This is a genomic window from Psychrobacter alimentarius, from assembly GCF_001606025.1.
Classification (GTDB): Bacteria; Pseudomonadota; Gammaproteobacteria; order Pseudomonadales; family Moraxellaceae; genus Psychrobacter; species Psychrobacter alimentarius.
The window spans coordinates 346,029-403,699 of record NZ_CP014945.1 but is presented as its reverse complement, the minus strand read 5'-3'; the positions used below and the strand labels follow the sequence as shown (position 1 = coordinate 403,699).

The 57,671-nt window shown below is 40.7% G+C and carries 47 protein-coding genes and 1 pseudogene (2 of these 48 cut by a window edge); 13 read left to right on the top strand and 35 right to left on the bottom strand.

Going from position 1 to position 57,671, the window contains the following annotated elements:
• Nucleotides 1-52, top strand: partial view of a polyamine export protein PaeA gene (gene paeA, locus A3K91_RS01725; protein WP_062843736.1) — the 3' end only. 1,223 nt of this gene lie to the left of the window's left edge; only the last 52 of its 1,275 coding nucleotides appear in the window; its start codon lies off the left edge, out of view; the stop codon is at nt 50-52.
• A 170-nt stretch (nt 53-222) separates the two neighbouring features.
• Here the strand turns inward: paeA and A3K91_RS01720 are convergent, their stop codons facing one another.
• Entirely contained in the window at nt 223-945 is a 723-nt protein-coding gene (locus A3K91_RS01720) for a YggS family pyridoxal phosphate-dependent enzyme (RefSeq protein WP_062843735.1), read from the bottom strand.
• Between the two features lie 275 nt (nt 946-1,220).
• Here A3K91_RS01720 and A3K91_RS01715 point away from each other — a divergent pair, with 275 nt between their 5' ends.
• A complete protein-coding gene (locus tag A3K91_RS01715) occupies nt 1,221-2,276 on the top strand; it encodes a type IV pilus twitching motility protein PilT (protein WP_062843734.1) in 1,056 nt (351 codons plus the stop codon).
• A 147-nt stretch (nt 2,277-2,423) separates the two neighbouring features.
• Nucleotides 2,424-3,545 carry a PilT/PilU family type 4a pilus ATPase gene (locus A3K91_RS01710; RefSeq protein WP_062843733.1) on the top strand — a complete coding sequence of 374 codons (1,122 nt, stop codon included), beginning with the start codon at nt 2,424-2,426 and terminating at the stop codon, nt 3,543-3,545.
• Nucleotides 3,546-3,682: 137 nt separating this feature from the next.
• Here A3K91_RS01710 and fur read toward each other — a convergent pair whose 3' ends face one another.
• Nucleotides 3,683-4,117 carry a ferric iron uptake transcriptional regulator gene (gene fur, locus A3K91_RS01705; RefSeq protein WP_062843732.1) on the bottom strand — a complete coding sequence of 145 codons (435 nt, stop codon included), beginning with the start codon at nt 4,115-4,117 and terminating at the stop codon, nt 3,683-3,685.
• Between the two features lie 324 nt (nt 4,118-4,441).
• Here fur and A3K91_RS01700 point away from each other — a divergent pair, with 324 nt between their 5' ends.
• Complete coding sequence (locus tag A3K91_RS01700) at nt 4,442-4,861, top strand: outer membrane protein assembly factor BamE (RefSeq protein WP_062845808.1); 420 nt, start codon at nt 4,442-4,444, stop codon at nt 4,859-4,861.
• A gap of 48 nt (nt 4,862-4,909) precedes the next feature.
• Here A3K91_RS01700 and A3K91_RS01695 read toward each other — a convergent pair whose 3' ends face one another.
• From A3K91_RS01695 to A3K91_RS01680, 4 genes are all read right to left on the bottom strand, one after another.
• Entirely contained in the window at nt 4,910-5,293 is a 384-nt protein-coding gene (locus tag A3K91_RS01695; RefSeq protein WP_228139887.1) for an RnfH family protein, read from the bottom strand.
• Complete coding sequence (locus A3K91_RS01690; protein ID WP_062843731.1) at nt 5,281-6,402, bottom strand: hypothetical protein; 1,122 nt, start codon at nt 6,400-6,402, stop codon at nt 5,281-5,283. Before A3K91_RS01690 ends, A3K91_RS01695 begins: the two co-directional genes overlap by 13 nt.
• Nucleotides 6,403-6,637: 235 nt before the next feature.
• Entirely contained in the window at nt 6,638-7,306 is a 669-nt protein-coding gene (locus A3K91_RS01685; protein WP_062843730.1) for a c-type cytochrome, read from the bottom strand.
• A 316-nt stretch (nt 7,307-7,622) separates the two neighbouring features.
• Nucleotides 7,623-7,958 (bottom strand): c-type cytochrome, encoded by a 336-nt coding sequence (locus tag A3K91_RS01680; protein WP_062843729.1) that lies wholly within the window; start codon nt 7,956-7,958, stop codon nt 7,623-7,625.
• A 426-nt stretch (nt 7,959-8,384) separates the two neighbouring features.
• On the opposite strand from A3K91_RS01680, the gene yihA reads away from it, so the two are divergent.
• On the top strand, nt 8,385-9,140 hold the full coding sequence (yihA, locus tag A3K91_RS01675; protein ID WP_084387219.1) for a ribosome biogenesis GTP-binding protein YihA/YsxC: 756 nt from the start codon (nt 8,385-8,387) through the stop codon (nt 9,138-9,140).
• Nucleotides 9,141-9,244: 104 nt separating this feature from the next.
• Here yihA and A3K91_RS01670 read toward each other — a convergent pair whose 3' ends face one another.
• Nucleotides 9,245-9,958, bottom strand: coding sequence for an HAD family hydrolase (locus A3K91_RS01670; RefSeq protein ID WP_062843727.1), 714 nt, complete (start codon nt 9,956-9,958; stop codon nt 9,245-9,247).
• 148 nt (nt 9,959-10,106) lie between these two features.
• Nucleotides 10,107-11,117, bottom strand: a complete 1,011-nt coding sequence (locus A3K91_RS01665; protein WP_062843726.1) for an RluA family pseudouridine synthase — start codon at nt 11,115-11,117, stop codon at nt 10,107-10,109.
• 1,244 nt (nt 11,118-12,361) lie between these two features.
• Here A3K91_RS01665 and A3K91_RS01660 point away from each other — a divergent pair.
• Nucleotides 12,362-16,585, top strand: a complete 4,224-nt coding sequence (locus tag A3K91_RS01660; protein WP_062843725.1) for an Rne/Rng family ribonuclease — start codon at nt 12,362-12,364, stop codon at nt 16,583-16,585.
• Nucleotides 16,586-16,669: 84 nt separating this feature from the next.
• Here the strand turns inward: A3K91_RS01660 and A3K91_RS01655 are convergent, their stop codons facing one another.
• Nucleotides 16,670-17,599: a DUF808 domain-containing protein gene (locus tag A3K91_RS01655; RefSeq protein ID WP_062843724.1), complete on the bottom strand. Its 930-nt coding sequence runs from the start codon at nt 17,597-17,599 to the stop codon at nt 16,670-16,672.
• 422 nt (nt 17,600-18,021) lie between these two features.
• Here A3K91_RS01655 and A3K91_RS01650 point away from each other — a divergent pair, with 422 nt between their 5' ends.
• The 5 genes from A3K91_RS01650 to A3K91_RS01630 all read left to right on the top strand — a co-directional run bounded on the left by A3K91_RS01650 (nt 18,022) and on the right by A3K91_RS01630 (nt 23,941).
• The gene (locus A3K91_RS01650) at nt 18,022-18,876 is read left to right on the top strand and encodes a DsbC family protein (RefSeq protein WP_062843723.1); all 855 of its coding nucleotides are present in this window, start codon (nt 18,022-18,024) and stop codon (nt 18,874-18,876) included.
• Nucleotides 18,877-19,149: 273 nt separating this feature from the next.
• A complete protein-coding gene (locus A3K91_RS01645) occupies nt 19,150-20,508 on the top strand; it encodes a homoserine dehydrogenase (RefSeq protein WP_062843722.1) in 1,359 nt (452 codons plus the stop codon).
• 130 nt (nt 20,509-20,638) lie between these two features.
• Nucleotides 20,639-21,820 carry a thiolase family protein gene (locus A3K91_RS01640; RefSeq protein ID WP_062843721.1) on the top strand — a complete coding sequence of 394 codons (1,182 nt, stop codon included), beginning with the start codon at nt 20,639-20,641 and terminating at the stop codon, nt 21,818-21,820.
• A 437-nt stretch (nt 21,821-22,257) separates the two neighbouring features.
• Nucleotides 22,258-23,106, top strand: coding sequence for a DUF2382 domain-containing protein (locus tag A3K91_RS01635; protein ID WP_062843720.1), 849 nt, complete (start codon nt 22,258-22,260; stop codon nt 23,104-23,106).
• A gap of 226 nt (nt 23,107-23,332) precedes the next feature.
• A complete protein-coding gene (locus A3K91_RS01630; protein ID WP_084387218.1) occupies nt 23,333-23,941 on the top strand; it encodes a YsnF/AvaK domain-containing protein in 609 nt (202 codons plus the stop codon).
• 84 nt (nt 23,942-24,025) lie between these two features.
• On the opposite strand, the gene A3K91_RS01625 is transcribed toward A3K91_RS01630, so the two are convergent.
• Entirely contained in the window at nt 24,026-24,571 is a 546-nt protein-coding gene (locus tag A3K91_RS01625; protein WP_062843719.1) for a hypothetical protein, read from the bottom strand.
• A gap of 273 nt (nt 24,572-24,844) precedes the next feature.
• On the bottom strand, nt 24,845-27,625 hold the full coding sequence (secA, locus tag A3K91_RS01620) for a preprotein translocase subunit SecA (RefSeq protein WP_062843718.1): 2,781 nt from the start codon (nt 27,623-27,625) through the stop codon (nt 24,845-24,847).
• A 569-nt stretch (nt 27,626-28,194) separates the two neighbouring features.
• Between secA and mutS the strand changes: the two genes are divergently transcribed.
• Both mutS and fdxA read left to right on the top strand, forming a co-directional pair.
• Nucleotides 28,195-31,329, top strand: a complete 3,135-nt coding sequence (mutS, locus tag A3K91_RS01615; RefSeq protein WP_062843717.1) for a DNA mismatch repair protein MutS — start codon at nt 28,195-28,197, stop codon at nt 31,327-31,329.
• Between the two features lie 97 nt (nt 31,330-31,426).
• Nucleotides 31,427-31,750: a ferredoxin FdxA gene (fdxA, locus tag A3K91_RS01610; RefSeq protein WP_057758216.1), complete on the top strand. Its 324-nt coding sequence runs from the start codon at nt 31,427-31,429 to the stop codon at nt 31,748-31,750.
• Between the two features lie 83 nt (nt 31,751-31,833).
• Here the strand turns inward: fdxA and A3K91_RS01605 are convergent, their stop codons facing one another.
• From A3K91_RS01605 to gspF, 24 genes and pseudogenes are all read right to left on the bottom strand, one after another.
• Complete coding sequence (locus tag A3K91_RS01605) at nt 31,834-32,589, bottom strand: glycosyltransferase family 2 protein (RefSeq protein WP_062843716.1); 756 nt, start codon at nt 32,587-32,589, stop codon at nt 31,834-31,836.
• Nucleotides 32,567-33,622, bottom strand: coding sequence for a glycosyltransferase family 4 protein (locus tag A3K91_RS01600; RefSeq protein ID WP_062843715.1), 1,056 nt, complete (start codon nt 33,620-33,622; stop codon nt 32,567-32,569). The genes A3K91_RS01605 and A3K91_RS01600 overlap by 23 nt, the downstream gene beginning before the upstream one ends.
• Nucleotides 33,623-34,657 (bottom strand): glycosyltransferase, encoded by a 1,035-nt coding sequence (locus A3K91_RS01595; RefSeq protein ID WP_062843714.1) that lies wholly within the window; start codon nt 34,655-34,657, stop codon nt 33,623-33,625.
• 11 nt (nt 34,658-34,668) lie between these two features.
• The gene (locus A3K91_RS01590) at nt 34,669-35,439 is read right to left on the bottom strand and encodes a glycosyltransferase family 25 protein (protein WP_062843713.1); all 771 of its coding nucleotides are present in this window, start codon (nt 35,437-35,439) and stop codon (nt 34,669-34,671) included.
• Nucleotides 35,440-35,471: 32 nt separating this feature from the next.
• Complete coding sequence (locus tag A3K91_RS01585; protein ID WP_062843712.1) at nt 35,472-36,221, bottom strand: glycosyltransferase family 32 protein; 750 nt, start codon at nt 36,219-36,221, stop codon at nt 35,472-35,474.
• Between the two features lie 49 nt (nt 36,222-36,270).
• Entirely contained in the window at nt 36,271-36,969 is a 699-nt protein-coding gene (locus A3K91_RS01580; protein ID WP_062843711.1) for an FkbM family methyltransferase, read from the bottom strand.
• Nucleotides 36,970-36,989: 20 nt separating this feature from the next.
• Complete coding sequence (locus A3K91_RS01575; RefSeq protein WP_084387217.1) at nt 36,990-38,306, bottom strand: flippase; 1,317 nt, start codon at nt 38,304-38,306, stop codon at nt 36,990-36,992.
• Between the two features lie 74 nt (nt 38,307-38,380).
• Entirely contained in the window at nt 38,381-39,649 is a 1,269-nt protein-coding gene (locus A3K91_RS01570; RefSeq protein WP_062843710.1) for a sugar transferase, read from the bottom strand.
• A gap of 151 nt (nt 39,650-39,800) precedes the next feature.
• Nucleotides 39,801-40,220: a pilin gene (locus tag A3K91_RS01565; protein WP_167541793.1), complete on the bottom strand. Its 420-nt coding sequence runs from the start codon at nt 40,218-40,220 to the stop codon at nt 39,801-39,803.
• Between the two features lie 172 nt (nt 40,221-40,392).
• Nucleotides 40,393-41,712 (bottom strand): O-antigen ligase family protein, encoded by a 1,320-nt coding sequence (locus A3K91_RS01560; RefSeq protein WP_228139886.1) that lies wholly within the window; start codon nt 41,710-41,712, stop codon nt 40,393-40,395.
• A gap of 104 nt (nt 41,713-41,816) precedes the next feature.
• Nucleotides 41,817-42,257 (bottom strand): pilin, encoded by a 441-nt coding sequence (locus tag A3K91_RS01555; RefSeq protein WP_062843708.1) that lies wholly within the window; start codon nt 42,255-42,257, stop codon nt 41,817-41,819.
• A gap of 280 nt (nt 42,258-42,537) precedes the next feature.
• On the bottom strand, nt 42,538-43,002 hold the full coding sequence (locus A3K91_RS01550; RefSeq protein WP_062843707.1) for a type IV pilin protein: 465 nt from the start codon (nt 43,000-43,002) through the stop codon (nt 42,538-42,540).
• On the bottom strand, nt 43,002-43,553 hold the full coding sequence (locus tag A3K91_RS01545) for a type IV pilin protein (protein WP_062843706.1): 552 nt from the start codon (nt 43,551-43,553) through the stop codon (nt 43,002-43,004). Before A3K91_RS01545 ends, A3K91_RS01550 begins: the two co-directional genes overlap by 1 nt.
• A gap of 12 nt (nt 43,554-43,565) precedes the next feature.
• On the bottom strand, nt 43,566-47,519 hold the full coding sequence (locus A3K91_RS01540) for a pilus assembly protein (RefSeq protein WP_062843705.1): 3,954 nt from the start codon (nt 47,517-47,519) through the stop codon (nt 43,566-43,568).
• 42 nt (nt 47,520-47,561) lie between these two features.
• Nucleotides 47,562-48,419 (bottom strand): PilX N-terminal domain-containing pilus assembly protein, encoded by an 858-nt coding sequence (locus A3K91_RS01535; RefSeq protein ID WP_062843704.1) that lies wholly within the window; start codon nt 48,417-48,419, stop codon nt 47,562-47,564.
• A gap of 22 nt (nt 48,420-48,441) precedes the next feature.
• The gene (locus A3K91_RS01530; RefSeq protein WP_062843703.1) at nt 48,442-49,440 is read right to left on the bottom strand and encodes a prepilin-type N-terminal cleavage/methylation domain-containing protein; all 999 of its coding nucleotides are present in this window, start codon (nt 49,438-49,440) and stop codon (nt 48,442-48,444) included.
• Nucleotides 49,440-50,006: a type IV pilus modification protein PilV gene (gene pilV, locus A3K91_RS01525; protein ID WP_062845804.1), complete on the bottom strand. Its 567-nt coding sequence runs from the start codon at nt 50,004-50,006 to the stop codon at nt 49,440-49,442. The genes A3K91_RS01530 and pilV overlap by 1 nt, the downstream gene beginning before the upstream one ends.
• Nucleotides 50,006-50,512 (bottom strand): pilus assembly FimT family protein, encoded by a 507-nt coding sequence (locus A3K91_RS01520; protein ID WP_228139885.1) that lies wholly within the window; start codon nt 50,510-50,512, stop codon nt 50,006-50,008. Before A3K91_RS01520 ends, pilV begins: the two co-directional genes overlap by 1 nt.
• Nucleotides 50,513-50,854: 342 nt before the next feature.
• Entirely contained in the window at nt 50,855-51,682 is an 828-nt protein-coding gene (locus A3K91_RS01515; RefSeq protein ID WP_228139884.1) for a ComF family protein, read from the bottom strand.
• A 21-nt stretch (nt 51,683-51,703) separates the two neighbouring features.
• Nucleotides 51,704-53,134, bottom strand: a complete 1,431-nt coding sequence (locus A3K91_RS01510; protein ID WP_062843702.1) for a phospholipase A — start codon at nt 53,132-53,134, stop codon at nt 51,704-51,706.
• A 350-nt stretch (nt 53,135-53,484) separates the two neighbouring features.
• Nucleotides 53,485-55,620, bottom strand: coding sequence for a protein-disulfide reductase DsbD (gene dsbD, locus A3K91_RS01505; RefSeq protein ID WP_062843701.1), 2,136 nt, complete (start codon nt 55,618-55,620; stop codon nt 53,485-53,487).
• Nucleotides 55,621-55,698: 78 nt separating this feature from the next.
• A pseudogene (locus A3K91_RS01500) lies at nt 55,699-56,142 on the bottom strand (protein-disulfide reductase DsbD domain-containing protein); the annotation flags it as partial.
• A 394-nt stretch (nt 56,143-56,536) separates the two neighbouring features.
• Nucleotides 56,537-57,070 carry a type II secretion system major pseudopilin GspG gene (gspG, locus tag A3K91_RS01495; protein WP_084387373.1) on the bottom strand — a complete coding sequence of 178 codons (534 nt, stop codon included), beginning with the start codon at nt 57,068-57,070 and terminating at the stop codon, nt 56,537-56,539.
• 409 nt (nt 57,071-57,479) lie between these two features.
• A protein-coding gene (gspF, locus tag A3K91_RS01490) for a type II secretion system inner membrane protein GspF (protein WP_062843699.1) crosses the window boundary here: on the bottom strand, nt 57,480-57,671 show its final stretch. Its footprint extends 1,011 nt past the window's final position; only the last 192 of its 1,203 coding nucleotides appear in the window; the start codon falls outside the window, past its right edge; it ends in the stop codon at nt 57,480-57,482.

Sequence of the window (57,671 nt, the reverse complement as noted above, 5' to 3'; positions counted from 1 at the left end):
TAACCTCAAAATCACTCAGATGTTGGTAACCAAGTTTGAAGACCCTGAATAAAGTAACTGTCTGTCTATTGTTTTGATCGTGGGTCTGAGAATAGCGCTTTTACTTATTTGGCTGTTCTCTCAAAAGGCAATACACGAGCCTTGATAAATCATAGATGCAAAAAGGCGCTTGCAAGAATAGCAAACGCCCAGTGTTTATAGACTATGTGGGAATATCTTTATTTACAGCTGATTTCTTGCGCCGAAGATGGCAGTTCCAACGCGTACCATTGTAGAACCGTTAGCGATTGCCTCTGTCATGTCCCCACTCATTCCCATACTCAAAGTATCCCAGCCACTCAGCTCTGGGTGACGCTGTTTGATCTCATCAAACAACTGCTTGGTTCGAGCAAATGCATCAGTGTCGGCCTTAGCAGGAATGATCATCAAGCCGCGCAACTGTAATCGCTCATAGTCTTTAATCGCCTTGATTAAATCAGGTAACTGCTCTGGCAAACACCCTGACTTACTTGTTTCATTGTCAATATTTAGCTGAATCAATACATTCAATGGCGACATATCAGCTGGGCGCTGATCATTTAAGCGCTTGGCAATAATGTCACGTTCGACCGTTTGTACCCAATCGAAATGCTCAGCGATATCACGAGTTTTATTACGCTGGATACTGCCAATATAATGCCAAATAATAGTGGTACGGTCATGCTGTGCTTTTAGGCTAGTAATTTTTTCTACCGCTTCTTGTAAGTAGTTTTCGCCAAAATGTGCTTGTCCTCGCTGCGCCAACATCGCAATCATCTCAGCAGGTTTGGTTTTAGAGACAGCCAAAAGGACAACATCTTTGGTTTGTCTCTCGACTTTATCACAAGCTTGCCTCATCTGTTCACTGACTTGCTGCCAATTATTAATAAGGCTTTGACTATCTATATTATTTTCATCGTTTTTCATATAAAGCTCGCAAGGATAATTTGATCAAATATTAAATAAAAAGCGCTTTAATTATAAGCATAACTAATTTTGCATTTTGTTGATGTAGTAGATGGTTAAATACCAATAGTCTTGTTATTATATTGTTACATGGATTAACAAATACAACCAATTACTAGCGTTCATTTCCTCGCTTACTCTTCATCGAAATCCTTGCTCTAAAAGCGCATCTATCGATTGGCAACCGTATATTCTATGCTCTTTTGTCCCACTTTCATTGATAGGAATATCTGATCATGGCTGAAAAAAACCCCTTAAGTATTGAAGATTTGCTTCGCTTCACCGTCAAGCATAAAGCATCAGATTTACATATTTCAGCTGGTATGCCGGCTATGATTCGCGCCGATGGTGAGATGACTAGAATCAATATGCCGTCAATGACGCATCAAGTGGTGCATCAGCTTATTTATGACATCATGAATGATAAGCAGCGTGCCGATTTTGAAGAGTTTTTTGAAACAGATTTTTCTTTTGAGATTCCCAATTTGGCCCGTTTTCGGGTAAACGCATTTAATCAAAATCGTGGTGCTGGCGCTGTTTTTCGGACCATTCCCTCTAAAGTTCTTACCATGGAAGATTTGGGTATGGGCGATGTATTTAAACGTGTCTCAGATTTTAAGCGTGGTGTCGTATTGGTGACAGGCCCTACAGGTTCAGGCAAATCAACCACATTGGCAGCCATGATTGACTATATCAATGAAACTCGTAAAGAGCATATTTTAACCATTGAAGACCCCATTGAATTTGTCCATGAATCCAAAAAAAGTCTTATCAACCAACGTGAGGTTCACCGCGATACATTAGGCTTCGAGCCAGCACTTCGATCTGCCCTACGTGAGGATCCAGATGTTATTTTGGTCGGTGAGCTACGTGACCTTGAAACCATTCGTTTGGCATTGACGGCCGCAGAAACTGGTCACTTAGTATTCGGCACACTACACACAAGCTCAGCCGCCAAGACGATTGACCGAGTTATCGATGTATTTCCTGCAGCAGAAAAAGACATGATTCGTGCCATGTTATCTGAATCATTACAAGCGGTGATTTCACAAACGCTGCTACGTCGTCAAACAGGCGGGCGTGTTGCTGCACACGAAATCATGCTGGGCACACCTGCTATTCGTAACTTGATACGTGAAAATAAAATCGCTCAGATGTATTCAGCGATTCAGACTGGGGCAGGTGACGGCATGATTACCCTTGATCAAACCTTGAAGAACTTAGTAGGAAAAGGCACCATCAGTAAAGATGTGGCTCGCCCTTATGCCAAACAGCCTGAGGCATTTTTGTAGTATCATCGATCCTATATTGCCAGCCCTTCGTTATTGATAGAAGCATTAGCAATGTAGGATATTTATTCTCACTGATCATTATTAGCGATTTTGAACACATAATTTTAGACTTCTCTTTAATCGATTTACATCGAGTGCAGGTACGATATGGATATTGATAAACTATTGCAGCTAATGATCAATAAAAATGGCTCTGATCTTTTTATTACCGCTGATGTGGCCCCTTCCATGAAAATAAATGGAAAAATCCTGCCAGTAGGTAAAACACCGTTGAGTGCTGATCAAACCATGAGACTGGTCAAAGGGGTAATGACGCCTTCTCAGCAAAAAGAATTTGAAGAGACCAATGAATGCCAGTTTGCTATCTCTGATGAGGCTCAACAAGCCCGTTTTCGGGTTAGTGCTTTTATACAGCGTGACATGGCAGGAATGATTTTACGAAAAATTGAAAATAAAATCCCAACCGTCGAAGAGCTACGCCTACCACCTGCTCTAAAAGAGCTGGCAATGAAAAAAAGAGGCATTATTTTATTGGTTGGTGCTACTGGTACAGGCAAATCTACTACGCTTGCTGCCATGATCGGACATCGCAATCACAATTCTCATGGTCATATCATCACTATTGAAGATCCGATTGAATTTGTCCATAAACATCGTGGCTGCATCATCACCCAACGTGAAGTTGGTCTCGATACCCACTCGTTTGAAGCGGGTCTAAAAAATACTTTGCGCCAAGCGCCTGATGTTATTTTAATTGGTGAGATTCGCAACCGAGAGGTCATGAGCTATGCCATTCAATATGCCGAAACAGGGCATCTGGTATTTGCAACATTACACGCAAACAATGCCAACCAAGCCATTGACCGTATTATTCACTTTTTTGAAACCAGTCGTCACAATCAGCTATTTATGGATTTGTCCCTAAACCTACAAGCCATTATTGCTCAGCAGCTCATTCCAACTCCAGATGGTAAAGGGCGACGCGCTGCTATTGAGATTTTATTAAACTCCCAGCTGATTAGTGACTATATTCGTAAAGGTGAGGTTCATGAAATCAAAGATGTCATGACGCGTTCGCGTGAGAGTGGCATGCAAACCTTTGATCAAGCTTTGTTTGACTTATATGAGCAAGGAGAAATCACATACAAAGAAGCGATTCTTCATGCGGATTCTCCCAATGACTTACGCTTAAAAATCAAACTAAGTAGTAAAAATGGTATGGCGAATCTGGACGAAGGCGCTGATAGTTTATCGTTAGACATCACTTAGATATTTTTAACCTGTCCTCCTTACAACAGAGCAAAACCTTTCATCACAAAAAAAGCCTTTTATTATCACTAATAAAGGCTTTTTTTAGTTTGAGGGCAATGCTCATTTTTGGCTTGAGAAAGTCAAGCTAGGCCTGATTATTTGGCACTATCTCGACATTCTTGGTTATTACAAATGCCATATAATACCAATGAATGGCCCGACAGTTTAAAACCATGTTTTTCTGCTACCTTGAGTTGTTCTTCTTCGATTACTTCGTTATGAAATTCTATAATCTTGCCACAAACATCACAAACCAGATGATCGTGATGACCTTCTTGAGTAATCTCAAACACAGATAAATTGTTTTCAAAGTTGTGGCGTTCGACGATTCCTGCTTGCTCAAACTGCGTTAATACTCTGTAAACAGTCGCTAGGCCCACATCCTCGCCCTGATCAATCAGCGCCTTATAAATTTCTTCTGCACTCATGTGATGCAACTCAGCACTTTCAAGCAACTCTAAAATCTTGATACGAGGTAACGTAACCTTTAAGCCGGCTTTACGTAAATCTTGATTGGTAAAAGAAGCCATAATATTCCTTCTGACTGTGACAGTCTTAGCAAATAAAAATCCAAAAATATAAAATAAACAATCGTTAGTGATTATTTTCTATTCAATATAAAATTTTTTAATAAGGACTCACTGAGTTTTTGTAAATAAATGGCCACGCTCTTATTTTTTGGAATATGAATGCAAGTCCATGAATTTAAAATATAAATAATAAACCTACTCAGGTAGTGTTTGGTAAATAATGTCGTAAGTGGTAGGAAATTGCAAGTAAATGACGTATCATTTGTCCAAGATTATCGGTCAGATCAGCTTCAATCAACTTTGGCCGCGCCTAATTCATTGCTTATGAGTCATCTTACCATGATAAAGACATTAAATTTTCGTCCATTAAGCCGTACCAGCGCATTACGCAAGATTGCTATCACCAGTATGCTTAGCGCTGCTGTTGCGATGTCTGGCTGCTCATTATTGAGTGTTTATAAGATTGATTTGCCACAAGGCACGGCGATTACTCAAACCCAAGCACAAAAAATACAAGTGGGTATGAACCAAAACCAAGTGCTCTATATTCTTGGTAGTCCAGCCATCAGGGACACACTTGAACCCAAGCGTTGGGACTATATTTACGACTATCAAGCTGGTACAGAAGGACGCCGCAAAGGTATCGCTGATGTCAAAGATGCCAGCCAGCATTTGGTTATTTACTTCGATGACAACGGTTTGGTTAATCGTATCGAAGGTATTGACAGTCTGCCAGCTTCTTAATTGCTATCAATTTCTTAATAGTAGAAACTGACTCTAAAGACTGTTCTATTAACCACGAGATTTGCTTTTGCGCTGAGACATTGGATCAGCGCTTAAGCTACGATATACCTCAATACGATCAAGCGGCTGCAATATATAACTAAGCGGCTGTTTTTTTGCATAGACGCCAACATGCCATTGTTTTGCGGTTGGTGTGGCATTGTCCATAACCTCTTGACACCAGCTTGCAAGCTCTGGAAACTTCGCTAGCCAATCTGCCTGCTCAAGCGCGTCATATAAACTGCTGCCTTGACTCACCGGTAAAGTCAGATAATGCTGACGCTTTGCATCCTCGGCATATGCCAAATATACGGTTATTACTATGGGTTGCTCAGACCCTATTGCCGCCTCATGACTGTCTTTATCGTGACTGTCCACCGTTAGCTCAACCACTGCATTACCCAACCTATTAGCGCTAATAAAAGTGCTAATGGCACGACCAAACGTATCGCCACCCGCCATAAGTTATAAAATGCTTCATTACCAAAGTTCAATGACTTACGTAAATGACTGATTTTCATTTGCCAGCCTGCGAAGATTGACAGCAATAAGACGGCTACCGTACTCACAATGACCAAAATACCGACTAGCCACGTAGTCGGAACAGCCACTACTAATACCAATGCCAATACAAAAGTAGCCATCAAACTGATCATTAGGCCAAACTTATGCGCTAACTGCTGAGTACTATAGTGCAGCAAGTAACTGGCCACAAACAATACGCCGCCCCAATATAAAAGCTGCCCAATCGGCGGCACTGCCATGCCACTAAGTAGTAGCACCACTACCCCAACCAACAATTGCAATATCCAAATCGGTAATACCGACTTGGTAGCACGATACTCGCTGGTCGCACGCTTTTGCACATTATGGGTGTTTGCTGTGATTACTTGTTTGGCGACCAGATTTTGACCGAACCAATATAAACCGGTACCTGCGCCTACACTGACCAATGCTAATGCCACAGCACGTGCCCACTCGCTTAAATTAATGCCAGTCATAGCAAAGTGAGTCGTAGGTAAGCCGTTTGCCAGACCCATTAGCAGTCCTACCACCATTAACCCGAGTCCAATAGGTAAAGGTGCAACGCCTAGCAAACTCAGCAACACAGTGATGACAATTAAACCTGCTGCTAACGCAAAGCTTGGCACATCAGGCACGCTATTAAGTTCCGTCAGGGCTGCCAATACACCCGTGCTAGCACCAGATATTACTAAGGCGGCGATAACAATAGACACGAGCGCTGCCAACCAACCAAAACTGCGCCACACTGGACTGGCATCCGCTTCGCGAGTAAGCTTTTGCATACCTGCTAATGGTGCATCAACACTTCGATACGCCAATGCTATTTCGGCATAAACGACAGGCAGTGATACCACTATCATGGCTAATAGCCAGAGCAGCCAAAAATCGATTTCGCCAACTGATGCTGGCACAAACCAGCGGAATAGTAGTAACGGTAGCAATGCGGCAATAAAGTAAGAAGCATAACGGATCATCATAATATAAATCCAAACGATCTAAAGGGAATAACGACAATGTATAATCACACAGAGCAATGGCAAACGCCTGTATATGATTTTACTTTGATATTGTCTCTATAATATAGGGGACGGACAGTTATAAAAAAACCCCGAAATCGGGGTTTAGTAACTAAATAATAACCAATGTGTGCTCAAGTGGCGCGCAACTTAAATCAAAAAGTCAGCACCACGTACTGTAAGTGATACCAATGAATTAGTGAATAGCGCTGATGTAGTCTGACAAGACACGAATGTCACGATCCGACAGTTTTGATGCCACTGTCTGCATCATACCCATCTCGCCTTCTTTTGCAGCATCGTTGACACGTTTTTGCTCATCACTATCAATATCATCCACACGACCTGCGGCACGGAATAGTTTTAGCTGAGTGGCGATATATTGAGCATGCTGACCACCGAGTTTTGGAAACGCAGCCCACACATTACCAGCGGCATCTGGACCATGACAGCCTGCACAACCAATCACACCGCGCGACTTATCACCACCCAAGAAAAGCTTGGTTGCTTCTTGATTGGTTGCAGGATTACCAAAACCCACACCCCAAGGCGCTTGACTGGCATAGTAACCAGCGACATTGGCTAAGTCTTGTTGAGACAGGTTTGCTACTTGCGATTGCATGATACCATTTTTACGGTAACCTGCTTTAAAGTTGACCAACTGTTTATAAAGATACTTTACGTTTTGACCACCTAAATTAGGCTGCGCAGGAACCACACTGACACCGTCGACACCATGACAAGCCGCGCAAACAGCTTCTGCAACTTGCTTACCAGCATTGACATCGTATTCAGGAACAATAATAGCAGCTTGTACGCTGAAACTTGCAACGCATAAGCTGGCAGCAGCGATTAACTTTTTCATTGATACAAATCCTACTAGCTCGGCGTAAGCATTATTTAGAGTGATTGTACTGATAAGATACCTAGTATAAGCTACCCCTTTCTTAATAGGCAGACATGTATTTTAAGGTCTTGGACACAAGCAGTCTGAAAGTACTTACTAACATCAGGGTTTATTTTTAATTATTATAGCAAGACTTTGTAGTATTTGCCTACTTAATCGTTACATTCATCAGTTTTTCAACGACGTATCAAAGCAAGCGCCAAATATAAAGTGCATTTACTGCCTAAGTTCTTACCTCCCTATTTTGTAGGGTTTGGTGGTGCCAATAAGTCTATTACTTGCTCATATATTCAATCAGCTTACGATAATCATCATCGCTACAATTGTTACAGAGACCACCAGCTGGCATTTGAGTCATCCCATTTTTCACTGAATTAATCAGGGCCGGCATACTTTTTTGTTTCATAAGTTGCTGCCACTTGGCACTATCCCCTTTTTTAATAGCATTTAGCGCCCCACTATCATGACAGGCGGCACATGAGTTATCATAGGTAGTAGCGATGTCGGCCGCACTAGCGCTAGTCATCATCGCACCCCCTAATAGTAAGGCAGCGCCGCTACCAATTAAAAGACGATGAGTTTGGTTGAGAAGCGTGGTGATTGAGAACATAGGACACCTCCATTTAGTGCGTCATTCGTTTAATCAATCATTTTATTAAACGGCATTCATTCAATATAGTTAACTAAACATATCTTAATAAACATTGTAACAATGTATGTCATATAAACCCAGATAAATATAGTTTGGCTTTGGTAACGTGTTTTAGCGAGCGATAAATTCTAAAAATGACTGGTGAGACTTAATGTTACGATGACATTTATATGATGTTAATCGTCGTTATTTCAATCAGTAAGACCTGTAATAGTATAGAATAGTCGATAATATAAGATGACTGTCTGATTACTTATAAGACCATAGATTTTTCAGATAATTTCTCATCCCTGTATATAGTTCTTCTGCCTCATGTTCCATCAAAATAGTCAGCGGACTAAATTTCACGACCGTATCCATTTTTTAAAGATTAATGAGCCATTTATGAGTACCCCGTTTACAGATGTTGCCGCAGAACATGCGTTGTTCAACACCAAATCTCGTCAAAAAATTCAGCAAACAGAATTTATGACCTCAGCGCCTACCTTTCGACTCTGTCCCCCTGATATAGGATTAGAGGTTGCTTTTGCAGGACGCTCAAACGCAGGCAAATCTTCGGCTATTAATGCCTTGACCAATCAGCGCCAGCTGGCACGCTCCTCTAAAACACCTGGGCGTACGCAGATGATTAACTTCTTTAGTATTGGCAGTACGGATAGAAGATTGGTTGATTTACCGGGTTATGGATATGCTGCGGTGCCGCTTGAGATGAAAAAAGAGTGGCAGGTGGAGCTAGAAGAATATTTGGTATCCCGCTCAAGTCTTGCAGGTTTGGTATTGATGACTGATATTCGTCATCCCCTCAAGTTCTTTGACGAGCAAATGCTGCACTGGGCCAAAGATGGCGAGCTGCCTGTACATATCTTGCTCACTAAAGCAGATAAGCTAAAATATGGCGCTTCTAAAAACGCCCTTCTCAATACTCGTAAAAGACTTAAAAAACTGGGATTAAAGTGCACCATTCAACTCTTTTCTGCTTTACGAAAAGAAGGTTTGGATGAGTTGGCAGGCGTGATGGGTAACTGGTATGACTATCAGCTTAACGATGACAAACTCATTGAGACCGATCTTAGTGAGCCAAACGAGACTGAAAATGGCGACAATGAATTATTAAATGTTGCACAAGATACCGATAAGTAAAAAAGCGCTAACTAAGCACCGTCTGTCATAAAAAAGGGTTTATCGTTATTTGCGATAAACCCTTTTTGATTGGTGTATTTATTGAACAGTTATAGCTTTTTGCACTATCCACATAATAGATCTACTAAGGCCTGCGGCGTATCCACTTGATAAGTCGGCTGCTGAGCGGCAAGCTCTGCACTTGATGCTGTACCATAATTCACTGCGATACTGGTCATTCCTAACTGCGTGGCCATCTGAATATCATAAATGCTATCACCAATAAAAACGGCATTGGCGATTGGCTGCTGTGTGTCATTCAAAATGTCGGTCAGCATTTGCGGATCAGGTTTTGATCCTGCTTCATCAGCACAGCGTGTCATGACAAAATAATGATGGCTGTTAGAGGCGTCCAATACTCGATCCAGCCCTTTTCTTTTTTTGCCAGTGGCGACCGCAAGGCTTTTTCCCTGATGTTGTAAGCTCTGAAGCATATCTTCTATTGGTTTAAAGAACGGCGTGCGATGACTATTGGGAATATAATACTCCGCATAACTTTGTTGAATGGCGAGCTTTTGCGCGTCATTCGCTTGAGGGTATAAAATCTCAATACCATTCATCAAGCTCAGTCCAATAATATCTTGTACTTCTTTATCCGTCGTCTGAAACCCATGAGCTTCTCCTGCCACATGCATAGACTCAACAATCAAGCCAATTGAATCCATCAACGTGCCATCCCAATCAAAAATAATCAGCGTTTTATCTGCTAAAAGATGATGGTCTGGTAACAGGCCGGTCTTAGTAGGTACTCGATTGTGGGCGATGGATGACTTACTCATGAATTGACCTTAGCGAATAGCAGTAATAAATAGTAGATACAAAAACGTCACGGCAAATTATTAAGCATTAATAATAAGGTATCGTGACGTTTAAGAAGATATTTTTCAATAGAATCAGTCTTTGGATAATGATTTCTACGTTTCAGTCTTACTCAGGCAATTTAGTTTGCTCTGGCAACCAGTCTGCCATGTCATCTGGCAATGGCGCTGTGATGGTTTCGTAGCCTGGAATATCTAAGCGCCACGCGTGTAAGCACAGACGGTGGACACCTGATTTGTCGTGTACGTTATACTTATCATCTCCTAAGATTGCATGACCGATATGGGCCAAATGCACACGGATTTGATGGGTACGACCTGTCAGTGGCTTGGCTTCGATCAAGCTCACGGGTTGGTCTGCCAGCATAAAACGATGATGGACGATGATATCTGTTTGGCTTTCTTTGGCTTGCGGATCTTGAGCGTCAATTTTGACACGGCGCTCACCACTGGCAAGGGTATAGCGTAGCAATGGTGCATCAATACGTTGTTCATTAAGCACAGGCTGACCTTTTGCCAGACATAAATAATGCTTTTGAATGGTTTTATCCACCAAATGCTGCTGCAACGTTTTGAGCGCTGAACGTTTTTTGGAAATCATGAGCAGCCCTGAGGTATCTTTATCGATACGATGTACCAGCTCTAGGTATTTTTTACCTGTCACTTCGCGCATGGCTTCGATGACACCAAAGTCCAGACCGCTACCACCATGCACCGCAATGCCAGAAGGTTTGTTGAGAACCATCATGCCTTCATCTTCATAAACCACACGCGCCAGCAAGCTGTTGGCAAACTCGGTGCTGATGATTGGCTTGTCACGCGTTGCCAGCTCCACAGGGGCAATACGAACCACATCTTCACGCTGTACTCGATCATGCGCTTTACAACGCTTATTATTAACGCGCACCTCATCAGAGCGAATCATTTTATAGATGTGTGATTTTGGCAAGCCTTTTAAGCGATTGAGCAAAAAGTTATCCAAACGCTGGTCGTGCTGATGGCGTGTGACTTCAAGGTAGTTCACCTTGCCAAAGTTGCTGATCTCATCGTCAGCGCTTTGCGGGCGTGTTTTGCTATTGAAAATAGCAGGGGCTTCGTGAGCAGGGGCTTCATCAGTCATTTTTGAGTTCGTCATTTTTAGTTAGGTATTTACACAAAGATTTGTTATAGTTTAGCATGTTGAGCGACAATTAAGCAGAAGCTGTAGCAATAATCATTGTTGTTTCAGATAGTTTATGACTATTTTTACTACTTGTTAGTAGAGTGGTATACGCTATATACCCTGTAGAGATTGGACGTTTCATCTGATTTTAGGGCGCATTGTTTATTTGCAGATATCAATGATAGATATTCATAGATAAGCCCCCATAAATTGAGGAAACCGCACTGATTGTAATCAATTACACGAGATCGTCAGTGCTATAAAATAAATAGTGACACTACATACCTTTGTGCTCATAAAATCAATGTGATTGAATTTGGCAAAATGCCGGTTCATTGACTGATAATGACACGACATTGACTCACAACCCGCATGACAACGACTTTATTCGATAACTATTTATTATTTAATAATTACTTATCTGATGGTCTCTTACGCGAGCAAAGCTGAGCAAGTATGGATGGTTTAACGTTAGGATCGAGAAGTATATCGATAGCTGCCTAAGTATTGGTGGTCAAACAGACAACGATGAATAAGATGTAAATACAGCACCATGCCGATAGTTTGGTTGTGTATTCTGTTTGCCAAGTACGCCCCGCTGATCACTGAAGCTGCGATACTTAATGTTAAAACGCCCCAGATATTATTGACGTGATGTATGACAGAACGATAAATAAAGTGTAACCAATTGCTTTACCTAAATGAATAACTGCTGATACGACTGTTTTATACAATTGATCTTCTAACAGCAGCTCTGCTCACAGCGATATTATTGCTAGACTTTGATGGATGAATTGCAACAGCACGATACTGCTTCAGTATCAGTATTTTTAAGTCAGTAATTGAGCCTCTCACTCTTACAAAGTGTGCACGCTTAGCGACCATAAGAACTTACTGATGATTTAGCTCACTGATAGTTTAAGTATGCTTACGCACTAAAATTTGGACCAAGCCTACCAATAATAGAGTATAAATGTATAGCCTTACACCCTATAGCATTTATATTCGCATTGACAATATTAGCAATGCTAATAGTTTTAGGTAAAAACAAGCCATTGAAAAACCAATGTGTTTTATGAAATCCACCATTTACGTTCTACTGTTAATGAAAATCCGTCAACGCTAATGTAACCATTGGCCATACTTGTCACCCGCTAAAAAGCTCGTCGAATCGTTGTTGTGCGTACTCATAGGATACCAATATGAAACGCATCTTGATCAACGCTACTCAAAACGAAGAAATTCGTGTCGCCTTATGCAAAGGCAATCATCTGTACGATTTTGACTTAGAAAACCGTACTCGTGAACAAAAAAAATCCAACATCTATAAAGGCCATGTGACTCGTGTCGAGCCATCGCTTGAAGCGGTGTTTGTCGAATATGGCTCACAGCGCCAAGGCTTTTTGCCGATTCGTGAAATCTCTGCTGAGTATTTAAGCGGCAATCCACGTGATGAAAACATCAAAAAACTTATTAAAGAAGGCGACGAGCTGATCGTCCAAGTAGAAAAAGAAGAGCGCGGCAACAAAGGCGCTGCCTTATCGACTTACGTATCATTGGCGGGACGCTATCTGGTATTGATGCCAAACAACCCTCGTGGCGGTGGTATCTCGCGTCAAATCTCAGGTAAACTGCGTGAAGACATGAAGCGTATGCTGAGCAATCTTGATCTACCAAAAGGTATGAGCGTCATTATTCGTACCGCCGGTATTGGTAAAACCCAAGAAGACTTACAGCACGATTTGAACCATCTACTCAATATCTGGCAAGCCATTCAAGAACAAAACCAAAAATATCCATCACCGCGCTTGGTTCATCAAGAAGCGGGCGTGGTCACACGTGCTGTCCGTGATTATCTGCGTGATGATATTGCTGAGATTTGGATCGATAACGAAAACGCTTATATCGAAGCGGCAGGTTTCATTGATGCAGTCATGCCAAAACAAGCAGAAAAATTACGCAAATATACCGATTATGAGCCGATGTTTTCGCGCTTTAACATCGAAAAACAAATCGAAACCGCTTATCAGCGTGAAGTACGTCTGCCATCAGGCGGCTCAATTGTGATCGATCAAACGGAAGCTTTGGTATCTATCGATATCAACTCAGCCAAATCGACCAAAGGCTCAGACGTTGCCGAAACGGCTTACCATACCAACTTAGAAGCCGCCGACGAAATTGCCCGCCAGCTACGTCTGCGTGACATGGGTGGTTTGATTGTTATTGACTTCATTGACATGAATGACAATAAGCATCAAAAAGAAGTCGAAAAGCGATTGGTCGATGCCACCAAATATGATCGCGCGCGCGTCCAGTTCGGTGATATCTCTAAATTTGGTCTGATGGAGATGAGCCGTCAGCGCTTGCGTCCGTCGTTGGAAGAGTCAACGGGTTATATCTGCCCACGCTGCCATGGCAACGGTATGATTCGTGATTTGCGTTCATTGTCGCTATCGATCATGCGCCAGATTGAGCAAATTGCGTTAAAAGAGCGTCAAGGTGAAGTGCAAGCAGAAGTACCAACAGACATCGCTGCCTTCTTATTAAATGAAAAGCGCGATAGTTTGGTTTATCTTGAACAAGATAGCGGCACTCGTATCACGATTTTGCCACACGCGCATCTAGAATCGCCTAACTTTAAGCTGCATTTCAACCGTGATGGTTTTGCACCATCGAGCTATGAGCGTATCACGGATACTCAACAACAAGAACACAGTGATCTTGGCTACAATGTCGATTGGCAAACGGCTGAAAAAGAGCGTCCAGAACAGCAGCCAACGCGTCAGCCACGTCAGGCGGCAGAAAATAAAGCTGCTAGTAAGCAAAGTGATACCGTTGAGCATAGTACCAATTATAGCAACGATCATCGTAACCATAAAAATACCAATAATGCTCCTGCCACGCGTGCACCGCAGCCCAGCCAAAGTGTTGCCGCCACGCCAGTAGCGCCGCAGCCAGCTAGCACCGCTGCAAATGCCCAGCCGCAAGCCGTTGCTTGGTTATCCAACCTGTTTGCCCAAGCCCCGCAAGCCACCACAACACCTAGTGTCAGTAGCCGAGATGCCGCAGAAGCGATTGAAGCATTGGTTAATACTGGTGCACAAAGCTTGGGTTCGTTTGGACAAGTAGATAGCAATGCGTTAAACACTGCCTCCAATAGTACACCTGTCACTCAGCAAAATGACTCGCAAAAGAAAGATACCGAATCATCAGAGAGCAATGCCAATCGTCAGCAGGCTCGCCGTACTTCGGACAGTGATACAGACGACAGTAATAACGAAGATAGAAGAAGACGTAAGTCACGTAAGTCCAGATCATCTAAGCCTCGTCAAAGAAAAGAGCAGACAGATGACGCCAATACTGAAGTAAATGACAATACTGATAGCCAAACTCCACACAATGGCGATGACAAACAGTCTGATAATCAAGATAAGCGTCAGCAGGACAACAGACGTCCTAATGACCGTAATCGCAACAATCGTCAAGACAGTAATCGCCAAGACAACAATCAGCAGAACAACAAACGCAATGCAAATGAGCGTAATGACTCTGAAGATAAAAGCGATAATGCAGCCGCTGAACAAACTCGTACTAAGCGTAAGTCGCACAGTCAACGCGGCTCACGTGGCAAGCTAGAGCGCGGCGAAACGCTAACGGCTGATAATGTTCAGCAACAAAGCCAGCAGACGAGTAAAGAGTCTAACGGCAGTAAGAATTCGGCGAACGGGCGCCGCAATCAAGACCCTAATGAAGTAGTACTACAGGTCAATGAAGCACCAGTTGCGCTCAAGACACCAGAGGTCGTGCATCTTTCTCTAGATGACAGCAAGTCTACTCAGACAAAGCAGCCCCCTGTGAAAAAACAGAGCGAAGCCAATGATGTGTCGAAAGACGAGGCAACAAACGCACGTACTAATCAACAGAATAGTGAGGCACAACATTCTGTTGAAAAAAGTGCTGAGCCAACAGTGACAGATAAAGGGACTGCAAAAACTGATGAGCCTAAATCTGACGACGCTAAGGTAAAAGTGACTGAAGAGAAAGCACAAACAAGTGCATCTAAAGCTGACCATGATGATGGAAAAGCCTCTGCTACAGAGAAGCAGCCAACATCAAAGCAGGTTGCGGAGCATCAAACTGAAAACCTGACGTCAGCTGATGCCAAAATTGATGAGGATCAAACCTCATCGAAGCATCAAAAAACCCATCAAAAAGCAGATGTTGCTATTGATGCGAAGGTAGACACCAGTGCAAAGACAGCGCCTAAGGTTCAAGAAAGCAACAGCTCTGATGATGCTCATGCGACCAGTAACTCTGCCCTTCAGCTGACTCATGATGCTCTATTTGCCACACGCTATGTAACGGCTGAGAAGTTTGGTCAGGCCAGTAACGATCCACGTGTGGTCCGCAGCCAGCAGGTGCAAGCACCAGTGTCTCAAAAACCAAAAGCTGTGATAAGTGCACTTACAATTCGCGGTACAGTTGGTGAGTTCATCCGTGCCACGCTACCAGAAGCGCAAACTCGCTTGGCAGAAGAAGGCGTGATTCATTGCTTTATCGAAACCATTGCCTTGTTTGCTAAGCAAGCGCAAAATGCTGATAATGGCGCCGATGTTGCAAGCGCTACAAGCGATAATCAGCACTCTACTGATCTTGCTGGTAAAAGCTTTGACTTTAGCAACTATGGCTATCAGCCCTTGACCGTGGATTATCTAACGCGCTTTGAAGCAATGACGCAAGCCGTCAGTCAGTTTGCCGCCGCGCAAGGTAAGACAGACGTTGAACCACGTGCTATTGGCAAACGTGCAAGCAATGATCCACGCGGTCAGCATCCTGATTATCAGGAATCAGCGAACCAAAGTACTGCGTCTGAAAAAGGTATAGAGACAGCAGCAAAGACCGATAATGAATCAGTCGCTGAGTCTCAACAAGCAGCTTCTGAACAAGATGTGAGTGATGTTGAGGCTCACAATGTCGAAGCAACGGCTCTGACCACTCAAGCGCAGACAGATGATGTCAGTATGGATAGTGAGCAGTTATTGGAAGCCGATCAAACGCTATCAAAGGCGGATGACAAGCAAGCTGATAATAAAAATGTGGGTACTCAAAGCGTAGAAGCAGAACACACAGGTATCGACACTGATAATGTGGAAACTGCTAGCGTTGCGAGCACTGAGCAAGCAACTGCCTCTGAGGTTGAACAACCGATCAAAGAAGACAGTCAGGCGGCCAAATCAAAAACCACAATTGCCAGTTATAAAAACATGATTGAGAATGTGGCAGAGCAACTGTTACCACAGACAGGTATGTTTAATCTAACCACGCCAAAAGTGCCAAAAGCACGCAGCCGTAAGCCAAAAGTTGACCATAAAAAGCCAACGCAAGCTGAAAAGCTAGAAGCTGACGATGCAAACAATGAAAGCTAACCCTAGCTGTATAAGGTAAAACAAGAAAGCCCCAAAGTTGATAACAACTTTGGGGCTTTTTATTATAAGGTCGTGTGATTATGATTAATGGGCCGATGAGGCATGATCATCTTTACCACGCATCTTACCAATGACCGTCAAAATAGCGACAACTATTGCACCAATGATAAAACCAATAACCCCATTTAAAATGGCGGCGGTCAAGCTTTCAAAAATACCCGTCAGATGAGCGATGTCTTCTACTCCATGATGCAAGAAGCTAATACCGTGTACTAAGATGCCTCCTCCGACTAGGAACATCGCTAAGGTACCAGCGATGGACAAAAACTTCATCAATTTGGGCGCAGCAGCAAACATCAGCTTACCCAGTTTTTGCTTGAAGCTACTTTCTTGCTCCATCAGATGCAAACCTGCATCATCTATTTTGACAATACCAGCCACTAGGCCATAGATACCAATAGTGATACCTATCGCTAAAATAGATAAGGCTAAGCTTCTCTCTAGCAAAGTGGCGCTCACCATTGAGCCTAGTGCAATGACGATAATCTCAGCGGATAAAATAAAATCTGTCCGTATCGCGCCTTTGATTTTTTCTTTTTCAAAAGCGACCAAATCTACAGTCTCATCAGCATTGGCTTTTCGGCGTGCGTTTTGCTCTTCATCATGCAGCAATGCATGTGGCCAAAATCGATGTATGATTTTTTCTGCACCTTCATATACCAAAAATAAGCCGCCACACATCAATAAAAAGGTAATTAAAGGGGGATAGACAGCACTGATCAATAGCGCTGCGGGTACTAAAATCAGTTTATTAACCAGTGAGCCTTTGGCTACTGCCCAAATCACTGGTAACTCGCGATTGGCTTTGACACCAGAGACTTGCTCAGCATTCAGTGCCAAATCGTCACCCAGTACACCAGCGGTTTTTTTGGCAGCGACTTTTGTCATGACAGAAACGTCATCCAATATCACACTGATATCATCAAGTAAGGTTAGTAGACTGGCACCTGCCATATGTATGTGCTCCTTAGCGCAATTTTTAGAATAAAATAAATAGACAGTTTGCAAATATTAAAAATAAAAGGGTTTTTATACAAATTTGCAAACATGTCTTATTAGCAGTAGCCTACATAGACGAGTAACAATATGACATAGTATAAATGTATCTTATTTTGCAATTTTCGTTCGTCGCCACCCTCAGTAATCTCCCCATTATTTGCTCAAGTGTCCTAATCGCTGTTGGCTATTATTTATCATAAATATGGTAATATAGATGATATTGTCACCTATCTTTTATTATCAATAAGTTGTAAAAACATCTTTATAGTTGGTTTTTAATCCCTCATTGATACGCATGACTATTTACAATTTATCGCTCTTTTTAGAGCGCATTTATGATTAGACATACTTAAACATAGTGTCTATAGGAAACCCATATGCCCTCTCCTCTTAGCAAAAATCTCGTTGCCGCTGATCGCTTTTCTCGAACCACTCTATCTCGTTTTATGATGAGTGCTTTATTGGTCATTGTTGCCGCTGGCTGCTCAAACAATGCGGCAGACGCGACCAGCAATAGCAGTGTGGTCAATGCAGCAACAACCAAAGTCAGTTCTGCTAAAGTAGCCGCGGATAATGATCCAGCCGTGGTAGAAGCCTTACAAACAAATTTGACGGCCTCTGGTATCGAAGAGCGTATTGTGTCCGCTGTACCGACCGATATGGATGGGATTTATTGGGTAACGGCGGAAGGTCTACCGTCTTTCTTTACCGATAAGTCTGGCAAGCACATTATTCAAGGTCAAATCATTGCTGTTGGCGAAGCTCAGCCAGTAGATATCAGTGCAGCCTTGACTGCTAAGACTGCACAGGAAGCGCTAAAAGCGGTTGATAAAAAAGAGATGATTATTTATCCGGCGAAAGGCGAAACCAAATCTGTTATTTATGCCTTTACCGATGCTGACTGTGGTTATTGCCGTAAGCTGCATGAAGAGATGGACGATATCAATGCACGCGGTATCGAAGTGCGTTATTTGGCATGGCCACGTAGCCAAGAGTCGGTGCCAAAAATGGAAGCGATTTGGTGTAGTCAAGATCGTAATGCGGCCATGAACCAAGCAAAAATGGGTGCCGATGTACAAGCACCTAGCTGTGCCAATCCAGTTCAAGAGCATATGGCATTGGGTGCAAGATTGGGTGTGCGCGGTACACCAGCTGTCTTTACAGAAACTGGAGAGCAAGTGGGCGGCTATCTACCTGCGGCCCAACTGGCAGAAGCAGTAGGCGCTAATTAATGGATAATGATTGGATACTTTTTGTTATCCATTCACTAAGCGACATTGTGTAGACGTCACTCCTGCTTGTCGGTATGATACGATGAAGTACGATGTAAAATCAGCACGCTTTTGTTTGAATATCTTTTATTCAACGATTTTCTATTCAACGATAATGGAGCATAGGTAAACACTGCGACCGTCAACACACGTGCAATCGTATATACCCAAAGTGGGTTTGACGCTGTCACAGTTTTAGAAGTGCACCATTATATCTAACCTTCTGAGGATACTGTGAGTAACTCCATCAAACTAGCGATACTTGGTCTGGGCACCGTCGGAACAGGCGTAATCCATCTCATTAATGACAACTTAGACGAGCTAAAGCGCCGTTGTGGCCGCGATATTATTATTACCGAAGTAGGTACCCGTCGCCAGCGTGATGATATCGATGCCAATATTATGCAAAACAGCGACTTGATGGCAATTGCAGCAAGCGATAACGTTGACATCGTTATTGAAGTGATTGGCGGGACTACCTTAGCAAAAGACGTCATTATGCAAGCCATCCAACATGGCAAGCATGTGGTTACGGCAAACAAGGCGCTATTGGCAGAACACGGCAATGAGATTTTTGCCTTCGCTGAGGCAAACAATGTCCACGTCGCTTATGAAGCAGCGGTCGCAGGTGGCATTCCTATCATTAAAGTGATGCGTGAAGCATTGGCTGCCAATAAAATCGATTGGCTGGCTGGTATCATCAACGGTACTGGCAACTTTATCATGACTGAAATGCGTGACAAAGGTCGCCCATTTGCAGACGTATTGGTCGAAGCACAAGAACTGGGTTATGCTGAGGCAGATCCAACGTTTGATGTTGAAGGTATTGATGCTGCGCATAAATTGGCACTCCTTGCCTCTATAGCTTTTGGTGTCCCATTACAGTTTGATAGTGTTTACTGTGAGGGAATTACAGGCATCACTTTACAAGATGTCAGCTATGCTGAAGAGCTGGGTTACCGTATCAAGCACTTAGGTTTTGCTGTGCGCCGTGATGGCAATGGCGATTCAGAGGCTGCTGGTATCGAGTTACGAGTTCATCCAACGCTGATCCCGCAAGATGCGTTGCTTGCCAATGTTAATGGTGTAAAAAATGCGGTTTTGGTCAACTCACACCCGCTAGGTCAGACATTGTATTGTGGTGATGGCGCGGGCGCAGGTGCAACCGCTTCTGCTGTAATGGCTGACGTGATGGATTTGGTTCGCGTTTTAGGCAGCAAAGACAATAACAACCAAAGCAACAGTGATCAAAAAAACCATGGTCATCATGTGCCGCATTTGGCGTTTATACCTGAGCAGCTGTCAGACACACCAATACTACGTTCAGAACAAATGATCACGGGTTATTATTTGCGTGTACATGCTTATGACAGCCCTGGCGTACTGGCCGATATCACTCGCATCCTAAGCGATGCTGGTATTAATATCGATGCGATTTTACAAAAGCCTGCGCACAAAGTCGGTCAAGTACCTGTGATTATTTTGACCTTGCCTGTGGTAGAGAGCCAGATGAATCTGGCCATCGCAAAAATCGAAAAATTGGATACGATTACTGATAAAGTGGTACGTATTCGCTTAGATGAGCTGGCATAAGCCAGACTTTTAGTACCCTGTTTGTTAGTAAGCTAGGCAAACGCTTTCTAATAACCAGACGTTGATTTATCAGCACTTGCCTTTACTATAAGTAAAATACTTTCATTTAAATACGTAAAAAGGAATAACGATGTCAAATGATGCAATTGTAATTGTAAACGGCGCACGTACGCCAATGGGCGGCTTCCAAGGCTCACTAAAGGATATGAGCGCCACCGATCTTGGTGCTGCTGCTATCAAAGCGGCTGTCGAGCGTTCAGGCGTTAGTGTTGATACTATCGATGAAGTCATCATGGGCTGTATCTTGACCGCAGGTTTGGGTCAAGGTCCTGCACGTCAGGCAATGCGTAAAGCTGGTCTGCCTGATGCCACTGGTGCTGTGACCATTAATAAGCTTTGTGGTTCTGGTCTAAAAGCCGTCATGCAAGCACACGATGGTATCAAAGCAGGTAGCTTCAATGTAGCAGTTGCTGGTGGTATGGAGTCGATGACCAATGCGCCATATCTGATGCCAGGCGCGCGCGGTGGCTATCGTATGGGCCATCAAGAAGTCAAAGACCATATGTTCTTAGACGGTTTAGAAGATGCCGAAACGGGCAAGTTGATGGGTAAGTTTGCTCAAGAAATGGCCGATGAGAAAGGCTATACCCGTGAGCAGATGGATTCGTTTGCCATCGAATCACTCAATCGTGCGTTAACAGCTATCAAAGACAATCACTTTAAAGACGAGATTGAGCCAGTCACATTTAGCACTCGTAAAGGCGAACAAACGGTTGATACTGATGAGCAGCCTGCCCTTGCCAACGCTGAGCGTATTCCTACTTTGCGTCCAGCTTTTGCGAAAGATGGCACCATCACTGCCGCAAACGCAAGCTCTATCTCCGATGGTGGCGCAGCGGTCGTACTAATGAAAGAATCTCAAGCAAAATCAGAAGGCCTTGATTATCAAGCGCGTATCATTGCTACTGCCTCAAATTCGCGTCACCCAGGCGAATTTACCATCGCCCCTATTGGCGCTATTGAAAAAGTTTTAGCGGGTGCAGGTTGGTCAGTGGCTGATGTTGATCTGTGGGAGATTAATGAAGCGTTTGCTATGGTCACGATGGCAGCGATGGATGAACTAAACATTGAACACGCTAAAGTAAACGTTGAAGGCGGCGCTTGTGCGTTAGGTCATCCAGTGGGTTGTTCAGGTGCGCGTATCTTAGTCACGCTGATTAACTCTTTGAAGCGTACTGGTGGCAAAAAAGGCGTGGCGACTTTATGTATTGGTGGCGGTGAAGCAGTTGCGGTGGCTATTGAATTGCCATAAGCACGAACAACTTCACACCGTTGCAGTATAAAAGCACATACTATTCCGGTCCTTATCCTTCAATCGTGATTTTAAAAACCGCAGTATAAAATTACACTGCGGTTTTTTTGTGTCTGCTATCTCTTTTTTACCGCCAAACATTTCACTGTGTAAAATCGCGTTAACTTATACCCCTCGCTATGTTATAGCGCTTACAGCCTATTACACGCAATTACGGCAAGCCCACACTTTGCTACCTTGCTCATATATCTCATCCAAAATCTCAGTGTTACGATAATTACAAGTTGAGGTAGCGACTACCTAGTAACGCTACGTTTACAGACATTGATTTAGATAGGATTTTATTTTTATAAAGAACTGTTTGATTAAGAAATCACTAAAATTTTAATATTTATACAATAACTATTATTTATAATTCATAAAAAAGGAAGAAAATAATGAGCCAACTAATTCGTTTAAAAGATATTCAAGCCACTCATCGCGACCTTATCGGTGATGACTATTATGATCCAACTAGCAAAACTGCTTATGGTGTTAATGAAGAAAAAATCGGTAAAATTGAAGGTGCATTGGTAGAAGACACTACTGGTCGTATTCGTTATTTAATTGTTGATGCAGGCGGCTGGTTCAGCTCTAAAGAAGTACTAGTACCAGCAGGTTTGGCTCGTATTGTGGGAGATGACGTATTCTTTGACAGCTTAACTAAAGATCAAGTAGAAGCCATGGAAGTATATGACCATGACTATCAGTACAGCTACAAAGAGCAGTATGAAAGAGATCGTCAAGCATTTACAGCAGACACTATTCCAGTGGAAGATCGTATGGAAGTTGCAGATCATAACTACGAAGCACCAAACACACTAGAGCTACTAGAAGAGCGTTTGACAGTTAATAAAGATCGCATCGTAGCTGGCCTAGTAAAAGTTGGTAAGCATGTGGTCACTGAAGAGCGTAACGTCGATGTAGAACTAGAAGAAGAGCGTGCTAATATTCAACGTACTAATGTAGATCGTCCAACAGATCGCCGCATTGGTGACATGGCTGACAATGAGACGGTTGAAGTACAACTAGAAGCTGAACGTGCTCGCGTTGGTAAAGAAACTTATGTCTCTGAAGAAGTGAACGTAGGTAAAACTACCGAACGTCACACTGAGACAATTGTCGAAACCATTCAGCGTGAAGAATTGGATATCGATAATGATGGTAATGTGGTTGACCGTGAAGGCAATATCGTAGACCGTGATGGCATTACTGCTGAAGACGTACGCCGCGCTCGTGGTATGTAATTGGCTAATAAGTCGTGTGTCTTATGAATTAAATACATAAGACATTATGACTTCACTAAGCAGCTGAGTTTTTGACTCAGTGATTAAGACCAGAGCTTGTCTCTGGTCTTTTTTATGTTTTAGCTTATAACTGCTGGTACTTATGTCTCTGGTACTGATGTCTCTACGGTAAGAAAATTCGTTTTGGTAAACCTCTCATTGAATAGATAATAATAAGGAAATCACGATGACTTCTGATAATTTCACTACTCCTAATTTAAATACTCCGCCACAAAATGAGTCATTAACGGCTCAAGATATCTTGAGAGAAGATCAAGTATTATCCAACCAAGAAAATGTCGCAAATAAAAGCGGACAAGTTGGTTATCTTGAACTATTAGAAGAGCGCCCAGTTGTCAATAAAGAACGCTTAGATGTCGGTAAAGTGACCGTCACTAAACACACACGTACCAAAACGATTGAAGTGCCCATTGAGCTGGTTGAAGAATATATCACCGTTCGTACTGAGTTTCAGGATGCTGAAAGCCAAGATTTACTTTCTGGAAATTACGATGAAAAGGATGTTTTGCGTCATGTGGAACCGTCACTGGACAGTAAGGCCGTTATTACTATCAATGACAAGCAGGTTGAGATTGGCGACGCCCCTATCGAGATTGTGCTATCACGCCAAGTAGCCACCGTCACTAAAGAGACGTATACCGTACAAGAAATTGATATTAGTAAAACGGTTCATACGCATACTGACACCATTCAAGTCACATTAAAACACGAAGAGCTTGATGTTAAAGAAGAAGGGTTTTTAGATCATGAAAATGATTCTACTTATAACAAATAATCTTTTGGTATTTTAACTATTCCATAAAAAAGCAACGTGAACGTTGCTTTTTTTATGAGTATCACATTGTGGTCTACGGTTTATTTATACTGTGCCTTCATCTGTTCTCTTACACTCATAAGTACTGACATTTTCAGCGTTCGCACCAGCTGTCCGCATCACACCTGTTTCACGATCTTGATGAGCAACACGCCATTGTACAAAACCTTCCCCACCATCGATGGCATTTTCAACCCCAAATACTTCAGGATTGGTGGCGTCGTTGGTTTTAGTCAAGGTTGTGGTGCCATTTGCGGTAGCAATGACCACTTGATTATCTGTGTCTTTATAAGTCGCTTCAACCTGTAATTCAGGGGAACATGAATAATTAATCTGGCTTACACCAGTATTAACAGAAGCAGCGGTATCATCTGCTACTTCATTGAGAGAGGGATCTTGAGTATCAACCACTACATCATTGGGTTCGGCAGGCTCTGCAGACATAGGTACTGATTGCTCAGCACTGATACTGTCTTCCAAACTTGGCTCTGTTTCTTGTTCCTTTTGACAAGCACTAATGGTCAATGCGCCAGCCAATAAACCTGTTAGTGCAACAGAAGTACGCCACTGTTTTAATAATTTTGCGTTCATAACACTCTCCCGAATAATATGTTAAACACTATAGCGCGTCCCTAAATACACGCCTATGCTGAATTTGTAAGCAATCGCTAAAAACCATCCGTGATTTTAAAGCGATGCTTTCTTATCTATTATCAACTGCTCGCTGATTTCAGTAAGTCACAAAAAAGCCCCTATCTCTTATTGATAAGGGCTTTTCATCATAGCGTAACCATTTTTGCTTAGCAATGTTTATACTGGTTTTGAAAACTTAACTGATCTCAAAAACTCAAGTAGCGATTGCTATTAAATTTTGCCATGACACTGCTTATACTTAAGTCCTGAACCACAAGGGCACGGTGCGTTACGACTGATATTCATACCAGCATATGGATTTGCCTCATTCGCACCATTGCCTGCCATAGCACCAGCAGCAGCTATACCGTTGCCCATGCTACGGTTTTGTGGCTGCGGTGCAGGGTTATTAGCGCCACTGTCTAAGTTATCAACTTCATCATGCTCAAACTGCATTTGCATATGAGCCGCATTTTCGCGCTGCTGCACTTCTAACGCTTCTAGCTCTTCTTTAGTCGGAATGTGCACACGTGATAAATCTTGTACGGTCTCAGATTTAATAGCACCAAGCATCATTTGGAACAATTCAAACGATTCACGCTTGTATTCTTGCTCTGGGTTTTTTTGCGCATAACCGCGCAAATGAATCCCTTTACGCAACTGATCCATCTGAGTTAAATGCTCTTTCCAGTGCTTATCTAGGCTTTGTAGCATAAAGTGACGCTCAAGCTGCGCGGCATCTTTTTCACCCATTTGCTCACGGCGACCATGATAACGATCTAACGCAGTTTGAATAATTTTTTCGCGCAACCCTTCTTCATCCAAGCGGCGATCTTCATCCAACCAATCATTGATCGGCATGGTTATCTTGAACTCGTCTTCTAGCTCATCTTCTAGACCGTCCACGTTCCATTGGTCATCAACAGACCCTGGCGGAATGAACTGGCTGATGATGGCATTATAGACGTCACGGTGCATCACGTTAATGGCTTCGAGCAAATCCATTTCTGCCAACAAGTCATCGCGCTGACCATAGATGACTTTACGCTGCTCATTGGCCACATCATCATATTTGAGCAAGTTCTTACGAGCATCAAAATCGCGGCTCTCAACTTTACCTTGTGCGTTTTCAATCGATTTGGAAACCATTTTGTGCTCAATGGCTTCGTCTTCTTTTAAACCCATCGCACGCATCATGTTGACCACGCGATCGCCTGCGAAAATACGCATCAAGTCATCTTCAAGCGACAAGAAAAAGCGCGACATCCCAGGGTCACCCTGACGACCAGCACGACCACGGAGCTGATTATCGATACGGCGTGATTCATGACGCTCTGAACCAATGATATGCAAACCACCCGCCGCGACCACTTGGTCATGTTTTACTTGCCACTGCGCTTTTAGGCGTTGCATCTCTTCCTTACTGACGGCATCAATGTCTTCGATAAAGGATTGCCAGTTACCACCCAAGATAATATCCGTACCACGACCCGCCATATTGGTGGCAATCGTGACCGATTTTGGGCTACCTGCTTGAGCGATGATTTCTGCTTCACGCTCATGCTGTTTGGCGTTTAGGACGTTGTGCTTGACGCCTTCTTGATCGAGCAAATACGACAACTCTTCACTGGCTTCAATGGTCGCTGTACCAACCAAGACCGGCGCACCTTTGGCCTGAATGTCTTTGATCTCGCGAATGATACCTTTATATTTGCCTAACTTCGTCAAGAAAATTTGGTCATCCATATCGATACGAGCAATCGGCTCATGCGTTGGAATCACAATGACATCTAAGTCATAAGTCGATTTGAATTCAGCCGCTTCGGTATCAGCGGTACCTGTCATACCAGATAATTTGTCATACAGACGGAAATAGTTCTGGAATGTCGTGGTTGCAAGCGTTTGGTTTTCCGCTTGAATCTCAACGTTTTCTTTGGCTTCGACCGCTTGATGTAACCCTTCTGACCAGCGACGACCTGGCATGGTACGACCTGTGTTTTCATCAACGATAATCACTTCGCCTTCATCAACGATGTAATGGACATTTTTGACAAACACATGATGAGCACGAATGGCGGCTTGTACGTGTGCCAATAGTGGCAGACGGCTTGGACTGTATAAACTTTCGTTTTCGCCAAGCTCACCCACTTCGATTAAGAAGCGCTCGATTTTTTCGTAGCCTTTTTCACTGATTTCAATCTGGCGATTTTTTTCATCAATCCAGAAATCTTCTTCTTCATTATTCTTGTTGGCTTCTTCGTCTTTTGATCGGATTAATAACGGAATAATCGTATTAATCAGCGCATACATACGTGAAGAATCTTCGGCTTGACCCGAAATAATCAGTGGCGTACGTGCCTCATCAATTAAGATGGAGTCAATCTCATCAATGATACAAAAATTTAGCGGACGCTGCTTTTTCTCAGCCAAACTAAAAACCATGTTGTCGCGTAGGTAGTCAAAACCGTATTCGTTGTTGGTACCATAAGTAATATCAGCTTGATAAGCATTGATTTTTTCTTGTGGCGGCTGTTGTGAATAGATCACGCCAACGGTCATGCCCAAAAAGCTGAACAACGGACGGTTTAACTCAGCATCACGCGCAGCCAAATAATCATTGACGGTAACCAGATGCACGCCTTTACCGCTGATGGCATTGAGGTACATGGCCAAGGTGCCCATTAGGGTTTTACCTTCACCGGTTTTCATCTCAGCGATTTTGCCTTCGTGCAAGGTGATACCACCAATTAGCTGCACATCATAATGGCGCATACCATTTATACGTAAAGAGGCTTCACGGCAAACTGCAAACGCCTCTGGCAATAACGCATCTAAGCTTTCGCCATTTTGATGACGCGCCTTAAACTCTTCGGTTTTTTGCTGTAATTGCTCATCAGACAGGGCTTGTATGGTAGCCTCTTGGGCGTTGATCTTGCTGACCACTTTACGCATGCGCTTTAATTCGCGCTCGTTTTTGGTGCCAACGACACCGCCTATAATCTTTGATAACATAATTTTTTGACCTATGGAAATATTCGATAATTAGTGCGCATTAGCCAACGCTCGGCTTGCCGCCTTGTCATCATCTGACTAAGTACTACCTAATTAAGTATCGCCCAATTAAGTGTGACGTCATTATATATGGTTATGACGCTGATGGATACAAGGGCAGCAATCAGATATTTGACGACGTAAAAATGCAGTGGGACGTGTTAAAATAGCCCTTACTCTATTAAATTTATTCACTTTTTCTATCGTAGGATGCATGTACGCGATTTCATTCTCAATAGAGATTTTTCATAGCATGTTAGTGAAGCTCTATTAATCTTTGACTGATAACCTCACATTATTGCGATTTATTTTTATTACCTGGTTAAATTGACCATTATCTATTCAATTTCAAACACCTCAACTATATAGTCGATCTGCTTTAAAAAAGTACAATTCTACTGATATAAACTTTGTGAAATATTTGTCAGGCACACGAACCGCCAGTGAGAAAAATGTATTTCAGTAGAGCACAATGACTGTATTTATAAAAATTCATTTAAACACCATTTAAACACTATAAGAGATTTTGCATGACCGTTAAGCCATTGACTCAAAACCCTGCTTCCTCAAAAAAAGTCTCAAAAACTGCACCATCCGAATATGCATTATCTAAGCAACCTACTGCTGACCAATCATCTTCTGAGCGATTGGTCATCGGTAATGCTACCTATAATTTAGCTGATCACACACCCATGATGGTGCAATATCTGACCATGAAAGCCAATTATCCTCAAGCATTGCTGCTGTACCGGATGGGTGATTTTTATGAGTTGTTTTTTGATGATGCCAAACGTGCTGCCCAGATACTAGACATTACGTTGACACGCCGTGGTACGGATAAAGCTGGCAATACCATTGCGATGGCAGGTGTCCCTTTTCATGCGGCTGACAGTTACATGGCGCGCTTGATTGCCGCTGGGCAGACCGTTGTGGTTTGTGAGCAAATCGATGAATCGGCGAGTAATAGCGCCGATGACACTGATTCTTCCCTTCCTAATATGGGCAATAAGCAGAAAAAAGACAAAAGCAAATCAACAGCAGGCAGTATTATGCGCCGTGAGGTGGTCAAAACGTTGACCGCAGGGACGATTACTGATGATGCGTTGATTGCGCCCAACCATACCCCAACGGTGGTCGCTATTGACATCGTTATTACATCTGCAAGAGCCAGTAGCAAACAGCCGTTGCAAGCGGCCGTCAGTCAGATGGATTTGGCGGCTGGCACGCTGACCACGCAGACACTGCATGCTGCTAGTGACGACATTGACGGTCTGCAAACCCAGATGCTGACGGTTTTTGCGCGCTTTGCGCCCAGTGAATGTATCATCAGTGAAAGCCTCAATGAGACTGTCGATGACAACTGGATGCTGTGGTTACGTCAGAATCTTGATTGCCCTATTATAGAAGTTGCCGCCAATGACTTTCATCATGAGCATGCCAGCGACACCTTGTGTCAGCAGTTTGAGGTCCAACGTCTCGATGGTCTAGGTATTGGGGATAACCCACTTGCTCAATCTAGCTGCGCGGCGCTTGTTCATTATGCACGGCAAACTCAGCAGCGTCATGTACCACAAGTCAATCAGCTGATCGTCGAGCACAGCGATGATTACTTGATTATCGATGCCAATAGTCAGCAAAACCTTGAATTATTTAGCCCAGTCAGTAGTAGCGGTACTTCCCTAATATCCGTACTTAACCATTGCCAAACGCCAATGGGCAAGCGCTTACTTGTGCAGCAAATGAAGCGTCCACTGCGTCAGCATTCGCGCATCAATATGCGTCTAGATGCGATAGCGTCTCTATTAAATGCGGATGGTAATTCGAATCAAGATTCAGAAAATAGTTCATTGGTGACCAGTTTACGCGAAACACTAAATACCATTGGCGATATTGAGCGAATCAGCAGTCGCATCGGGCTGATGAGTGCCAAACCTCGTGATTTACGCAAGCTTGCCGATGGTATCGCTAGTAGCGCCCAGCTTACCACGCTGCTGACAGCCTCAGGTATCGACCATGAAGACGCTGGTCTATTGCCGATGCTCATGCAGCAACTGCCTGCCAAGCTGCCAGCGGTACAGTCTGCCGCCGAGTTAATCGAGCGCGCTATTGTCATTGAACCACCTGCACATATTCGCGATGGTGGTATGTTGGCAGCGGGTTATGATGCAGAGTTTGATCGTCTTACCCATCTCCATGACAATATTCAAGTAACATTGGACGAAATGGTAGAGCGAGCCCGTCAGGACAACCAACTCCCTAGTCTAAAAGTCGGCTTTAATAAAGTCAGTGGCTTTTATTTCGAATTGCCAAAAATGCAAGCAAAAAATGCCCCTGCTCATTTTATTCGTCGGCAAACACTCAAGAGTAGTGAGCGTTTTATTACTGATGAATTAAAAGAAGTCGAGACGGAGTATTTAAGCGCCCAGTCTCTGGCATTGGCTCGTGAGAAAGCGCTGTACCAAGCGCTGCTCAACCAACTAAACGAGAACTTGGCTGAGCTACAACAACTGAGTGCTGCTATTGCCCAAATCGATGTGCTAAGCAATTGGGCGCAGCTTGCGACAACTTATCGTTGGCAGCGTCCAATCATGGGAGGAGATTCAGGAAACCAAAGCAAATCTATAAACAAAAATCAAACCCATATCGATATCCGCCAAGGTCGTCATGTCGTCGTCGAAGCTGCCTTAAATCCTACAAATGCAAGTAATAAGCATACCTCTGCTCAATCTACCAGTCAGTTTGTCGCCAATGACTGTGTGCTGGGTAGCACCAATGCTGATGACAGAGATCCTGAACGACTGCTGATGATTACAGGCCCCAATATGGGCGGTAAATCGACCTATATGCGCCAAACGGCATTGATTGTCCTACTTGCGCATTGCGGTAGCTTTGTCCCAGCTGCTCAAGCTCATATCGGTGATATTGATCGTATCTTTACGCGTATTGGCTCAGCAGATGACTTGGCGGGCGGCAAATCTACTTTTATGGTAGAGATGATAGAAACCGCCAATATCTTGAATCAAGCAACCAATAAATCGCTGGTATTGATGGATGAAGTCGGACGCGGTACTGCCACTACTGACGGCTTGGCCATCGCTCATGCTTGCGTCAATCGCCTCGTAGAAATTGGTTGCCTGACATTATTTGCCACCCATTATTTTGAGCTGACACAATTGGTAAATACCACTGAAAACAAACCTGCCGGTATTCGCAATGTGCATGTCGCTGCTAGTGAAATTGATGGTCAATTGCTACTGCTTCATCAAATCAAAGATGGCGCTGCCAGCTCTAGCTTTGGCTTACATGTGGCAAAAATGGCAGGTATTCCAGCTCAGGTATTAGAGGATGCCAAACGCTATTTGGCTGACAATTTAAGTATCGATCACTTGAATCAGAGTACATTAAAGGCGGATAGTACAAAACCGCTTGATGACGAAAATGACTTAGTTAAGTCAGTAACGGATAAAAGCGGACAGGCACATCATGATGAAGCAGACAAAGTAAATCTAAAGCCTATTGAGCAAAATCAAGTGGGGATTGGTATTCCACAACAAAATCAGCTATTTAACTTACAAGATGAGCTAAATGCGATTGATCCTGATAGCCTAACACCCAAGCAAGCGCATAATTTTCTATATCATCTCAAAAAAATCATTAGTCATTAAAGGGAATTGTCAAATAGAGGTAAAAGCGCTAAAATATGCTTTATTTTCGACTATTCTATTTAGCCAAAAGCCAAATCAATAACAGGTAGACATTACTATGACCTTTGTCGTTACAGATAACTGCATTCTTTGCAAATACACCGACTGTGTAGAAGTCTGTCCTGTGGACTGCTTTTATGAAGGCCCAAACTTCCTTGTCATCGATCCTGATGAGTGTATCGACTGCGCATTATGTGAGCCTGAATGTCCGGCCAATGCTATTTTCTCAGAAGATGAAGTACCAAAAGGACAAGAGATGTTCACTCAGCTCAATGAAGAGCTGGCACAAAAATGGCCAAATATCACAGAGATGAAAGGGCAAATGCCAGAAGCTGAAAAGTGGGATGGAGTAGAAGGTAAGATTCAGTATTTAGAGAAGTAATAAATTTTCTAAATAAATCAATAGACTTATATTGAGATAATAAAAAACCACCTAATGGCGATATGCGGTTAGGTGGTTCTTTTTCATTGCCGTTTTTTGTAAGCTGTACAGGAATAATTTAAAAAAAACCATATACTTTTTATAAGGCTTAGGTTTACTTCTTTCCTGTATACTTTCCATTGCCAAAGTACGGCCTGAAATTTATTGGACGAAAGAGAGTTATTCGTTACTCGATAGTATGCGAGGGGGCTTTGTACACAATAGCCTTTCTTAGCTATTTTGACTGTTTCTAGCCACATTATATAGTCTTCATGCCCTACATTTTTTTGGTAGATCTTTCCTATACGATCTGAACGATAAATGCCGGTCAAATTGCCTATACGGTTTGACTTTAACATATCAGAATAATCAAACTCTACCTTATTAAAAACTTCCTTAATTTTAGTATTCAGCTCTATTCTCATGTAGTTTGAGCATACTACATCGTAACCCTTCTTAATTTTGTCAACTTGTAAGCTAAGTTTTTCTGGATGCCAATAGTCATCTGAATCTAAAAATGCAATTATATTACCTTCTGCCTTTGCGATACCTTTATTTCTAGATATAGCCACTCCTTGATTAGTTATATTATCAATTCGGAAAATTCGTAAATCACTTATGATCATATCTTGGACTTGAAGACAGCTGTTATCAGGGCAGCAATCATTGACTATGATCAGTTCCCAGTTTGAGTAGGTTTGACTGATAACACTTCTTATAGCTTGTTCTACAGTTGCACGTGCCTTATACACAGGCATAATTATAGAAACTTTTAAATCAGGATTCGCCACTGTAATCATAGTTATTTTCTATTAAATCAATCCATTGCTTGATAATAATTTCTGGCTCAAAACGCATAGCTGATATCAAAGCATTTTTTGAAAAATCACTCCTTAGTGACTCGTCTTTTATTAAAAGACCAATCCTATAAGCAAGCATTTCTATATCTGCATTTTTAACTAGATAGCCATTAACACCATCCTGCAGAATCTCTGCTGGGCCTGATGGACAATCAAAACTAACTATCGGTAATCCTCGACTTTGAGCTTCAATAAGAACCATTCCAAACCCTTCGTACCTTGAGCTCATAACGTAAAAGGAAGCACTATCGTAAACACTTTGGATATCGTCAGTAAGACCTTTTAAAAAAATGTTTTTAATACCTTTTTCAGCAATCAATTTTTCAATTTTATTCCTATCCTCTCCCTCACCATATATATGTAGCATCCAATTAGGATTTTTACTTTCGACCAATGCCCAGGCTTCAATTAAAAGGTCGTAGCCTTTTTGGTAGGTCAGCCTGCCAATACTAACAATAACCTTGGATGCTAAAACAGAGTTTGATCTTCTTATTTCTAAAGGATTAATATTTGCAATGGTAGATACCTTGTCAGCGATGAAATCATAGCTTCTAGCATCCTCTTTAGTTAACGTAATCACTTTATCTAGTTTCTTATATAAAACGTATCTCAAGAGTCGAAATATAATATTATGAAAACTAAAAGAAATATGTTCAAGACTCCAAATATTTTTAGATTTGATACCACTTATTAGTAAAACGGGGGTAAGCTTACTCATAGTGTGGATAATGACAATTGCTGAATTATTCTGTGCGATATACTGTTTACACTTCATTAAAAAAGCAAAAGTACTACCAGTAAATTTAATATCATTTACCTTCAAATCTAGATAATAGACATTCTTTTTATTAATAGAATATCTAGATAAAATAGTTATCTTATAATGAACACTTAAATGACTTGCTAAAAGAGAAGCTACTCTTTCAGATCCTCCTCTACTCTCTAGACTATTTATTATAAAAATAATATGCATTTAATTCATTCTTTGCGAATACAAATATTTTATTTTATTAAGTATCTGTAATGAGTGTGTTCTAGTATAATATTTTAATAAAATTAGCGTATTAGAAGTTTTTGGTAATTCAATACTAAATCGACGCAGCCAACTTATCCTGTCTCTTAATTTAAAGAATGACCATTTATAATCATTCTTAATACCTCTAATCTGATGCAATGTCACTTCATCAGTGCTTATTTCTTTAAACTCAAGTACATACATACTTTTTCGTAGATGAACCATATTTATCCATAATGATAAAAATAGCGTTTTGTATTTTTTATCTTGACTATCATCTATGCGTCTTTTCACAATATAGCATAGCTCAGTCAGCTGATTGATGTTATAAATAGATTTTACTCTCGTAACATTATTATCATGCTGTCTATAGCCGTATAATGATTCATCAATTTTGATAATTTTTTCAGCTCTACAGTAACACTCTGTTAGATATAAGGCATCTTCACAGAAACTTATTTTTTCATCGAAATATAGATGGCTAACCATCTCTTTTTTAATGATACGTGACCATAAATAATACTTAGCTTGCTTAGAAAGTCTCAGTTTAGCAGCATCAGTGCTATTAATAATATCTATATCATTGTCAAATAGGAAAAATTTCTCATATGATACTTCCCCTACTTTATCGATCAAGTCAGCGTTTATCTCTAAAATATCTGGGTTACTTTGTATAAGTTCTAAAATTTTCTTGAAAAAATCTTTATATAGTAAATCATCTGAGTCTAAGAAAACTAAGTAGCTTCCTATACATTCTCGTATAGCTCTATTTCTAGCAGCTGAAACGCCTTGATTAGACTGGTGAATGACCTTTATAAAATTATGTTGAATAGCATAATTATCAGCTATATCACCTGAACTATCAGTTGATCCGTCATTGACTACAACAACTTCGATATTTTTATCTACCTGATCAATAATACTATTAAGACATGCTGGTAGATATCTCTCTGAATTAAATGTAGGAATGATAACCGATATAAGTAAAGACATAGACAATCCAGTTACTTATATTTTTTAATAGGCTTTAATGATTTAAAAATACTTTTAAATTTAACCATGGTATTAATAATCCCTATTTTTCTTAATATCAAAACGGAAGATTTATCACTGGTATTTTTCCGTACTTTATCATAGTCGATGAGTGTATCAAAATTACTATCAACATTGACTACTGTAGGATAGAGCCCATAGACATTAATAATATTACTATTAGAAGTATAATGATCAATTGGTTTATAAATAACATCTAATGCTGCTATTAACTTTTTCGCACCTTCAATAGTTATCATATACCCATAAGTACCAAACCCAAAATCTGCTAAGCGATTTAAAGATGAATCTGTAGTTATATTATACCTATGCCAAATACTTAGAGGAGTAGAAAACCCTTTGCTTATATCTTTATGATGCCCTAACAATATTAGCTCCCAATTCAAGTCTGAACGTAATATAGACTTTATAACCTTATTAAACCCTTTTTCAATAATTACATCGTCTTCAAATATCATTGCATAAGGCAGATTTTCACTTATTATTTTGTTATATATCTTCTTATGACTCAGGGCACAGCCGATTTCACCTAACAACATTTCTCTGCCGAATAGTTGCTTTGCTTTTTCTTGCTTACAATATTTATTGATTTCAGAAGTTGAAAGACTGCTACCATTAACAGCTTCAATAAAGACAGGCGTTATGTTAAATTTTTCACATTGGGACTTGATACTTTTCTGTCTATCGACAGAATCCTTAAGGCTAATTACATAAACTTGCATTTGGTACTCTCATCATAAATATCTATATATATTTAAGTAATTATCTTTCTTTTTATGATAATAATCTTTTTGAGCAAGGTCGCATTCAATTTCTGAATAAATATGTGCTTAAGCTTAAATTTAGTTTTGTTAAGGGGACTTAGCCAGCTAGCGTCATAATGATGAATACAAAATGTGGTCACTGAGGCAGTTATAATACCTGTCTGATAATCTTTGGCAATAAAGTATTCTGATGGGTATAGATAAAGATAGTCTTGAATATATTGAAACTTATCCTTAATCTCGAATCCATCTTCAATAGCAATTTCATTTACTATTGAGTTTATAGTAATAGCATTATCTTTATAATATTTTAGGTACTCGAAGTGAGAAAGAATTTTTTCAATCCATAATGATTTTTTTTCGGAGCCTATCACACCCATTTGTAAGTTAACTTCTTTAGTACCATCAACAATATCCAATGTACTAACCTCAAACCCCGCAAAAGCAGTATGCTCTAATAATGGTTCAAGACTTTTTAGTACTTCTACATCTGTGTCTAAATAGATTCCGCCTTCATGATACAAAACATGTGCTCTGCATACATCTGCTACAAATGCAAACTTACCATCTACATAAGCATCTCTGGCATAAGAATATAAATTTATATCGAAATTCTCTTCATTCCATAATATTATTTCGAAATCAGGTAAATACTTTTTCCAAGTTTGAATGTACTTTTTAGTAGACTCTGGTAGCTTGTTAGTCCCAAACCAGCAGTAATGTATTTTTCTAGGTATCATTAGAGTATTCTTTAGCTTATTGATATAAAAAAATTTATAAATTTTATTCTTATTCTAAATAACAAATTGTATCGTTAATATTCATTATAGTACGATATCCCATTTTTATTAACATCGAGTGAATTTCATCATACTGTTCATAACTCATAATTCCATTATTTAAAGAATGCTCAAAATTAATTAGTTTAGGCTTAAATTTATCAAAAGGGAACATTTTTAGAAGATTATAATCATAACCTTCAGTATCAATTTGTAAAAAATCTATTCTGGTTAATCGATGATCCTGTATTAGAGTATCGAAGGTAATCCCCTTAATTTTTTCTTCTATAATGCTATCTATAGGGATATTAGTCTTTTTATGATGATTAGGGTTTAAAGATGCGATACCATTTGCCCAATCTGGTAAACACACATCTTTCTTTACTTTATAAATTACCAACTCTTTATTTTCGGAATATATAGCATTATTTACTGTTTTTACTTTTTTATTATTTGAATAGTTTTTTACTAACTCGTTATAATATTCTTCTATAGGTTCTATAACTAATCCTTCCAAATTTAGTTCGTTAACGATTCTATATATTGGATCATATCTAACACCATTATTAGCGCCTATCTGTACAAAAAAAAACTTATCATCATATTTTTTATAACGAGTAATAAAGGACTCAAGCATAATTTCAGTATTACCAAATTTTGTAATATGATATCCAAAAATTCTAAAAATATCTTTTATAACTCTTTTCATATTAAAAAAACCTCTTACTTTCAAAAACTTAGTAGTAAAGATCGGAAGAATGATTGAAGAATGTAACGCTGTTTTTTCCAAAAAATGAATATAAGAAGATGGACTATTGGCACAGATAAAACAGTAGCCAGAGCAGCACCCTTGATTCCATATTCAGGTATTAAAATGACATTAAGAATAATATTGGTTATTACAGATAATAAATCAAAATAAAAGAACAATTTCTGCTGTCTTTCAACAATTATAAACCTAGCCCATGCTGTAAAGAAAAAAACAAAAATATTAGACCAAAGTAACAACTTGAAAGTAGCAGTAGCTTTCAAATATTCTTGTCCAAAGCTTAGAGATATTATTTGAGTTGATAAAATACTTCCAAATATTAATATAAATATAGATAACCAAATCATTAAAGAGTAAAGGTAGTTAATTCGTTTAAGATATATTTTCTCCGAAATACTCTTAGCATTTATAATAGCTGGTAGAACAGAAGAACATATTATTAAGGGTATAAAGCTCCAAAGATCATTCAACTTTGCGGCAGCAGCATAAAAACCTAATTCTTGACTACCCACCATATTCATTATCATTAGCTGATCCGTTTTGGCATATATTGCTATCATCAAACCTGATAGCCACATAGGAGCAGATTCACTCATCAAATATTTAATAGTACTAATATCTATTGACCAATGAAATAACTTCTGTTGCGATTTTTTCATATAAAATATTACTAGCATCATTGCTATAAAAGCACCGTCTATACTGTAAGCAATGGCAATAACAATTAATGAAGCATTATTAGTTATAAGTATTATTTTTATAAGGCTTGATAATGTCATAGTTACCAAATTTGCAATGACTACATATTTGGATTGCACAATAGACTGATAATAGCCGTCAATCACATTAAAACTTTGAAATATAATGCTTAAAGCAATAATATATATGAGAGTATCAACATTATTGTCATTATTAAAAATATGAACAGATAGGTATATCAAAGGAAATATAATAAAGGAAGCAATTAGTTTTAGAAAGAATGCAGTTCCTAAAATTCTATTTTTTGAATGATGATTTTCTACGAGCTCACGAACCAGAATATTATCTAATCCTAACGTAGCAATTACAGCAAATAAATAAACATAACTTTGTGCATAACTTAGCACACCATACTGTACAGGCTCAAGATAACGAGCTATCCAAATACTTACAAAGAACCCTACAAACGTTCTTATTAATCTTTCTAACATCAACCATGAAATATTTTTTCCATACCTCATAATACCTTCATGATTTAAAGCTTTTTTTATCTTTTCATGTAAGTTTTTTTTATTCAAAAAACATACTTCCTTTAGATTCTCTTTACAAAGTGAAGGTTATATTTTTTTAGCAAATTATTATTAAGCGCAAGCTATCTTGCCCCAAACCCAGTTACCATCGTCTGTATTGTCTTAATCACGATCAACAAATCTAAAGTCAAGGAGAAATTTTTAATATAAAAGAAATCATATTCGAGCTTCAACTTAGTCTCATCTTCATCACTAGCATAACCTTGCATAACTTGTGCCCATCCAGAAATACCAGGTTTGACGATATGTCGATAGCGATAAAAGGGAATCGTTTCATTAAATTGCCTGACGAAGTCTAATTGTTCGGGCCTTGGCCCAATAAGACTCATCTCACCTTTTAATACATTGATAAACTGTGGTAGCTCATCTAAGCGTGTTTTCCTAATGAAGCTGCCAAACTTTGTCACCCTCACATCAACACTGGTAGCCATTTGGGCACCATTTTGTTCAGAGTCCGGTAACATACTGCGAAACTTGTACATAGTGAACAGCTTACTACCTTGTCCTATGCGATGCTGCTTGAATAGTACCGTACTTTTACTATGACGGCTTTCCCATTTAATAGCTATTCCTACTAGTATAGCTAAAGGAACGGTCACAGGCATACTCAACAAAACGATGATTGTGTCCATCAGTCGTTTTATTAATAGATAACTGGGAGAAGGTAATAGGGAGCCAAGGTTATTCTCATAAAGATGCTTGATTGGTAAGCGACCTGTCAGAGACTCATTTACTTGTAAGATATTATATACTGGCGTGCCCTGCAAAGCAGACTCGGCCAATACCTGCTCCCATCCTGAACACAAATTATGATCTGAAAGATCGGCAACTATTGCATGGAAAGGTAAGTGTTGATGGCTTACGGATTGAAAATCTTTAGATAGCTTTACCCAAGTAACATTTTTGATATCTAGTAAACTTTGATAGCGACCTATAGGTACATAACCTATCTTCACTTGGGTTACGGCCCGCAAAACGACTTGGGAGATAAAGCAAAATACCACACCCAGCACAGCACTGAATAATAGGTAATAAACCGAGTAAGGTAGTCGGAATATAAGTAAGATTAATCCTGCTAATAAACCACTCGCCAATAATGTTGGTAGCACAGTTACCATAGATTTTTGACCAGGAAATTGAGTCAAGCGCTCTAGTCCAATAAGACTAAAAACAATAGCACTGCTACTTACGATGACACTATTTACTTGAGTAATAAGAATATTATCAGTGACAATAAAGCTCCAGAATAATAGTAAAGCTGGAATTATAGAAACAAGCAGCCAGCCTATCAATATACGTATACTTAAGTATTGCCATAAGTTTTGTTGCATAATAATGATATATACCTCTACTATTAACACACTTCGTACTTTTACTTTTTATAATAAAAAACATTAAAGAGTTTATTAAGAATAATATTAATAGCTATAGATAATCCATTTCAAAAATTTTATGTATATGTACTTAATTATAAGAGAGTTATCATTTGCAGTCAGATGGAAGGTACATCTTAGGAATACCATCAGATGCCTTACACTGCCATTTCCTATCAGCAGTAACGCTTAAAGTGATCAATTCATTTTGTAGATAATTTAGGTTTTGGATGTGACAAGTTATTGCACTAGGAGCATGGCCGTCCCCGATTGGCGGTAACACGCTAAATCGACAGTATTTACTATGTGCCGACATATTTAATCCAGTAACACTAAAACTAGCTGACGTTGCACTTTCGTCTATCAGCATCTGGTAAGGCATACGAAAATTGTTCAGCTCTTGATAAATAGTAATGAGTTGTGTTTTTCTTATCTGAAAATAATAGCCAGTTGTAGCAATAGTCGCTAGTATGCCAATAATTGCTACTGCAATCATTAGCTCTATCAAAGTATAGCCAGATTGTGTCATAAAAGCATTGTCATTATTCTTGAACATGTAAACAACCAGCTTCTTAGTGAGAATATAATGATGCATGCATCATGCCATTATTCTTTATAAGAACAACGGAAAAATATGAATTTTCTTGTACTAAGCTCAGTCATTTACAAGAAATAGAAATATACTTAATATTTTGGATATATCAAAAAATATTGTATCCATTCTCTAAAAAGCGTGGACGTGTCATAATTTCATTATCCAAAAGCGCCGATGTATTGATGAAAAAATAAATAAAGAGAATTACTAGAACTAAAAACATAGTAACACTGAAATATCTATTTACTACAAAACTAGGTATTGATGAGTGAAAATATATTGCATGTGAAAAATTGGAACTTTTTAACAAAAAAACGAACAGCCACAATAAAGCAATTTGTGTAATCGGATATATATGAATGCCTGAAAGTAAAGTTTCAATGACTACCGCTAATAGGGACGCGATAACAAAGTAGTCCTTATTTAAGTTCCAACTTATATTTTTAAGAATAAAAAATATAATAGCTAACAAGAACCAAAAACCGATCAGTCCTGTCTCGCTTAATACTTGCAAAAATAAGTTATGAGGATGCGCTGCTAAATTCCGAGTACTATCTAGTTGATAAAAACCACAACCCCATATAGGATTTTGAACCCAACACTGCACCGCGTTCATCCAAATATCATAACGCTGGCTAGTAGTTGCTCTGGCTATCCCTAAATCTAGTGTCTCTACAGCATTTAAACTGGCTAGATGATTTATAGTTAGATAAGTCAGCCATGACATACTATACGCAAATCCCAACTGCCATGACACTGGACGTCTAAATATACAAATAATTATAACAAAAGCTGTATAGGCCAGTGTTGCCGAACGTCCTCCATCCATTAGGATGGATAAGAAAGCTAAGAAAATAAAAGACAAGTACAATTTTTTATAATTTTTTTCAGTAAGATAAAGCCAAACTGCAAAAATAGACATTATTAAAAAATAACTATTATAAATACGAATATTTAGACGTAATAAGTACCAATTGCTAGTGTAAATACCTGACGTAATATAATCCCATATAGCTACCGGTAGTAATAGGAAAATTAAGAAACTAGCTAATACTATAATTTTAGTAAGTAGTGGCCGATACTCTAAAAAGAAAAAGCTCTTATATAACAAGTAAACTAATAGTAAATCGATTATGATAAAAAAAGAATTGGACCAAAAAAAGCTACCTATTATTATAAAGACAAAAAACAAGTACTCCACTTTCGTAACTATATAATATTTATTAAAGCAAGCATGTGCTCCTAATCCTAATAATAAAGCAACCTCAAAAATCCTAGACTCATTATAGATACCATAGCCACTATTTGCCGTTACACCTACTATAAATATTAAAGAGTATAAAGCTACAAACGATTCTTTATTAGCTAAAGCTTTTATAATGCTGACAGTCATCTGTTGATTATTTAATAATTGCTTTTTATACATAAATAATGAAGCCAAATTTTTTTATAAAAAAAGCCAAACATGACGTTTGGCTTTTCTATTAATCTATTTCACATATCAATTAGTCTATAATTGTTAACTAATTATTAAGTGAATGATTTAGGTAAGATATCAGCATCAACTGTAGTAGTGGTAGCATTTTTAGTCAAAGTACCGTTGTTAAGTAATGTAGCACCAATTACTTTAGACGCTAGCTGACTTGATACACCAGTTCCTTTAAATGTATAAGTAAGTGTACAACCCGTTGATGCGGTTGGCGAAGCATCACTAGCAGCAGTACCAGCAATTACTAAACTACCATACTTACCAGCAATTGTATTTTTAGCAGCAGTAGCATTAGTACAGCTATTGCCTTCTAAATTAGTATTAACCTCAGCTTTTGCTCCATCTATCAAAGTAAACGCTTCTGATGCTTGTGACTTAGCAATGTAATTCTGATAAGCAGGAATAGCGATCGCAGCTAAAATACCGATAATAGCAACAACGATCATTAGTTCGATTAAGGTAAAACCTTTTTGAGCGTTCATAGACATGTCCTTTTGGATAATATGGCAGTAGAATAATTGTCTAGTTGCCAGCTATAAATATAATGTTTCTCTTATTATAGATATTGCAGTTACTATGCCAAATTATGATGACTGTCTATTTTTTATAAAAATTCTTAAAAAAATCTAATAATTAGTGCTTAAATGCGTTATTTATCAGTTTTTTACTTACATTAAATTACCCAGTTTACGTTTTGTTTACTTAAAATTGTCAGTAAACATACATTTTGGTATTAACTGCTATATATAATGACATTTTTTGTCACTTGTTCCATTCATCGCCACTACCACATTGTTGATTCGGAGCGCTGCCTCGACATTTAATACCCTGATAGTTTAAGGTTATTATTCCGTCGCTTTTCATTTGTGCAGTTTGTTTTGGTGTGGCAGTGATTATCCATTTAGCAGTTAATGTATTGTTAGGAGGGGTTAAGGTAATTGGATTAATAGTTACATCATACAGCTGAGTTCCCTGCCTTGGATAAGCAATAGCAAAGTCTGTTTTCACTTGTGCACTAATATTGCTATAGCTACCTTGTGCCAGTTTACGGCTTTCAATTTGACTGGCGATGTTTTGCATCTCACTCATCATGTCCGTGCGTTTGGTCTTGATGACATATCGCTGATAGCTAGGATATGCAATTGCTGCTAGCACACCAATAATAGCGACAACAATCATTATTTCGATTAAAGTAAAGCCTCTATCATTATCGCTTAGAATTCGCATTACCACTCCTCCGAATAAGTGCCACAGTTAGTAGAAGCCACTGTAATATTGCTATCATTATTCTTGGTCTTACATCGTAGACCAGTACTACTGAGTAGTATTTTATGGGCTGTACTATAGTTGCTACTGGGCTCAGCAAACATACGCCATGAGCTACCCGCAGTAGAGTAGCCGGTATTTGCAGGAGCCAAAGTGTTGCCTGTGGTGCCATCTACTAATTTTATCAGATAGCTATAGTTGGTACTATCGCTACCTTTTGGGACATAGATAGTTTTATTATCAGTCGGATCATCATACGTATAGCTGACATCGCCATTACTAGCGACCTTTTTAGGCATAAAGCCTTTGTAAGTCAATGCACTAGCGCGCCAACGATTGAGTTCTATATCGAGCTCCTGCATTCTTGCTTGTGCTTGTGACTCAGCATTACGTATCACAAACTGCCGATAAGATGGGATCGCAATTGCCGCTAAGATAGCCACTATCATAATGACTATCATCAGCTCTATAAGCGTAAAGCCTGCTTGTCGTTTTGACGCTTTCACATTCATGCGACTATCCTATCAGTCTACTTCATACCAAGTTTTAGGCTGTAGTGTATAACGTTCATTAAATATCATATCAGGCGCTGTACCATCACCAATAACCTGATCAGTAGTGGTCAAGTTTTGTTGTAGGCCTTCTTCCTTCTTACCTCCCCCTAATAAAGGAGTATCATAAGTAAATTTCCCATCATCGCTGCCAAAATTCACACGGTCATTGGCACGTTCGGTCAATGTACGTGTTCCAATAAGTAGGCGTTGGTTCGAGAGACTCGAGCTGCGTGGACCAAGCGTCAGCTCTTGAATACCTTTACCTGCCCTTACATATCCAGCAGTACCATTTTTGGAAGCATTATCGGTACAGATACCATAAGGTAAGCAATAGAGCTGTCTTTCTGAACCACCCGTCACTTTAGCAGAGCAAGAATCTGTAGCACCATAGCTCATATCGGGATTGTAAACGGTCGTATAGATAAAACTATCTACTACTTCAGACTTACCAATACCTTTGCTATACCTAACATTACCGTAGCCATCAAAGCGTGTCAGAGGATAATACCAACCCTTTTTGGTTCCGTCTTTTAAAGTATCAATAGTTACATTTTTTTGTGCCAACGTATATCCGTTAGCAGTAAGTGTGCCGATTGCAGAGGGTAATGCAGCTAAACTACTATCTGCTAAATCGTTGATAACTTGACCTCCTTCTGTTCCTGCAGTCGTAAAGTTGCTGGCATAAAAAACATTATCTAGCTTAGTAACATCACTATCTATAATGCCATAGAGTCTATCAGCCTTGGTATTATCACGTATTTTTGATAATGGTGAGCTGCGATCGCCTGAGATGGCATTTATCAATGCAAACAAGGAGTTGGTACTATCGTTGCGATAGAAACTAACCGTAGGACGCTCATAGAAGCGATAGTTATACTTTTTATCATTACCTGTATAAGCACTTTGGAGTATGCGCGTCACTCTAGTATTGCTAAAAGAAGTTTCTGGTGATGGTGTGCCTGAGGCGACTGGTTTTGTAAAACCTGCATTGGTAAAATCAGCACGGAATATCTGACCACCCAAATCTGCAAAATAGATATGATCCATAAAACCATCGTTGTTACGGTCTAAGGTAGTAACACCGGCGACAATACTATTAGTCATACTAGTAACCGTCTTAGTCGGTGAGCCTTCAGCAGATGCTGACCATATTAACTCACCTGTTTTAGCATTAATAATATATACTGCATTACCTTGGACTGAAGCTTTGTTTGAACATAAGCCTAGTAGTGGATCATTAACTCCAACTTGGAAACCTTCATTTTCATAACACATATCATAACCGCCACCAAATACCAAAACATCGGTACCTGTATCAGTAGTACTTGTTTTTATTCTAGCTTTGGTTGGTTTTTCCCAGATCTGTCCCATACGGCTAAAGCCGGAGGTCGCTGGTGTGATAGAAAACATCATACTAGGATTGTCGTTATCGTTTAGGTTTAAACCATAAAAAGCCTCACCGCCCATACGCAGTCCACCATAAGCAAATACGCCTTTACCACCTGTGGTATTAACATTTACTCTATTACTGGATAAATTGTATTGATAATCCGCAGTGACCAACCACGGAGCATCTATCCCAAAATTCGGTGATCCTATCTCATTTCTGGTTGCCCCTTTAATAAGCGCTTCAGATTTGCTTGGATCACTTAACATCTTTCTCGGTATGATAACGAATTTTTCTTTACCACCATTCCCACTACCTTGATCGCCTGCATCGACTAAATGCAAGCCGCCTTCAGATGAACCGAATAATACATAATCGTCGCGTGCTTCAGTGACTCTACCTGTTTCCGCATCAAGAGTAGCAGAATAAGAAACAGATGCTGGTGTAGAATGAATCGTTGCCCCTAAGACCTTAATAGAGTCTGGTACATTTGCGCTGCTAAGCGTCATATCTTTTACTGCTACAGATGTACTCGGAAGATTCTTAAAACCTAGAAAATTCAGTAGCTTTCTCAACGTTGTTTCATTATAGGTAGCAGTATCTTTAAATGTATTATCTGTCAATGCTGCTCCATCTACTATTACTTTACCAGCATCATTCACTCCAAATTTTCTTAACACGGGCTTTATATCAGCTGCACTTGTCACATCTTCAACATAAAGCGTTCTAACTGAACCTAATCCAGCCGCTGGTGTATTTAATTGCGCATAAAAACCACCACTTTCTACCTTATCATTAGCACCAGCATAGTTTTTATCTGACCAAAAATCTGGTGCCGCTGGATTTAACTCACCTGCTATATTCTTGAACAGCTTAACATTCCCTTTCCCAAATAGTGTGCCCTCATTCAATTTATACTTCTTCAAATTACCTTCCCAAATCACTGCATTATCACCAACTTTAGGCTGTAGAGTTGGGTAGTATGCAACTGCTAATTGGCTATCAGCACGATATGGATCATCGGGTATAATGATCGTACCTGAAGGTATTGAAGGTAAGGTATTATCCAAATCAGTTACAAATGAGATAATACTATTGACAATATCATCTGTAGACTGCGCTGAGTAGAATCCACCTTCTCCAAAACCGCCAACCCCAGGTAAATCGTCATGGGCTTTTTCGCCCCAATTACAAGCGTTTATTGCATCTTTAGTAGCGTTATTATCTTTACCAACTATGTTCTCGCAGTTATAAAAATCTCTATTTTTAGTAACGCCTGTTTTTGGATTGGTATAAGGTAAGTTACGAATCACTCGATCTTTTTCTTTCTTCCTTGCATCTTCTACTCTATCAATATCAAAGTCTGCACCAAAACCAACAACGGCGGTATAGATTTCTTGATCGGTGCCTAGTGGAGTAATTGTAGAATCCCGTAAGGCTTTGGCAAATGCACCGACTGCAGGCATAGCCCCAGCAGTAGCACTGCCATGAGGTAATGTTGAAGTTGGTAAGCCAAAAGCATTACGATTTAGAGCAGTTTTCATTAGTGCTAAAGCTGTAGAGTTACTCGAGCCATTTGGTGCGCCATCAGTTAAGAAATAAATCCCACGCCCATCACAGCTAGACGGTTTTAACAGTGGACTTATATAATTGCTTCCAAATTTAGAGTCCGTTGTGGATTTGCTAAAGCCACTGCCTGTACCAGTAGTTTTTGTGCCTAGCATATAAGCACCAACCTCTGCATAGGCATTGGCAGTCGGCGTACCGTTACCGCCACCTGCGGCAGCCACCACTTTTCTAATTTTTTGACGTTGTGCCTCATCTAATAATGCAGCAGGTACTAGTATCTTACCAGTACTACCATCTGTATTGGCAGCTGTCCCATTTGAATTGAAAGATACCACATTATTAGACTCACTTTGTGAAGAGAACTGTCCAATACCAATGGCAACTTTTTTGGGATCCAGTTGGGTACTATCCATTAATGTAAAAATGGCGTCTTTAAGACGAGTAAGACGGTCATATACTTTTCCACCCGTAAAATAGTACTGATTGCTACTACCAGAAGTGACATAGTCATACCCTATAACTGATGGTGCTTTATTAAGTTTACTGTCACAATCATCAAAACTATAATCACTAGATCCAGAACCATTACTACTCCCGCAACGATACCATTGCCCTTGAGGAGATAGGCGATAGAAAAATCTGGCATTAGTAACGCAATAATCTCTTGTATAACTAGGCGATGTCGTCGAGGGTTCAGAACCTTTATTTTTATAGTCTGCTCCTCCAGGAAGATCACAAGCATCCTTTACCTGATTTATGGTCATACTTCCTGAGGTATCTAACATCATAGTGATAGTCGTCTTACCTGCCTCAGCGGCTTTATAAATCTCTAAATCACCGATCTTTTTCCCTGCCACATCTGCTTGTGAGGTAGGCATTGTCATCATTGATGCCAAAACAACGACCAGATACTTTAATGGCGCCGCAATAGTGTTAGACGTGGTCGGTACGTTGTTAAATCGTTTCATGACATCTATCCTTATAATATTTCAGAGCAATGAATAAGCGAGTTAAGGTGTAGAAAGCACACATTTAGAATTCATAGAACCCCTACCAAAGGGATAACACTTAGTAGAAGAAGAAACGTTTTCCACATCTGCCTGTTCATATAGCATTTTGCTGGGTGTACTAGCTGCCAGTAAGCATCCATTTAATGATTTTTTGCCAGATGCTACATTGGCATTGATACTGGTCTGTTCAAAACACTTATCATCCCCGACCTTAGGCTCACTGTAAGCTGGCAATGCAGAGGTAGCTCGAATATCGAACTGGTACTTTTTACTGGTTCTGTCCTCAATCTCTTTACCAATCACAACATGTTTAAAGGGAGTTTCATCAGCACTAGGAGGGGTAAGCGCAATACTTACCTGAGTCATCACTGCTTGCCTCTCACTTGTATAATCCGATGCATTTGCATAATTACATACACCGTTATTGAGACTATCTACATACCCACCAGCAGGCGCTCTAACTGTGGCATTGTTGGTTAAATATCTTTGGGTACGCGGATTAAAACAATAGATAAACTCGTTAATTTTATTATCTTCAAATAATATAAAGTGACCGAGCGCGCCCGTTGCACTTGTGACATCTTTATATCCTTCAGATGCTGGACTACCATTTACCATCGTTTCTAACTTTTGGTTGGCGCTATCTGCTGATTGCAATAACACCGTATTGATCTGATCGCTGGTCGCAACTTTAAGATCGGTCGTACTTTGTCTCACTGCAATAGCGCCTGCTAACATAATGAGCACTAAAAACAATAAGACTACTATCAGTGTCGCTCCTTGCTCGGAACCCCGATATGCCAAGCCAACATTGATACGCTTTTGTGTCGAACTTGATAAATCCTGATGTCGAATCACTTTTAGTCTCCTTACCAATAGGCTATAGGCTAGTATTTATATTGACGACACGAGCGTTACGTAGCAAAGTTGTGGTCTCATATGTACTACGGACCTTCTTTTTGCTACTAGTATCCGTCTTTAACTTATTATCTGCTGGCAACTGACCCAACAAAGCAAACTCTGACTGTTCAGTACTTCCTATAATAGGCGTGCTACCATGGACAATTAAGCCTATTTTGACTGAGGTAACTACTGGTTTGCCAGTCTTTATAGATAAAAAGGCGCTGCTTGGGAGATAGATGAGTTGTCCTGCATTATCGCCAGTTGTGTACTGGGCACCTAATAGCACTTTAAATTGATCGACATTGACAATAAACTCTTGCCCTGCTTGACCAAAATTTTTGGAATCAGATGAAGAGGTGAAAGTAGCTATACCACCAGCTTTATTGACACGTCCTGCGTCACAAGCCAAGACTAGGTTCTTTATAGCACCGGCACTGGTATCATCTGTTGCTTGACGAACAAAGTAACGCTCGATAACGATATCATTGACAGCAGCAGTTGCTCCTTCACAATCTATCATTGAAGCGCCTGTTATATTAATATATTGAATTGTCAGCTGATCACTATTAGTATTGGTGTTAGATATACCTGTCCACCCGTTTGTACCGGCAGGAGTATCGCCTGCTCGTCTGGTCAGATAACCTGTATTAGGATAAGGGGTTGATGTAGCTGGAACGCCTATATTCAGAGCTGTTAAAACAATTCCACCATTGCGAGTGGCGCCATCAATTCTAGTGGTTGGATTACCAAGATTCGTTAAACGAATGCTTTTTTCTAGTTGCTGTAGTCCGAACACACTGGCATCCTGTAACTCGCTTCCACTGGCTTGAATACTGCTTGTCTTCGCATTGATTAGATATACTTGAATGACGGCTGCAGATACGATTAAACCAAGTACCAATGAAATCATTAGCTCTATTAGCGTAAAACCCGCTTGATGGACAGTGCTATATTTACGTAGGTAATGAGACGACATTAGTAGGCCTCCATAATAAAGCATTCGGCACCATTCTTATAACTGCCATTCGCCTTGGCGCAGGCCTTAGACTCAGTATCACTTAATTCAACGGTCGTATCGCCCCAACTTGCCACAAAACACTGAAGTTCTTGTTTTCCAGATGTGCCGGGACAACCGTTTGGCACCATTCCTATATTAATATCATTAGCGCGTGCATATGACTTTAATAATAATCCATCACGTGTCGCCAATTGATTGATATTACAACTGTCTCCAGCCGTAGGAGCGGTATTAGCACTTGTCACACAACTATCTTTGGTTATATTTTTTTCATCGATACTTAGAGTGTCTGAAGTACCGTTTATCGCTGCTTTAAAAGCAGCAATCCCGCTAGGATTCGTACGCATCGTCTCTGCACCGCCTCGCATAATAGTTAAAGAACGAGTACGCATCAGACTTTCGTCTGTCGCTTTAATTGCTGACATTTGCATGGCGCTAAACCCTAATACAGCTACCCCGAGTAACAATAATGCAACCATTACCTCGATCAATCCTACACCAGCTTGTGTGGCTTCAATCTTCATCAACATCTCCCAGCGTTCTTAGTATCCACATTGCCAATACGGCTAAGATTCACTTGTCTAGGTGTCTCGCTATTAGAACCACTATCGCAGATGGTATAGATGACTGTGGCACCATTAGCTATTGTTTTATCAGGTCGAAATATAATACTGTTGACGCCAGCTGGAGTGATTCTCTGATCAACACTACTTCTATTATTGATATTATAGCGTGCTATATCGTTATTATTAGCTCGCAGCGTTAGTGTCTTAGGTGTAGCAGCGGCATTATATATAATTGTTACATTCTGACGACGAATGACACTCTCAACTTTCGCTTCTTTCAGCGCATTTTCAAATATGGCAGCTGTCGACTTCACGCGTTGATTGGCCAATTGAGTACTTATATTGGGCGCAGCAATACTGACAATAATGGCAAGCACAGCGATTGTTACCATCAGCTCAATCAGGGTGAATCCTGAGCTGGTCATTTTTTGCTTCAATGGTAAGTTGTTCGCAGATGCGTTCACATCGTATTCCTATTGGTAGCTGACACGGGCTTTTTATTGTCAATATCTTTTTGAGAAAGATGGTAGTAATGCTACTTCTTGTAGGTCCATTACTTCTATATATCTAACATATACCATGCAATATTTATTCCATAATATTCAGAAAATACTTTATATAAATTTAAGGAATAAAATAAATATTTTAGAAAGTTTAAACTTTACCGTTTATATGCGAATGTTGTTCAGTAAGCACAAAAAACTTGACGCTAATAGATAACAGATTGATATATTTAACTTTTATAATATAGCGTTTAGGGTATGCTTTAGCAATACAATAGTAGGTATGAGAAGGATAGGTCGATATTAGGATTGGCTACCATGAGCTAACGCATAGGCACGAATATGATAGTAGTCTGTAGTATGTGATTCATCGCTGGTTAAAGGCATTGTTTGACTGCATATGGCTTGCCCCAACGCCTGCAAACTGGCACCTGTCGTTGCTACATCATCGAACAATAAGAGACGCTTAACAGGGGGCTTTTCAATCAAAGCAAAAGCATTGTCCAAATTGCTTAAGCGCTCCGCTCGTGTCAATCCTTGCTGACTGACCGTATTGTCAATACGTGCGACGCCTTGCCATAGTGGTATTTGCCAGTGTTTAGACAATTGGGTGGCCAAAACAAGCACAGGGTCAAAGCCGCGCTTGATCAATCGTTGCTCAGTCGTTGGCATCGCAACAATCACACTATTGTTTTTGTGACAGCCGTGAGGACGTGGCAGCTGACGTAAAGTATGTAGCAACAATGGCAGCTTGGTCATATTCTCACGGTATTTGAACGCTCTAATCGCTTGCCGCATTGGATAGTCGTAATAGGTTGCGGCTTGAATCGGTAAGATAGTGCCTGCAGCGATATCTACCGTAAAAGGCGTAGGTAACCAAGTGATACTATGATGACAGTGTTTACAAAGCAGACCACTATTAAAGCGTTGGCGATATTTGGCCATCGAAGAAGGACGGCTTGGTAAAAATTGGGTAGCCGCATCACCCCTACTTTCTACATCCTGTGATGAATAAGCGTGTGCAAGCTGAGGTTGCGGTACGCTACGATAGGTACGACAAAGCTGGCAGCGTATGTCGAAATACTCTGCCAGCCACAATCCTGTTTGATAAGGAGCCAAATAACGCATCATTCACTCTACACGTTGATGCGATTAAAAACCTTTCCAATCATTGAGTACGATACCAAAGCCAATAGACGTGTTTTCATGATTGTAATCTATGAGAGATTCGCCATAACCTTGGAATACCTGCACAAAACCATTGACGTTTTTGGTCAATGGATACACATAATCAATTTGTGCGGCCCCTTTACTGGTACTTGGATTGTAGCGTAAAGTACCGCTGATGCTCTGCTGATTCGCTAAATCATATAGGAATTTAACATCACCATAACCCATGAAATCTTCGATATCTGGATTGTCATCTTCATTGGCTCTTTCATTGCTGATTCGAGTCCATAGACGCGGTATTACTGACAACTTGCCCCACTCAGCACCTGCCATCAAATAAGCACGGTTCCATGAGCGTGATAATGGATCGTCTTGACCATTCGAATGGTGAACTGCACCCGCGCCTAACATACGTAAACGCCCGCCAAATGGTAAATCAGCCGTCACTGGTTGTGTCAAAAATATCTCAGGCTGATAGTCCGTAGCACGAAAAGGTCGAGAGTTGTCTTCATTATAGACCTGCCAATGCGACTCTTGCGTATAACCAAACCACAAATCTGCATTGGTATCGAATAAGTCTTCAGCCACTTTGCTCTTCAAAGACAACTGGAATTTTAGCTCAGTATTGCGTACATCGTTAGAGGTGTAAGGCTCTTCAGGCTGCGATGGCGTACTCGGCCCTAAGTTCGGATCAAAGGTATAAAACAATGGCAATATATAAGTCGGGCGATATGGTCGAACTGTCCAAGTGCCGCGCTCACTGTTTTTATCAAGATCATAGGATAGACTAAGCGGTGTATATTTTTCTATATCCGTCTGGCTTACGCCCACATCTTCTAATACTTCTGCTTCTCTTTGCGTCAATCCAACCGTATCTAGACCATCAGTAGCCGCCCCATTGGCAACCACATCAGAAGCGTCATTATTCGCGCTAGTGATTGTCGTATTTTCTTCACTAAAAACAAATTGCGGATTACCTGAAATCGTCGTTTTAAAGGTTTTTGCCAAATCGACTGCTTGTTTGTTATTGACATAACTTGGCGTGGCACCTTCTGCTGCTACTTTGTCAAAGCAAGCCAAGCGCGCAGCACTGGTCTGAACTTGAGTGCAATCAAAAAACAACTTAGCTTGCTGATCAACAAGCATTTGGCGATTCTGAGTGGTTGTTACGGGCTTAGCAGTCATTGATGGCTGAGTAGCGCCTTGTACCAAACCGTCATTATCATATTTAGGTGCCGTTTCTGGTATTGGCAACTCATTATAAGTCTGAGCAGCTTGTGCTTGTACGGCAAAACAACTGAGCGCGATCCCAACGGCGATGCTCAAATGATGTTTATTCATCTGAGGTGAGCTATTTTTGCGTGTTTTGATAATATCCATAGACGGACGCTGCGGAATAATATGGGAAAACATAAGTGTCCTTTATCTAACTGACCGTATCGCCAGCAGAGTATATAAGATAATGAATATGGCCATCGATAGCATTGCTAGAGCTAAAAATCAATGATATATGGACATCAAAGGTGGTCATTACAATGTGTAATGCTCCTTCAGTATTGTTGCTTTATTGTAGTGAAAAGATAGACACTATACTAGCATTATTGCTACATAATATAGAGGTAAATAGATAAAATGGCTTCTAAACCATATGTTTGAATATAAATTTTTAGGTAAAATAAAAAAGCCAACACACGGTCTTGATGGTGTGTTGGCTCTCTTATATTCTTTAGATTTATATACAACTTAACGAGTCTTGTTAAGTATTAGTTCAGATTCGTCAGCGTTTGCTCAAAATCAGCACGAGCAATCTCACCTACTTGCTGCTGAACAAACTGACCATCTCGGTAATACAATAAAGCAGGTGGCCCAAACAACTTGTAACGAGCGAGCACCGCTTTAGAATCTTCAGTTGTTTCTGTGATATCAAGTTTGACCAATTGCCAATCTTGCATTTGTGCTGGACGATTGTGAAATAAATTCTTGTCCATGATGCGGCATTCAACGCACCAGTCTGCTGTCAGATCAACGATTACCTTGGGATTTTCGGCGATGATCGAATCAAGCTCGGCAAGCGTGGTAATGTTTTTGTCCGCAGCACCATTGTTGATTGAGGGCTGACCACTTGTCGATTGCATCATAGGTGCTGCACTTAATGAAGCCAAAGGATGTAAGCTATCATCATTGCCCAATGCCGCGCCCACTATCAAACAAACCGCCCAAATACCGACAACCAAGCCCAGTGCTTGAGTAAGCAGACGACCTTTACCCAACCAACTCCACGCCCATGTCGCGACGACCATAAACCATAATGCCCACACCATCAGCATGACAGGCGAAATAAAGACCCGTTCAATCAGTAATAGTGCAACGGCAAAGAGTAATAGAGCAAAACCGATCTTGACCCAGTTCATCCACTCGCCAGCTTTTGGCATGATCTTGCCTTGAGTCGCGCCAATTAAGATAAGCGGTGCTGATAAGCCAAAACCAAGCATGAATAAAGCCGCAAAACCAAGCAAGGGATTACCAATCGTAGACACCGCCAAAAGCGCGCCAAACAGCGGTGCGGACACACAAGGTGACACCACTAAGGCTGACAAGAATCCAGCGAGTAAACTGCCGCCTGCACTACCAAGCTTACTATCGCCCGCTTGACTCAAGCCTTGCATCTTATTACTAAGAGCACGTGGTAAGCGAATGCTAAATACGCCCAGCATATATAAGGCCAATAGAACGAAGATAACGGCAAAGCTAATAAGAATAACGGGGTTTTGTAACCAACCAATGATGCCCAATGACTCACCAAACACGGCAATCAGCGCACCCAAAATACCGTAAGCAATAGCCACCCCGATGGCGTAGCTGGTGGTTAAAATAACACCGCGTTTTACCGTTGGGTTCTCTTCACGGGCAACAATATTGGCAACGATAGGCAACATTGGTAGCACGCATGGCGTCAAAGCCAAACCCAGACCTGCTAAAAACAATAATACCAAAGCCAACCAAGGATGAGACGCCAAACCAAAAGGATCGCCATCAACAGCGTTTTGAGAAGCAAGGGTGGCATTGTTTGTCGCAGCGTTGTTTGTCGTACTGCTACTGGTTACCTCACTATCAGCACCAGAGATCGTACTGGTTGCTGCAAGCTCGCCCTCTAACGCCACGTCATCCATTAACGCATAATCAACAACGTCGTCATCTGCCACACTACCTACTTCAGCGTTGTCTGCTTCAGACTCTAGACTACTGGCATCGGCCAAATTGGGCGTTGCAGTATCTACTGCTGTATTGTCCGCACGAATCTCGCCAGTCGCAGCAATATTGACCGTGGTTTTGATTTTTTCTGGTGGATAACAAAGCCCCGCTTTGGCACAGCCCTGCCACCCAATCACCACGGCCGCATTGTTTAAGCTTTTGCCACTATTATTGGTCAAAAGCGTGGTGGCAACCATGTTGGCTTGGTCAAATACTGGTACTTGGCCAAAGGTTGGATCATCAATTGAAATGGGGGACTGACTAAAACTAAAAGGCGCTGCGGTCACACCGGCAGGCAAAGTCAGCTTGATTTGGTCTTTATAAACGTAATGACCTGGGGTAATGTCAAAGTTGATAGCCAAGCGCGTACCAGACTTAACAGCGTTACTACTGCTACTGACCTGAAACGCTTGCGCTACTGGTAAAAACTCTGACTTTGCGCCACTTTGATCTTTGCCAAATAAATCGCCTAATCCCGCTGCTTGCGTCATGGTCGAGGTCGCAGTCAACCCTGTAGCGACAAACGCAGTTGGTAACAGCCCAGTAAGTAGTGAGCTACTGCTTACAGCAAATGCCAGTAGATAAGATTTTTTTGAGGGACGATTTGCCGTTAGCGATGAGGTTTGTTCTATTGATTTGGTAGACATGGCAGGCTCCCTTTTTGTTGCTAACATGCGATTTCCTACTAATATTTGAGCCGAATTACACAATGTTTATTTGCGTGTCACAGCAATATTGACTGTGGTTTTGATTTTTTCTGGTGGATAACACAATCCCGCTTTAGCGCAGCCTTGCCAACCAATCATAACAGGTACATTTTTCGCAGCTTTACCGTTATTGGTGGTTAGTATGGTAGTCGCTACCATGTTTTTTTGCGTAAATACGGGCACTTTACCAAACGTAGGATCATCAATAGAAACAGGCGATTGGCTAAAAGTAAAAGGCGCTGCACTCACTCCTTTAGGGAATTTTAAAGTCAGCTGATTTTTATACACATAATGACCAGGCGTGATATCAAAATTAATGGATAATTGCGTACCTTTAGAAGTCGCTTTGGTCATGGTACTCACTTGAAACGCTTGTTCTACTGGCAAAAACTTGGACTGTGCCGCATTGTTGTTACCAAACAGATCATTTAACCCTGCTGCCTGAGTGTTGATAGATACCATCGATAAGGCCGTTATTAACGCGGCACTCACAATGGCAAACGTACCAGACTGTTTAGAATGACATTTACCTGTAGGGATTGGTTTCGTTGTGGGCATTTGAATTAACATGAGTAACTACCTTAATGTCTACTTACAATGACGGTTGGTTAAGGCCTAACTACTCTGGCAATAGCGAGGTAGTTGGCATCAACGCCTAAAAGCTGATAGGAATGGGACTGTCCTAATACGCAAGAATATATGAAATGGCGCTTATTTTATCTACCGATAAAAACATCAACCAATAACGTATGATTGGTTGATGTATAGCGATTGTCAGAAATGACTGAGTCAGCAAACAAGCCACATATCAGAAAGCCTTTGCTGCAAACCTTTTTAGCATTGACGAGTCTAAAATTTATAACGTGGCATAAATATCAGCATCTTGACCTTCACCGCCCTGCTGACCATCTGCCCCCAATGAAAATAAATCGTAAGGTCGACCTTCACCGCCTGGTGCTACATATTGCAGTTCGTTTTCCCAGCCATCGGTTGGATAACCGCCTTTGATATAGCCACCATCCGGATAGTTTTTGGCCTCGGCGGGTGGCGTAGTCAGCGCTTCAAGCCCTTGTGCTGTGGTCGGATAACGTGAATTATCCACCTTATACATATCGAGCGCATTTGAAACAGTAGCCAGCGCAGTCTCAGTCGTTTTAACGCGCGCTTTATCACTCTGCCCAACTACCTTTGGTACCACTAAACCCGCAAGAATGGCCAAAATAACAATGACCACCATAATCTCAATAAGGGTAAACCCTGACTGATTGGATCGGCTTACTAAACGGCGTTGCTTAAAAACGGTTTTATTATCGCTCACATCGTTTACCTGAATTTTGGCAGTATTAACGGTGGGCTTTGGCATCGTATTTACATGGTTTGTGTCAGTCATAACTTTTGTCATCACGGTTGTATACATAGTAAAAGTAGCGTCCAAGTCGCACTCATTAGCATCATCATAATGAGGATTGAAACAATTATCACTATAAACCATGATTTTGGTTTTATCCAGCGCTGCCAGTGGATTGTTAGTAGCGTCTACTATGAACAACCGTCACAATAAAACACGCCCACTAAAAGCAAGTTTGCGTTCGCGTTTACTATAGCTTTATAGCGGTAGTTAAAGTAGCAAAAAAGTGTGTGAATCAAAAATATACTACAGTAAGCAAATCTTAAGAAAGCTAACACAAGATTTAGCAAGATAGAGGTAATAAAAGATAGGTAGAAAATCAGATAAGCAATGAATCTATTTTCTAATAGAGGCAGAGCGGCAATAAATCAGATGTGATATTGGCCATTTGCTAACCTGCCAGATCGTTCATATTGACGATCGGTAGCATGACCGCCATCACAATAATCATTACCACAACCCCCATCAGTACCAGCATTAAAGGCTCGAGTAATGACAGTAGCGTGCTGATAAAGTTAGTGGCTTCAGCCTCCTGCATGTTGGCTGCGCGACTAAGCATGTTTTCAAGCTCGCCTGAGTTTTC

Excerpts from the sequence above, each read along its gene's own strand:
- A3K91_RS01720 (WP_062843735.1), bottom strand. The coding sequence starts at position 945 with ATGAAAAACGATGAAAATAATATAGATAGTCAAAGCCTTATTAATAAT.
- A3K91_RS01715 (WP_062843734.1), top strand. The coding sequence starts at position 1,221 with ATGGCTGAAAAAAACCCCTTAAGTATTGAAGATTTGCTTCGCTTCACC.
- A3K91_RS01710 (WP_062843733.1), top strand. The coding sequence starts at position 2,424 with ATGGATATTGATAAACTATTGCAGCTAATGATCAATAAAAATGGCTCT.
- fur (WP_062843732.1), bottom strand. The coding sequence starts at position 4,117 with ATGGCTTCTTTTACCAATCAAGATTTACGTAAAGCCGGCTTAAAGGTT.
- A3K91_RS01700 (WP_062845808.1), top strand. The coding sequence starts at position 4,442 with ATGAGTCATCTTACCATGATAAAGACATTAAATTTTCGTCCATTAAGC.
- A3K91_RS01690 (WP_062843731.1), bottom strand. The coding sequence starts at position 6,402 with ATGATGATCCGTTATGCTTCTTACTTTATTGCCGCATTGCTACCGTTA.
- A3K91_RS01685 (WP_062843730.1), bottom strand. The coding sequence starts at position 7,306 with ATGAAAAAGTTAATCGCTGCTGCCAGCTTATGCGTTGCAAGTTTCAGC.
- A3K91_RS01680 (WP_062843729.1), bottom strand. The coding sequence starts at position 7,958 with ATGTTCTCAATCACCACGCTTCTCAACCAAACTCATCGTCTTTTAATT.
- yihA (WP_084387219.1), top strand. The coding sequence starts at position 8,385 with ATGAGTACCCCGTTTACAGATGTTGCCGCAGAACATGCGTTGTTCAAC.
- A3K91_RS01670 (WP_062843727.1), bottom strand. The coding sequence starts at position 9,958 with ATGAGTAAGTCATCCATCGCCCACAATCGAGTACCTACTAAGACCGGC.
- A3K91_RS01665 (WP_062843726.1), bottom strand. The coding sequence starts at position 11,117 with ATGACTGATGAAGCCCCTGCTCACGAAGCCCCTGCTATTTTCAATAGC.
- A3K91_RS01660 (WP_062843725.1), top strand. The coding sequence starts at position 12,362 with ATGAAACGCATCTTGATCAACGCTACTCAAAACGAAGAAATTCGTGTC.
- A3K91_RS01655 (WP_062843724.1), bottom strand. The coding sequence starts at position 17,599 with ATGGCAGGTGCCAGTCTACTAACCTTACTTGATGATATCAGTGTGATA.
- A3K91_RS01650 (WP_062843723.1), top strand. The coding sequence starts at position 18,022 with ATGCCCTCTCCTCTTAGCAAAAATCTCGTTGCCGCTGATCGCTTTTCT.
- A3K91_RS01640 (WP_062843721.1), top strand. The coding sequence starts at position 20,639 with ATGTCAAATGATGCAATTGTAATTGTAAACGGCGCACGTACGCCAATG.
- A3K91_RS01635 (WP_062843720.1), top strand. The coding sequence starts at position 22,258 with ATGAGCCAACTAATTCGTTTAAAAGATATTCAAGCCACTCATCGCGAC.
- A3K91_RS01630 (WP_084387218.1), top strand. The coding sequence starts at position 23,333 with ATGACTTCTGATAATTTCACTACTCCTAATTTAAATACTCCGCCACAA.
- A3K91_RS01625 (WP_062843719.1), bottom strand. The coding sequence starts at position 24,571 with ATGAACGCAAAATTATTAAAACAGTGGCGTACTTCTGTTGCACTAACA.
- secA (WP_062843718.1), bottom strand. The coding sequence starts at position 27,625 with ATGTTATCAAAGATTATAGGCGGTGTCGTTGGCACCAAAAACGAGCGC.
- mutS (WP_062843717.1), top strand. The coding sequence starts at position 28,195 with ATGACCGTTAAGCCATTGACTCAAAACCCTGCTTCCTCAAAAAAAGTC.
- fdxA (WP_057758216.1), top strand. The coding sequence starts at position 31,427 with ATGACCTTTGTCGTTACAGATAACTGCATTCTTTGCAAATACACCGAC.
- A3K91_RS01605 (WP_062843716.1), bottom strand. The coding sequence starts at position 32,589 with ATGATTACAGTGGCGAATCCTGATTTAAAAGTTTCTATAATTATGCCT.
- A3K91_RS01600 (WP_062843715.1), bottom strand. The coding sequence starts at position 33,622 with ATGCATATTATTTTTATAATAAATAGTCTAGAGAGTAGAGGAGGATCT.
- A3K91_RS01595 (WP_062843714.1), bottom strand. The coding sequence starts at position 34,657 with ATGTCTTTACTTATATCGGTTATCATTCCTACATTTAATTCAGAGAGA.
- A3K91_RS01590 (WP_062843713.1), bottom strand. The coding sequence starts at position 35,439 with ATGCAAGTTTATGTAATTAGCCTTAAGGATTCTGTCGATAGACAGAAA.
- A3K91_RS01585 (WP_062843712.1), bottom strand. The coding sequence starts at position 36,221 with ATGATACCTAGAAAAATACATTACTGCTGGTTTGGGACTAACAAGCTA.
- A3K91_RS01580 (WP_062843711.1), bottom strand. The coding sequence starts at position 36,969 with ATGAAAAGAGTTATAAAAGATATTTTTAGAATTTTTGGATATCATATT.
- A3K91_RS01570 (WP_062843710.1), bottom strand. The coding sequence starts at position 39,649 with ATGCAACAAAACTTATGGCAATACTTAAGTATACGTATATTGATAGGC.
- A3K91_RS01565 (WP_167541793.1), bottom strand. The coding sequence starts at position 40,220 with ATGACACAATCTGGCTATACTTTGATAGAGCTAATGATTGCAGTAGCA.
- A3K91_RS01560 (WP_228139886.1), bottom strand. The coding sequence starts at position 41,712 with ATGTATAAAAAGCAATTATTAAATAATCAACAGATGACTGTCAGCATT.
- A3K91_RS01555 (WP_062843708.1), bottom strand. The coding sequence starts at position 42,257 with ATGAACGCTCAAAAAGGTTTTACCTTAATCGAACTAATGATCGTTGTT.
- A3K91_RS01550 (WP_062843707.1), bottom strand. The coding sequence starts at position 43,002 with ATGCGAATTCTAAGCGATAATGATAGAGGCTTTACTTTAATCGAAATA.
- A3K91_RS01545 (WP_062843706.1), bottom strand. The coding sequence starts at position 43,553 with ATGAATGTGAAAGCGTCAAAACGACAAGCAGGCTTTACGCTTATAGAG.
- A3K91_RS01540 (WP_062843705.1), bottom strand. The coding sequence starts at position 47,519 with ATGAAACGATTTAACAACGTACCGACCACGTCTAACACTATTGCGGCG.
- A3K91_RS01530 (WP_062843703.1), bottom strand. The coding sequence starts at position 49,440 with ATGTCGTCTCATTACCTACGTAAATATAGCACTGTCCATCAAGCGGGT.
- pilV (WP_062845804.1), bottom strand. The coding sequence starts at position 50,006 with ATGAAGATTGAAGCCACACAAGCTGGTGTAGGATTGATCGAGGTAATG.
- A3K91_RS01515 (WP_228139884.1), bottom strand. The coding sequence starts at position 51,682 with ATGATGCGTTATTTGGCTCCTTATCAAACAGGATTGTGGCTGGCAGAG.
- A3K91_RS01510 (WP_062843702.1), bottom strand. The coding sequence starts at position 53,134 with ATGTTTTCCCATATTATTCCGCAGCGTCCGTCTATGGATATTATCAAA.
- dsbD (WP_062843701.1), bottom strand. The coding sequence starts at position 55,620 with ATGTCTACCAAATCAATAGAACAAACCTCATCGCTAACGGCAAATCGT.
- gspG (WP_084387373.1), bottom strand. The coding sequence starts at position 57,070 with ATGACTGACACAAACCATGTAAATACGATGCCAAAGCCCACCGTTAAT.